Annotated in this window: 40 protein-coding genes and 1 pseudogene; 31 read left to right on the top strand and 10 right to left on the bottom strand. The window is 32.5% G+C overall.

What is annotated here, in order from left to right; translation table 11 throughout:
* The first annotated feature begins 111 nt into the window (after window positions 1-111).
* Both AAGV33_RS14745 and AAGV33_RS14740 read left to right on the top strand, forming a co-directional pair.
* Entirely contained in the window at window positions 112-741 is a 630-nt protein-coding gene (locus tag AAGV33_RS14745) for a hypothetical protein (protein WP_373392993.1), read from the top strand.
* A 361-nt stretch (window positions 742-1,102) separates the two neighbouring features.
* Entirely contained in the window at window positions 1,103-1,708 is a 606-nt protein-coding gene (locus AAGV33_RS14740) for a CPBP family intramembrane glutamic endopeptidase (RefSeq protein WP_373392992.1), read from the top strand.
* A gap of 521 nt (window positions 1,709-2,229) precedes the next feature.
* Here the strand turns inward: AAGV33_RS14740 and AAGV33_RS14735 are convergent.
* On the bottom strand, window positions 2,230-4,293 hold the full coding sequence (locus AAGV33_RS14735) for a M13 family metallopeptidase (RefSeq protein WP_373392991.1): 2,064 nt from the start codon (window positions 4,291-4,293) through the stop codon (window positions 2,230-2,232).
* Window positions 4,294-4,500: 207 nt separating this feature from the next.
* Between AAGV33_RS14735 and AAGV33_RS14730 the strand changes: the two genes are divergently transcribed.
* The 3 genes from AAGV33_RS14730 to AAGV33_RS14720 all read left to right on the top strand — a co-directional run bounded on the left by AAGV33_RS14730 (window position 4,501) and on the right by AAGV33_RS14720 (window position 8,811).
* The gene (locus tag AAGV33_RS14730) at window positions 4,501-4,881 is read left to right on the top strand and encodes a hypothetical protein (protein WP_373392989.1); all 381 of its coding nucleotides are present in this window, start codon (window positions 4,501-4,503) and stop codon (window positions 4,879-4,881) included.
* Window positions 4,882-4,974: 93 nt separating this feature from the next.
* Complete coding sequence (locus AAGV33_RS14725; protein WP_373392987.1) at window positions 4,975-7,128, top strand: TonB-dependent receptor; 2,154 nt, start codon at window positions 4,975-4,977, stop codon at window positions 7,126-7,128.
* A gap of 87 nt (window positions 7,129-7,215) precedes the next feature.
* Entirely contained in the window at window positions 7,216-8,811 is a 1,596-nt protein-coding gene (locus AAGV33_RS14720) for a PepSY domain-containing protein (protein WP_373392985.1), read from the top strand.
* A gap of 138 nt (window positions 8,812-8,949) precedes the next feature.
* On the opposite strand, the gene AAGV33_RS14715 is transcribed toward AAGV33_RS14720, so the two are convergent.
* Window positions 8,950-9,615: a TrmH family RNA methyltransferase gene (locus AAGV33_RS14715; protein ID WP_373392983.1), complete on the bottom strand. Its 666-nt coding sequence runs from the start codon at window positions 9,613-9,615 to the stop codon at window positions 8,950-8,952.
* Between the two features lie 247 nt (window positions 9,616-9,862).
* On the opposite strand from AAGV33_RS14715, the gene AAGV33_RS14710 reads away from it, so the two are divergent.
* The 19 genes from AAGV33_RS14710 to AAGV33_RS14620 all read left to right on the top strand — a co-directional run bounded on the left by AAGV33_RS14710 (window position 9,863) and on the right by AAGV33_RS14620 (window position 30,211).
* Entirely contained in the window at window positions 9,863-10,558 is a 696-nt protein-coding gene (locus AAGV33_RS14710; RefSeq protein ID WP_373392981.1) for an SIR2 family NAD-dependent protein deacylase, read from the top strand.
* A gap of 96 nt (window positions 10,559-10,654) precedes the next feature.
* A complete protein-coding gene (gene purB / locus AAGV33_RS14705) occupies window positions 10,655-12,001 on the top strand; it encodes an adenylosuccinate lyase (protein WP_373392979.1) in 1,347 nt (448 codons plus the stop codon).
* A 139-nt stretch (window positions 12,002-12,140) separates the two neighbouring features.
* Complete coding sequence (locus AAGV33_RS14700) at window positions 12,141-14,378, top strand: cation:proton antiporter domain-containing protein (protein WP_373392978.1); 2,238 nt, start codon at window positions 12,141-12,143, stop codon at window positions 14,376-14,378.
* Window positions 14,379-14,585: 207 nt separating this feature from the next.
* Window positions 14,586-15,485, top strand: coding sequence for a DnaJ C-terminal domain-containing protein (locus AAGV33_RS14695; RefSeq protein WP_373392976.1), 900 nt, complete (start codon window positions 14,586-14,588; stop codon window positions 15,483-15,485).
* Window positions 15,482-15,775 (top strand): chaperone modulator CbpM, encoded by a 294-nt coding sequence (locus AAGV33_RS14690; protein ID WP_373392975.1) that lies wholly within the window; start codon window positions 15,482-15,484, stop codon window positions 15,773-15,775. The genes AAGV33_RS14695 and AAGV33_RS14690 overlap by 4 nt, the downstream gene beginning before the upstream one ends.
* Window positions 15,776-15,930: 155 nt before the next feature.
* The gene (locus tag AAGV33_RS14685; RefSeq protein WP_373392973.1) at window positions 15,931-16,386 is read left to right on the top strand and encodes a MarR family winged helix-turn-helix transcriptional regulator; all 456 of its coding nucleotides are present in this window, start codon (window positions 15,931-15,933) and stop codon (window positions 16,384-16,386) included.
* A 10-nt stretch (window positions 16,387-16,396) separates the two neighbouring features.
* Window positions 16,397-17,029, top strand: a complete 633-nt coding sequence (locus tag AAGV33_RS14680) for an NAD(P)H-dependent oxidoreductase (RefSeq protein ID WP_373392972.1) — start codon at window positions 16,397-16,399, stop codon at window positions 17,027-17,029.
* Between the two features lie 28 nt (window positions 17,030-17,057).
* Complete coding sequence (locus AAGV33_RS14675) at window positions 17,058-17,624, top strand: YceI family protein (protein WP_373392970.1); 567 nt, start codon at window positions 17,058-17,060, stop codon at window positions 17,622-17,624.
* A 318-nt stretch (window positions 17,625-17,942) separates the two neighbouring features.
* On the top strand, window positions 17,943-19,343 hold the full coding sequence (locus AAGV33_RS14670) for an anthranilate synthase component I family protein (RefSeq protein ID WP_373392968.1): 1,401 nt from the start codon (window positions 17,943-17,945) through the stop codon (window positions 19,341-19,343).
* Window positions 19,344-19,472: 129 nt separating this feature from the next.
* A complete protein-coding gene (locus AAGV33_RS14665) occupies window positions 19,473-20,039 on the top strand; it encodes an anthranilate synthase component II (protein ID WP_373392967.1) in 567 nt (188 codons plus the stop codon).
* 80 nt (window positions 20,040-20,119) lie between these two features.
* Window positions 20,120-21,112, top strand: coding sequence for an anthranilate phosphoribosyltransferase (gene trpD, locus AAGV33_RS14660; protein ID WP_373392965.1), 993 nt, complete (start codon window positions 20,120-20,122; stop codon window positions 21,110-21,112).
* 28 nt (window positions 21,113-21,140) lie between these two features.
* Window positions 21,141-21,926: an indole-3-glycerol phosphate synthase TrpC gene (gene trpC, locus AAGV33_RS14655; RefSeq protein ID WP_373392964.1), complete on the top strand. Its 786-nt coding sequence runs from the start codon at window positions 21,141-21,143 to the stop codon at window positions 21,924-21,926.
* 102 nt (window positions 21,927-22,028) lie between these two features.
* The gene (locus AAGV33_RS14650; protein WP_373392963.1) at window positions 22,029-22,667 is read left to right on the top strand and encodes a phosphoribosylanthranilate isomerase; all 639 of its coding nucleotides are present in this window, start codon (window positions 22,029-22,031) and stop codon (window positions 22,665-22,667) included.
* Window positions 22,668-22,677: 10 nt separating this feature from the next.
* Window positions 22,678-23,859 carry a tryptophan synthase subunit beta gene (trpB, locus tag AAGV33_RS14645; protein ID WP_373392961.1) on the top strand — a complete coding sequence of 394 codons (1,182 nt, stop codon included), beginning with the start codon at window positions 22,678-22,680 and terminating at the stop codon, window positions 23,857-23,859.
* 142 nt (window positions 23,860-24,001) lie between these two features.
* Complete coding sequence (locus AAGV33_RS14640) at window positions 24,002-24,322, top strand: gamma-glutamylcyclotransferase family protein (RefSeq protein ID WP_373392959.1); 321 nt, start codon at window positions 24,002-24,004, stop codon at window positions 24,320-24,322.
* A 160-nt stretch (window positions 24,323-24,482) separates the two neighbouring features.
* Window positions 24,483-25,244: a tryptophan synthase subunit alpha gene (gene trpA, locus AAGV33_RS14635; protein WP_373392957.1), complete on the top strand. Its 762-nt coding sequence runs from the start codon at window positions 24,483-24,485 to the stop codon at window positions 25,242-25,244.
* 305 nt (window positions 25,245-25,549) lie between these two features.
* Window positions 25,550-26,026: a CAP domain-containing protein gene (locus AAGV33_RS14630; RefSeq protein WP_373392955.1), complete on the top strand. Its 477-nt coding sequence runs from the start codon at window positions 25,550-25,552 to the stop codon at window positions 26,024-26,026.
* 515 nt (window positions 26,027-26,541) lie between these two features.
* Window positions 26,542-27,297, top strand: a complete 756-nt coding sequence (locus AAGV33_RS14625; RefSeq protein ID WP_373392954.1) for a GH12 family glycosyl hydrolase domain-containing protein — start codon at window positions 26,542-26,544, stop codon at window positions 27,295-27,297.
* Between the two features lie 127 nt (window positions 27,298-27,424).
* Window positions 27,425-30,211, top strand: coding sequence for a glycoside hydrolase family 2 TIM barrel-domain containing protein (locus AAGV33_RS14620; RefSeq protein ID WP_373392952.1), 2,787 nt, complete (start codon window positions 27,425-27,427; stop codon window positions 30,209-30,211).
* Between the two features lie 134 nt (window positions 30,212-30,345).
* Here AAGV33_RS14620 and AAGV33_RS14615 read toward each other — a convergent pair whose 3' ends face one another.
* Together AAGV33_RS14615 and AAGV33_RS14610 are read right to left on the bottom strand one after the other, a co-directional pair.
* Window positions 30,346-31,515 carry an endo-1,4-beta-xylanase gene (locus AAGV33_RS14615; RefSeq protein ID WP_373392951.1) on the bottom strand — a complete coding sequence of 390 codons (1,170 nt, stop codon included), beginning with the start codon at window positions 31,513-31,515 and terminating at the stop codon, window positions 30,346-30,348.
* Between the two features lie 282 nt (window positions 31,516-31,797).
* Window positions 31,798-32,079, bottom strand: a complete 282-nt coding sequence (locus AAGV33_RS14610; protein ID WP_373392950.1) for a hypothetical protein — start codon at window positions 32,077-32,079, stop codon at window positions 31,798-31,800.
* A gap of 374 nt (window positions 32,080-32,453) precedes the next feature.
* Between AAGV33_RS14610 and AAGV33_RS14605 the strand changes: the two genes are divergently transcribed.
* Window positions 32,454-33,077, top strand: coding sequence for a CatB-related O-acetyltransferase (locus AAGV33_RS14605; RefSeq protein WP_373392949.1), 624 nt, complete (start codon window positions 32,454-32,456; stop codon window positions 33,075-33,077).
* A 126-nt stretch (window positions 33,078-33,203) separates the two neighbouring features.
* On the opposite strand, the gene AAGV33_RS14600 is transcribed toward AAGV33_RS14605, so the two are convergent.
* The 5 genes from AAGV33_RS14600 to AAGV33_RS14580 all read right to left on the bottom strand — a co-directional run bounded on the left by AAGV33_RS14600 (window position 33,204) and on the right by AAGV33_RS14580 (window position 35,528).
* Window positions 33,204-33,734: a hypothetical protein gene (locus AAGV33_RS14600; RefSeq protein ID WP_373392948.1), complete on the bottom strand. Its 531-nt coding sequence runs from the start codon at window positions 33,732-33,734 to the stop codon at window positions 33,204-33,206.
* A gap of 6 nt (window positions 33,735-33,740) precedes the next feature.
* Complete coding sequence (locus AAGV33_RS14595) at window positions 33,741-34,076, bottom strand: hypothetical protein (protein ID WP_373392946.1); 336 nt, start codon at window positions 34,074-34,076, stop codon at window positions 33,741-33,743.
* Window positions 34,063-34,452 (bottom strand): hypothetical protein, encoded by a 390-nt coding sequence (locus AAGV33_RS14590; RefSeq protein WP_373392944.1) that lies wholly within the window; start codon window positions 34,450-34,452, stop codon window positions 34,063-34,065. Before AAGV33_RS14590 ends, AAGV33_RS14595 begins: the two co-directional genes overlap by 14 nt.
* A 9-nt stretch (window positions 34,453-34,461) precedes the next feature.
* Complete coding sequence (locus AAGV33_RS14585; RefSeq protein ID WP_373392943.1) at window positions 34,462-34,764, bottom strand: YtxH domain-containing protein; 303 nt, start codon at window positions 34,762-34,764, stop codon at window positions 34,462-34,464.
* Between the two features lie 338 nt (window positions 34,765-35,102).
* A complete protein-coding gene (locus AAGV33_RS14580) occupies window positions 35,103-35,528 on the bottom strand; it encodes an OsmC family peroxiredoxin (RefSeq protein WP_373392942.1) in 426 nt (141 codons plus the stop codon).
* Between the two features lie 259 nt (window positions 35,529-35,787).
* On the opposite strand from AAGV33_RS14580, the gene AAGV33_RS14575 reads away from it, so the two are divergent.
* From AAGV33_RS14575 to AAGV33_RS14550, 6 genes are all read left to right on the top strand, one after another.
* A complete protein-coding gene (locus AAGV33_RS14575; RefSeq protein ID WP_373392941.1) occupies window positions 35,788-35,949 on the top strand; it encodes a hypothetical protein in 162 nt (53 codons plus the stop codon).
* A 52-nt stretch (window positions 35,950-36,001) separates the two neighbouring features.
* The gene (locus tag AAGV33_RS14570) at window positions 36,002-37,018 is read left to right on the top strand and encodes a helix-turn-helix domain-containing protein (protein WP_373392939.1); all 1,017 of its coding nucleotides are present in this window, start codon (window positions 36,002-36,004) and stop codon (window positions 37,016-37,018) included.
* Between the two features lie 170 nt (window positions 37,019-37,188).
* On the top strand, window positions 37,189-38,988 hold the full coding sequence (locus AAGV33_RS14565) for an FAD/NAD(P)-binding protein (protein WP_373392937.1): 1,800 nt from the start codon (window positions 37,189-37,191) through the stop codon (window positions 38,986-38,988).
* A 182-nt stretch (window positions 38,989-39,170) separates the two neighbouring features.
* Window positions 39,171-41,303 carry a catalase gene (locus AAGV33_RS14560; RefSeq protein WP_373392936.1) on the top strand — a complete coding sequence of 711 codons (2,133 nt, stop codon included), beginning with the start codon at window positions 39,171-39,173 and terminating at the stop codon, window positions 41,301-41,303.
* 58 nt (window positions 41,304-41,361) lie between these two features.
* On the top strand, window positions 41,362-41,814 hold the full coding sequence (locus AAGV33_RS14555; protein WP_373392934.1) for a ferritin-like domain-containing protein: 453 nt from the start codon (window positions 41,362-41,364) through the stop codon (window positions 41,812-41,814).
* Between the two features lie 237 nt (window positions 41,815-42,051).
* The gene (locus AAGV33_RS14550) at window positions 42,052-42,207 is read left to right on the top strand and encodes a DUF1328 family protein (RefSeq protein WP_373392932.1); all 156 of its coding nucleotides are present in this window, start codon (window positions 42,052-42,054) and stop codon (window positions 42,205-42,207) included.
* A 206-nt stretch (window positions 42,208-42,413) separates the two neighbouring features.
* Here the strand turns inward: AAGV33_RS14550 and AAGV33_RS14545 are convergent.
* Window positions 42,414-42,791: pseudogene (locus tag AAGV33_RS14545) on the bottom strand (DNA topoisomerase IB); the annotation flags it as partial.

Here is a 42,791-nt window from a genome sequence, read left to right as displayed (position 1 = left end):
GTTCAGAAACTCAGTTTTTATTAAGATGTTTTTTATATATTTGGGATTAAATAATTCCCGATTTTATCCATACCACATACTAGCTTATTGATTTAGTTAGCAAATATTTATATGAAACACTTTTACTTAACATCTTTCGCTTTTTTGATTACAATGTTAACTTATTCTCAAACAGATGTTGATACAAAAGAAACAATCGAACTAAAAAAGAAAAAAAAGAGAGTTGAATTAACTATTAAAAGTTTAACTGACTCCCTAAATAAAATTGAACTAAAAATAGCAGAGTTAAAATCTGAAAAAGTAAAAGAAAAAATAAAAGATTCTTCCGTTACAACATTGATAAGAAAGGGCGCAAAATTAAAAAAAGAAGCGAGTTTATTTTCAGAGATCATAACAATATTTAATGAAGATAAAAAAGGAATTATTTTAGATTACAACAATGAATATTTTCAAGTCTGTCAAGGTAATCTTTGTGGATATATTCACGAAGGATGGATCATACAAAATGACCTAATTTCTGAATTAAAAAAAGTAAAAGAAACTGAAAGGAAAAATATTGGTAAAACCAATAATAATCTGTATTCGCAGAAAGCATTAAGTAATACCAAATCCAACAATAATCAATTTAAAGAAAAAAGGCAGCAAAACTCTAGAACATATTACAGCGGTCCAAGAGGTGGATGCTATTATATAAATTCTAATGGAAATAAAACTTATGTATCTAGAAGTTTATGCAATTAACCCAAATTGTCACGCTTGTGCCCATAACAATGAGCTAAATACTTTGTAGAGTTACTTGATTAGATTCCTCATTCTTCGGAATGACAAAATTGCGGGAATAGTTATTTTGAAACAAAACGGAGCGTTTGAAATGTATTTTTTAAACTATAGACAATTAACTTCCACAATCTTGTCCTCCCGACAGAGGAGGGAACTCCGCAAAGCTTGCTACAAACTTTTATGAGACTTCCCTGCTCTTTTACAATCTTTTTCGAAAAGAACCTCAAAAAAGGATTCTCACTACTATCATGCTAGATTAAAATTCGTTTTATTTATAAGATATTTTTTATATATTTGAAATTCATTTTAAGATAAATATATAATGATAGCTTCACAAAGAAGAAAAACTGCACTTATATTGATATCAATGTCGATTCCCATGTTCACTCTGTTATTAATGCAGATGCTGGGATATAGATTAGTAATATTCAATAATATTGGATTAGACGAAAATAATTTAGCGCCTTGGTATGCATGGATTACTGCTTTTGTAGTGACATTGCTATATGTATTATATACCTTTAAAAAGATACCATTTGTTTACAAAATGCAAAAGGAAGTTTCGTTATTCAAAATACTAGGGTTAGTATCAATAATAGGAGGTTTGATTGAAGAATTGGTATTTAGACAGTGGTTAATGGACTTATTAGCTTCTAAAGGATATGGCATAATTATTCAGGTACTTATTTCAGGTATCATGTTTGCACTAATACATATAGTTTGGGTAATTTTTAGTCGTGATATTAAATTTTTACTAGGAGCTTTCATTTCAACATTTCTCCTGGGAACTTTATTAGGAATTGTATATTTGATTGGTAATAGAAATGTTGGACCATGCATAATTTCTCATGCATTGATAAACATAATAATTGAACCTTGGTTGTTATTGGCTGCTATTTCGAAAGATTGGAAAACAAAAATAGCATAACAAAACACCTCTAAAAATGAGCTAAATACTTTGTAGAGTTACTTGCGGAGATTCCTCATTCTTCGGAATGACAAGACTACGGGAATAATTATGTGTATCTCGATCTCTCTAATATACGCAAAACGTTAATGCAGCATTACATTCTGTGTCCACAACAATAAGCAAAACACTTTGTAGACTTATATTCAATAAGATTCCTACGGAATGACAAGTTTGTAGGTAAAAAAAATGCTTTAAAAACGTCCTTTTTTTACAAACCAAAACCGTCCAGTTGTCATTCCGTAGGAATCTCATACTGCTTCTTACTGTTATCAGATAGTAAATTTTACATGAACGAAACGCACAAACGAAGTGATTCTGTCACCACAACAATAAGCAAAACACTTTGCCGAGTTACTCAATAAGATTCCTACGGAATGACAAATTTGTGGGGAATAGCTATATAGATTCAGCTTTTCATAAAAAGCAAAAAAAAAAATCCCAAGTTTGCACTTGGGATTTTTAGTGTTTTTTGATTTTAACTACCAGATTTTCACTCTTTTTTCGGGAGCAATATACATTCCGTCTCCTGCTTTGATATTGAAAGCTTGGTAAAAAGCATCAATATTTAACAAAGGTACATAGCCACGATACATGGGTGGCGAATGCGGATCGGTTTTTACCTGATTTTTAATTGCTTCATCACGTGATTTACTTCTCCAAACCGTAGCCCAGGAAATAAAGAATCTTTGCTCTGGAGTATAACCATCCATTAATCCTGGATTTCCGTTTTCTTTTAAATAAATTTGCAATCCATCATAAGCGGCATTTACACCACCTAAATCACCGATATTTTCACCTAAAGTAAATTTCCCGTCCACATGAATCCCTGGCAATGGTTCTAATGCGCTAAACTGATCAGCAAGTGCGCCTGTCAAAGCTGCAAATTGTTTTTGATCGTCTGCTGTCCACCAGTCTTTTAAATTCCCATCTGAGTCATAACGAGAACCCGAATCATCAAATCCATGTGATATTTCGTGACCTATTACAGCACCAATTCCGCCATAATTTACTGCTTCGTCTGCTTGATAATCGTAAAATGGAGCTTGCAAAATAGCTGCTGGAAATACAATTTCGTTATAAGCTGGATTATAATAGGCATTAACCGTTTGTGGCGACATGTGCCATTCTGTTTTATCAACTGGCTTGTTTAATTTATCTATATCCTCTTGAAAACTCCAACGTGCCAGATTTAATGAATTTTCAAAATAAGTTCCTCCTTCGGCTACGTCTTTAATTTTCAAAGCAGAATAGTCTTTCCATTTATCAGGATAACCAATTTTGATATTGATTTTGTTTAATTTTTCAATGGCTTTAGCTTTAGTTTCGGCCGTCATCCAAGGCAAATTATTAATTCTATTTCGGTAAGCCTCAATAATGTTATCAATCATTTTTTTAGCCTTCACTTTGGCTTCAACAGGAAATTTTTTCTCTACATACAATTTCCCTAAAGTTTCACCAATAGAACCATTTATCTCTTGTAATGCTCTTTCGTCGCGAGCTCTTTGTTTGATTGCTCCAGTTAAAGTTTTACCATAAAAATCAAAATTAGCAGCATCAATAGCAGTAGTTAATTTCCCAGCAGATTGATCCAATAAACTCCAACGTAAATAAGTTTTCCAATCTTCAATTTTATTTTTTTTGAAAATTGTTTCTAATGCTGCCATGTATTTGGGTTCTGATACAATCAAAGTATCTACTTTTTCCAATCCAATTTTGGCTAAATAATTATTCCAGTGGATGGAAGGTGTCAATTTTTGCAAGTCAGCAACCGTCATAGGATTGTATGATTTTCTTCTATCTCTACTTTCCACTCTGTCAAATCTAGGTTTTGACATGGCAGTTTCAAGTGCTAGAATTTTCTCGGCATGCAGTTTAGCTTCAGCAGATTTTTCGCCTAAAAAAGACAACATTCTTGCCACATGCAAAACATATTTAGCCCGTTTTTCTTTAGAATCAGCATCATTCGAAACATAATAATCTCTATCTGGTAATCCTACAGCACCCGGATTCACGTAAATAACATTTTTATTACTATCCTTGGCATCAGCACTTATCTCTACGCCAAAAAATCCAATCACTCCAATAGGTTCCATTTCATTCAAGAAAGCTTCTAAATCCTTTAGGTTATTAATAGCATTGATTTTATTTAAATAGGGTTTTAGAAGAGCTAAACCATTTTTATTTCTACCAACAGTATCCATAATGGTATTGAATAAAGCAACTGCTTTACCCTGATCGGTATCCGATTTGTATTTAGGATTTTTGGCTGCAGCTTTTAAGATTTCTAACGCATCCTTATCTGTATTTTGGCGCAGTTCATAAAAACTTCCCCAAGATGTTTTGTCGGCAGGAATTTCAGTTTTGTCAAGCCAGGAACCATTTACAAATCTAAAAAAATCTTCACTGGGTTTTACTTTCAAATCCATGTTGGAAACAGTAATTCCAGGTGTTTTTATTGGTGTTGCATTTTGAGAATGAAGAGTTGAAAAAACTAAGATGGCAGGAATAAAATATCCAAGTGGATTTTTAAAAATTATTTTCATTATTTGACTTGTTTTATTTATCACAAAAATACCTATATTATTTATAAAAATATATTAATCTTTTAAAAAGCTGATTATTTATACTGCTTTAAACTTACTTATATCTAGTATTGAAATTAGTCCGGGATATTTTTGTTAAAAAGTCAAAAAAATATTCTCAAAAAAATAATAAACTGTACTTTTGCTGCCGAAACAAAAAGCTCATTTTTGAAGACCCTATTCAGCATAGTACTTTCTATCCTTTTACTACTACCTTCTTTTGGTAGCTTCTTTGCTTACAGTTCATTCAAATTAAATCAGGACGAAATTGCAAAAACCATTTGCGTACAACGAAAAATGGTCAATAACAGTTGTAACGGTCGTTGTGAACTTCAAAAAAGTCTTAAAAAATACGAAGACAACGAAAAAAGAATGCAAAACAATCTGGACAACAAAGTAGATTTGGTTTTTATCCAAAACACTATTGTTGCCAACGATTTTAAATTAATAGCATTCGATTTTCTTATCAAACCTAATTTCTACATTTTAGAAAAGAAGGAAATCTCCATTTCCCTATCTTCTTTTCGACCTCCATCCTATTTGATATAAATTTTAATATCACTTTTCAATTTTTTATTGAACTGTATTTTCTTGGATTTCGTCTAAGAAAAGCTCGTTATTTTTAAATTTATATCAATTAAAATGAAGAAAATAGTACTGGCTTTATTTGCAATAAGCCAAATTGTTGTTGCTCAAAACAAAAGCAAAATAGACACCACTAATGTTCATGAACTTCAGGACGTTTTTGTAACGGCTAATCGAACGGCTACTTTACGTAAAGAAACACCCGTTGCCATTAGCAAATTAACCGCTAAAACTATCGACGAAACTAAGGCAAATTCGGCATACGAAATTGTTAATAAAACGCCTGGAGTATTAATGGTGAATCTAGGAAACGAACAACATTCTATGGCTATTCGCCAACCTATGACTACCAATGCGTATTATTTGTATTTAGAAGACGGTTTGCCTATTCGACCAATGGGAATTTTCAATCACAATGCTTTATTAGAAATCAATCAGTTTAATTTGCAAAGTATCGAAGTGGTTAAAGGTCCCGTTTCTTCACTTTATGGACCAGAAGCGGTGGGAGGAACTATTAATTTTATTTCGCTAAAACCAGGCATTAATCCCGAATTCAAATTTGGAATCCAGGGAGATCATTTTGGTTTTCGCAGAATTCAGGCTGCTGGTGGGGCAACCATTGGAAAAATTGGTTTTCATATTGCCGGAATTTCCAGTTTACAGGAAAATGGCTGGATGGCTTTTTCTGACTATAGAAAAGATAATATTAATGTTCGAATTGATTACAACATCAGTTCAACAACACGTTTGATAAGCAATACCATGTATGGTGAATACTACTCAGACATGAGTGGTGGCGTAAATGAAATTGATTTTAATAACAGAAGTTACAAAAGCACCTCTGATTTCACCTATAGAAAATCAGATGCTTTGCGTACAAAATTGACATTAGAACACGACTGGAATCCAAATGCAAGCAGCTATTTGACGGCGTATCACAGAAACAATAAACTAGGGCAAAATCCATCTTATGGAATTCGTTGGAGCGCCATCAATAATCCTACTACTGCAACTGGAGAAATTAATTCGAATAATTTTAAAAGTTACGGAGCCATTGGACAACACACTCAAAAATTTGATTTTTTAAATACAAAATTGGTAGCTGGAGCACTTTATGATTTTTCGCCAGTAAGTTATTGGTCTTATCGAATCGACTTAAAAGCCAACTTAAATCCAGGTGGATTAACCGTAAATAATTATGAAGTTATAGCAGAACGTCCTGATATAAAAATAGCCGATTATACTGCTAATATTTACAATACCGCTGGATATGCACAATTAAGTTTTAATCCTATAGAAAAAGTGGTTATTTCATTAGGTGGTCGTTATGATAATATGAAAGTAGATTATAATAATGCTTTAGACCAATCTATAGGAAATAAAATTTATGATCGCTTTACTTTCAAAGCGGGTGCCAACTACAATCCGTTTGATTTTTCTGGATTTTATGGCAATTATTCTCAAGGATTTGCTCCTCCAGGAATCACTTCAGTTTTCAGAGCTAAACCTAGAACTGGTGGAACAACAGGAGTTCCTGCCGAGTTTTATTACAACCTAAAACCAGCTACTTTTGAAAATTTTGAAATTGGAGGTTGGTTTTCTTTCCTTCAAAATAAATTAAACTTCGACTACGCCTTGTATTATATGGAAGGTAAAAACGAATTACTAAATGTTCGATTAGAAAACAACGATACCGATTATCGTTCGGCTGGGGAAACGCGTCACAAAGGAATTGAGTTTGGAATAAGCTACAAACCTTCGGCACAAATCAATTTTCGTTTAGGTGGCACTTATGCACAGCATACTTTTATTGATTTCCAAGTTTCAGATAAATCTACTGATGCTTTACAAAACCTAGATGGCAAAGAAATGCCAAATGCACCTAGATGGTCTGGAAATTCTGAACTGTATTATTACCCAAATTGGCTTCCTAAACTTAGAACTTCTATCGAATGGCAACATGTAGGTAGTTATTACCAGGACCAAATTAACACTGTAAAATATTCAGGTTATGATGTTTTCAATTTTAGAGCAGGCTATCAATGGAAAGCATTCGAAATTTACGGAAACATCATCAACTTGACTGATAAATTATATGCTTATAATGTATCTAGGGCAAATCTAAGCACATCACAACCAGCTTACTTAGCAGCAGCTCCAAGAACATTTGTGTTAGGAATTCAATATAATTTTTCGTTGAAAAACAAATAATAAAACTAGCCACAGATTATAAAATCAAATCTTTTAGAAAAATATTTTTAATCTGTGGCTAATAAACAAATCTTAAGTTCTCAAAAAATGAGCAAGAAAAACATCAAAAAGAAAGATTCCAAGTTGGTCAAAAAAATCAAACAGAATATGTACCAATGGCATCGAACTATTGGAATTATTACCATCATTCCGGTTCTTTTTTGGACTTTATCAGGATTAATGCATCCGTTTATGGCGCATTTTTTCAAACCTGAAATTGCCAATGAAAAATTAGAGATCAAAACAATCAATCAAAATGATTTATCGCTTTCTATTCAGGAAGTTTTAGAAAAAAACAACATCCGACAATTTAAAAATTTCCGAATTGTTACTTTTAACGATGCTACATTTTATCAGGTAAAAAACATTGTTGGCGATTTATTGTATTTTGATACTTCAAATGGAAAAGAACTGCTGAACGGAGATAAAATATACGCCGAATGGCTGTCGCGTTATTTTCTAGACGACCAAAAAAGCAGTGTAAAAAACAGCGAAATCATCACTGAATTTGACAATCAATACAAATATGTCAATCGGTATTTGCCAGTTTACAAAGTAACTTTAGACCGTCCAGATACAATGGAAGTCTATGTGGAAACTTCTTCTGGCAAATTAGCGACTTACAACCCCACATCCAGACAATTTTTCATTTGGTTTTTTGACGTTTTTCATAACTGGTCTTTTATCGATGCGATTAGCAACAATAGTATTCGCATTATCACTATGATTTTTTTATTGTCAATCATTGGATTTTCGGCTATTAGCGGAATCGTGATTTATGGCTTTTTATGGAAACAATTTAAAAAATCAGACAGCTTAGAACCTAAAAAAGGAATCAGAAAATACCATCGCCAAATAGGAATCTGGATTTCGTTTTTTACGTTGACATTTGCTTTTAGCGGCGGCTATCATGCAACAACTAAATGGGATCCATATACCTTAGACCAAATGGTCTATGAACCGACTTTTAAAACTTCAGAAATTGGATTAGCGAATAACAAACTCGATTTAGACTGGAATCGTTTTCAAAACACGAGTCTTATCACATTAAATGATAGCATTTATTTCCGTTGTCAATTAGAAGAAAAAACAACTGGAAGATTTAAAAAACCAAAGTCAGATTCGAATTCGAAATGGAATAAAAAAGAATTTCCAAAAACCGAAGTAGTTTATATCAATGCTACCACAAATAAAATAGTTCCAAATTTAGACATTCAATATGCCGAATTTTTAGCTTATTATTTTACTGATGGAGCTCCAAAAGCGGCTTGTTGTGAAATGATGAGTCCTGAAATTCCGGAAGAAGCTGAAATTTCTCTGGAAAATGTAAAATTATTAGAATCGAAAGTGATTACTAATTTTGAAAGCAGAGAATATGGTTTTGTCAACAAGCGTTTGCCTGTGGTAAAATTAGTCTATGACACTCCTGAAAAAACCACTTATTTTATAGAAACATCTACTTCCAGACTGGCTGCAAAAATTAAAAGTTCGGATATGGTGGAAGGCTATTCTTTTGCTATTTTACATAAATTTTTATTTATGGACTGGGCTGGAAAAAACATTCGGGATTTAACAATGGTTTTAGCAGCATTAGCAATTTTAATTGTTAGTGTGTTGGGATTGATTCTTTTTATAAAGAAATAAAAAACAGTTTTTTTACCGCTAAGTTCGCTGAGTTTTTTTTTAATGTGTTAAGAAAACGCAAAGTACACAAAGCTTTGCGAACTTAGCGTTTTATTTAAACCTAGCTAACAATTCTTTACGTTCTTTGCGGTTTAAAATCTACACTTTAGGATTTTCTTCGAAATATCGTGCTTCAATTCGTTTAATATCTTTAATCGAATTCTTAGCCCAAGCCAAACGTTTTTCCAGAATTTCATCATCAGATAATTTCCAATTAATATTGGAACGTCTCAATCTATTGGTTAAATCCTGAATAATTATGGCCGCCGAAACCGAAATATTTAAACTCTCTGTAAATCCTACCATAGGAATTTTCAGGAAACCATCCGCTTTTTCTAGTATTTCTGACGAAAGTCCGTCGCGTTCGGTTCCAAAAAACAACGCACTTGGTTTCGAAATATCAAAATCTTCCAGCAAGCAATCATTTTCATGCGGCGTGGTTGCGATAATTTGGTAACCCTTATTTTTTAAAGTCGAAATACAATTGGAAACCGAATCAAACTGATTAATATCCACCCATTTTTGAGCGCCCATAGCAATTTCTTTATCGATTCTTTTTCCATAACGCTGTTCAATTACATTCAATTCCTGGATACCAAAAACCTCACAACTGCGCATCACCGCAGAAGTATTGTGCATTTGAAAAACGTCTTCAACAACAACTGTAAAATATTTCGTTCGGTTTGCTAACACTTCTAAAAAACGCTCTTTGCGATTGTCAGTTAATATATTTTCAAGGAAATTCAGGTAATCGATATCAATCATTGTAATGTTTTATTTTGGGCAAAAATAGTAAAAAGAAAAAAAAGCCACGAATTCACGAATTTCATTATAAAATTAAACCGTAAAACCACAAATTTATTTTAAGATAAAATCCGTGAAAATCTGCTCAAATCAGTCTAATCTGTGTTCCATTTCACATTTAGAATTGAAAAAAAACTATATTTAACCTTCAATTCGAGACTCGAGCAATAGCGAACAGACGAAGTAATTCGTGGCAAAAACAAATACAATGAAAAAAAAATTAGTGGTCTTAACCGGAGCAGGAATCAGTGCCGAAAGTGGCATTAGAACTTTTCGTGACAGCGATGGATTGTGGGAAGGACATGATGTTATGGAAGTGGCTTCTATTGAAGGCTGGCAAAAAAATCCGGAATTGGTTTTGGATTTTTACAACAAAAGACGCCGTCAACTCAAAGAAGTAAAACCTAATTTAGGACATCGGGAATTAGCCCAACTGCAAATTCATTTTGATGTGCATATTATTACCCAAAATGTAGATGATTTGCACGAACGAGCTGGCAGTAAAAAAGTATTGCACTTGCATGGCGAACTCTTAAAAGTACGAAGTACAAAGAACCCTAATTTTATTTTAGAATGGGAAGGCGATTTGAATTTAGGCGATATGGATTCTCTCAAATACCAGTTGCGTCCGCATATTGTTTGGTTTGGTGAGGCCGTTCCTGCTTTTGATGAAGCCATTGCTATTACGGAATCCGCTGATTATTTTGCTGTTATTGGCACTTCATTGCAAGTGTATCCTGCAGCGGGTTTATTGGATTTTGTTCCCAAAAACATTCCGATTTTTTATATTGATCCTAAACCTGTTCAAATTCCGAATCTAAAGAATATCGTGGAAACATTTCCGATGTTAGCCACAACTGGAATTCCACATTTAAAAAATAGATTGTTAGCCGAATTTCAGTAATTAATATTCGAAAAGAAGATAAAAATCAATTCTAAAATAGCCCGAAATTCTTAAAATTCTGTCTATATTTGTGCCTTTCGAAAAAATAACAACACAATGACGACTTTAAACGAATTGAATGCTATTTCTCCAATTGATGGAAGATATAGAAATAAAACCCTTTCTTTAGCTCCTTTTTTCTCAGAAGAAGCTTTAATCAAGTACCGTGTATTGGTAGAAATTGAATATTTTATTGCTTTGTGCGAAGTTCCTTTGCCACAATTAAAAAACGTAAACCCTAATGTATTCGAAAGTTTACGTGACATCTATAAAAATTTCTCTACTGCAGATGCACTTTGGATTAAAGAAACAGAAAAAGTAACCAATCACGATGTTAAAGCCGTTGAATATTTTATCAAAGATGCCTTTGAAAAATTAGGTTTATCAGAATTTAAAGAATTCATCCACTTTGGATTGACTTCTCAGGATATCAATAATACGGCGATTCCACTTTCTACAAAAGAAGCTTTTGAGAATGTATACATGCCCTCTTTAATTACTTTAATTTCAAAATTAAAAGAATTAAGTTCAGAATGGAAGGACATTCCAATGTTAGCTCGTACGCACGGACAACCGGCTTCACCTACTCGTTTAGGAAAAGAAATTGCTGTTTTTGTAGAACGTATCGAAGAGCAAATGCGTTTGTTGTTCAACATTCCGTTTGCAGCTAAATTTGGTGGAGCAACAGGAAATTACAATGCGCATCATGTGGCTTATCCACAAATTGACTGGAAGCAATTTGGAAATAAATTTGTTCAGGAAAATTTAGGTTTGCACCATTCATTCCCAACAACACAAATCGAACATTACGATCATTTTGCTGCCTTTTTTGATGCTTTAAAAAGAATCAACACCATCATCATTGATTTAGATCGTGATATCTGGACGTATGTTTCAATGGAATATTTCAAACAAAAAATTAAAGCAGGAGAAATTGGTTCATCGGCAATGCCGCATAAAGTTAATCCAATTGATTTTGAAAATTCAGAAGGAAACTTAGGAATTGCTAACGCTATTTTCGAACATTTATCGGCTAAATTGCCTATTTCAAGATTGCAACGTGATTTGACTGACAGTACGGTTTTAAGAAATATTGGTGTACCAATGGGACACACTATTATTGCATTTGAAGCTACTTTAAAAGGATTAAACAAGTTGTTATTAAACGAATCAAAATTCCACGATGATTTAGAAAACAACTGGGCTGTTGTAGCTGAAGCAATTCAAACCATTTTACGTCGTGAGGCCTATCCAAATCCTTATGAAGCATTGAAAGGTTTAACAAGAACGAATGAAGCTATTACTAAAAAATCAATTCATGAGTTTATTGGTACTTTAGAAGTTTCTGATGCTATTAAAACAGAATTACTACAAATTACTCCAAGTAACTTTTTAGGAATTTAATTATAAAAACATGTTTATTTTTAAAAAGCTATCCTAATCGATAGCTTTTTTTATAAAATGGTATTAATTATACAATAAAATTGCATAACATAAGTCATTTTATTATATTTAACAAAATTGAAATAACAAAGAATACTATATGAGTACGCTAGCTGCTGTTGCTGATGCATCCCACCATTTAAAACCCTTAATTAGTGATTTAGGACTAATTCTGATGACTGCTGGAATTGCGGTGTTGTTGTTTAAAAAAATGAAACAACCCTTGGTTTTAGGCTATTTGATTGCTGGATTTTTAGCTGGAAATCATTTTGATTTTTTTCCGTCAATTAGTGATATGAAAAGTGTTGAAGTCTGGGCCGAAATTGGTGTTATCATTTTATTATTTAGCTTAGGTCTCGAATTTAGCTTCAAGAAGTTAATGAAAGTGGGCGGAACAGCATCAATTACAGCCATTACCCAAATTATAGCCATGGTTCTAATAGGTTATCTGGTTGGGAAATGGATGGGCTGGAAAGAAATGGATTGTATTTTTCTCGGCGTAATTCTTTCCATCTCCTCCACCACTATTATTCTTAAAACCTTTGATGAACTGGGAGTAAAAGCCCAACAATTTGCCGGAATCGTTATTGGATCGCTTATTGTTCAGGATATTGTAGCCATTTTAATGATGGTATTATTATCCACTGTAGCGGTTAGCCAACAATTTTCGGGTAGCGAATTGTTGCTTTCCGTACTTAAATTAGGTTTTTTCTTGGTTGCCTGGTTTGTAGGCGGTATCTTTTTTATTCCTACTTTATTAAAGAAAACCAAACATTTACTAACCGATGAAATGATGCTGATTCTATCATTAGCCTTATGCTTAATGATGGTTATTTTAGCTTCAAATGTTGGTTTTTCTCCTGCTTTAGGTGCTTTTATCATGGGGTCTATCATTGCAGAAACTACGCAAGCGGAACATATTGAACACTTGATAAAACCCGTAAAAGATTTATTTGGTGCGGTTTTCTTTGTATCGGTAGGAATGTTAATCAATCCGGATACTTTATATGAATATGCTATTCCCGTAATTATCTTAACATTTGTTACCATTTTTGGACAATCTATCAGTTCGACTATTGGTGCATTAATTTCGGGACAACCTTTAAAACAATCGGTACAAACAGGGATGAGTTTATCTCAAATTGGAGAATTCTCCTTTATCATTGCCACTCTGGGAATGTCTATGAATGTAACAAGCGGATTTCTATATCCTGTAGTAGTTGCCGTTTCGGCAGTCACTACGTTTACCACTCCATTTATGGTAAAAATGGCAGTTCCTTTTTCTGGTTATTTAGAAAAAAAACTACCTAGAAAGTGGACTAAACGAATTGATCGTTATAGTGCTAATGCACAAGCCATTCGTTCTGTAAGTACCTGGCAGATAGTAATTAGAGCTCATTTGCTCCAAATTGTACTGCATACCATCATTATTACTTCGGTTATTTTATTGTCTTCAAAATTTATTTTGCCTTTAGTCGAAGATTCAAAATTTGGAAATACCATTGCAGCATTAATTACTATGATTGTTATTTCGCCATTTTTATGGGCACTTTCTTTGCGTAGAGTTGCTGTAAAAGAAGTCGATTTATTATTCGAAGAAAAAAAATACCGAGGTCCTATTTTAATGCTTTTCTTTTTCAGAATGGGATTGACTGTGTTTTATATTGGATTTTTATTAAATATCTTTTTCTCTCCGGTAATTGCATTTTTTGCTTTGGTATTAGCCATTGTAATCTATTTATTTTTTCCAAAAAAATTACACGAGCAATACCACAAAATTGAAAGTCATTTCCTGACGAATCTTAATGATAGAGAAGAAAAGAAAATAGATCGTCGCTATGCAAATCTAACGCCTTGGGATGGACACATGACTACTTTTGAAATTGCAAAAGAATCTAATTTAGCTGGAAAGACACTCCGGGAAATCAAGATGAGAGAGCTTATAGGCGTTAATATTGCTTATATCACACGTGGAGAAATTGTGATCCAAGTTCCTAATAAAAACGAACGTTTGTTTCCTGGCGATGAAATTTGTGTGATTGGTTCGGATGCACAAGTGAAAGAATTTGCTAACTTTTTGACTCAAAACGAAGTAGAGGTTGCATCGAAAGCGACAGATCAAGTTGTATTGCGCCAAATTGAATTGAATAATGAAGATTTCATTGGTGTTAGTGTGGGACAATCTAAATTAAGAGAACGCACAAACGGATTATTAGTGGGCGTGGAACGAAAAGGAAAACGCATGCTCAATCCAGAATCAAACATTATCTTAGAAAAAAATGATTTATTATGGCTTGTAGGCGATAAAAAATTAATGGACGAAATATTCAAAGAATAATTCCTCTTTTTTATAAAATTAAAAATGCCTGAACGATGATTTGTTCAGGCATTTTTTTGTTTTTATTCTAAAAAATAAAGCCTTTAAATCGTCTTTTTCAATTGAAATTTAAGTAAATTTATAGTATCAAGAAGCAGGAATTCTTTACGCAATCTTGAAATTTCCCTTCAGAAATTCTATAATAGCACTAACTAAAAACAATTTGACATGGCATTTATAGACTATTACAAAGTATTAGAAACAGACAAAAAAGCAACGGATGCCGAAATAAAAAAGGCTTACCGAAAATTAGCTCGTAAGTACCATCCAGACATTAATCCAAATGATAAAGATGCTGAAAAAAAATTCAAAGAAATTAATGAGGCAAATGAAGTATTAGGAAATGCTGAAAAAAGAAAAAAATACGATGCTTATGGTGAAAATTGGCAACACGCAGGTGAATATGAAAAAGCCAATCAGCAGCAAAGGTATTATAACAAAAATGCTTCCCAGGAAGAGTTCAATTCTTACGGAAGAGACGGCGATGATTATTCTGATTTTTTTGAATCACTTTTTGGAAATGGCAATCAAAATCGCAGCAGAAGCCAACAATTTAAAGGAACTGATTTCAATGCAGAACTACAGCTGGATTTAAATGAAGTCTACTCTACTCAAAAAAAGACAATTACAATTAATGGAAAAAACATTCGATTCACCATTCCTGCAGGTGTCGAAAACGGACAAACCATTAAAATTGCAGGACACGGTGGTGACGGTATTGGCGGAGGACCAAAAGGCGATTTATTTATCACTTTCGTTATCAACAACCATCCAGATTTTAAAAGAGATAAAGAGAATTTATACACTACAGTTACACTTGATTTATACAAAGCCGTACTAGGTGGCGAAATTACAGTTGCCACTTTTGATGGAAAAGTAAAACTCAATATCACTCCTGGAACTCAAAATGGCACAAAAGTAAAACTTAAAGGAAAAGGGTTTCCTGTTTACAAAAATGAAGGCCATTTTGGCGACTTATACATTACTTTCCAAATTAAAATCCCAACCAATCTCTCTGATAAAGAGCTTGAATTATTTACCCAACTATCTAAATTAAGAACATCATGAGTACCGAAAACTTTATTCCAATTCATACCTTATGCCAGCATTATAAACTTGAAATTAGTTTTTTTAATACACTCAATGAAAATGGTTTAATCGAAATTCAATTTGTCGATAACATTCAATATGTCCATAAAGAATCTATTTATGAAATTGAAAAGATAGTTCGCATGCACAAAGAATTGGATGTAAATATTGAAGGAATTGATGTCGTTCTTAATTTACTTCAAAAAATTGATGCTTTACAAACCGAATTGTTGAAAGTGAGAAACCGCTTATTATTGTATGAAAATTAAGCAAACCTATTCTTAAAAAAAAAATCAAAAAACATACTCTAATAAACCTTTCTAAAATATTCCTAAAAAAATAATTGCAAAAAACACATATATATTTGTATATACAAATAAAAAAAGTGTTACATTTGTACCAACAAACAAAAAACAGTATTGGAATGAAAATTGAAGATGAAATAAAAAGTACGGTGGAATTAACCCTCTCTAAAAAAATTATTCTCAATATCATGTACACACAGAATATTTTGAATGAAAAATTTAATGAAGTTTTAAAACCTTACGATTTATCAGGAGAACAATACAATGTATTACGCATACTTAGAGGTCAAAAAGGAAATCCTGCTAATATGTGTATGATTCAGGAAAGAATGGTTGCTAAAACAAGTAACACTACCCGACTGGTTGACAAGTTATTATTGAAACAATTAGTAACCCGCAATGTTTGTCCGGATAACCGAAGAAAAATAGAAGTTCTTATTACACAAAAAGGATTGGATGTTTTAGCCGAATTAGATCCTAAAGTAATTGAACATGAAAATGCTTTAACAAGCAATTTAAATACAAAAGAATTAGAACAATTAAATAATTTATTAGAAAAATACCGAAATCTATAAAATAATTACCATGAGTACCTTTTTAGAAAATCAAAACTGGAGATATGCAACAAAGAAATTTGATACTACCAAAAAAATATCAAATGAAGATTTAAATACCATTAAAGAAGCCATCCGACTGAGTTCTTCTTCTTATGGATTACAACCTTACAAAGTTATCATAGTCGAAAATCCTGAATTAAGAGCAAAAATTCAGCCTGCAGCTTGGGGACAATCTCAAATTGTAGAGGCATCGCATCTTATTATTTTTGCAAATGAAACACAATTAAACGAACAGGATATTGATAATTATGTTACCAATATTAGTGCAACAAGAAACATTCCTGTTGAAGCACTTGAAGGATATGGAAGCTTTATGAAATCAAAAATTCTAACTTTACCTGAAGAAGCTAAAAACAATTGGACTGCAAAACAAACCTATTTAGCCTTAGGAAATTTATTAAATGCAGCCGCCGAATTAAAAATTGATGTTACACCTATGGAAGGTTTTGTTCCTGAGCAAATCAATGAAATTTTAGGTTTAGAAAAACTGGGATTAAACACTTCACTTATTGCAACATTAGGTTACAGACACGAAGCAGACGATACTCAGCACTATAAAAAAGTTAGAAAATCAGAACAAGAATTATTTATCACTCTATAATTATTAATTAAAATCAAATTTAAACAAAATGAAAAATTTTAAAACAATTGCAATTGCATTATTCGTAGCGGTAGCTAGTATTTCAGTAAACGCTCAAACTAAAAAAATCGACGTAAAAGCATCTACTATCAAATGGGTAGGTAAAAAAGTAACTGGAGAACACTCTGGAACTGTAAACTTCAAAAACGGAGCGGTAGTTTTAAAAGGAAATAAATTAGTTGGTGGTACTTTTACTGTTGACATGACTTCTCTAACAGCTACAGATTTAACTGGAGAATACCAACAAAAATTAGATGGTCACTTAAAAGCTGACGATTTCTTTGGAACAGATAAATTCCCAACTGCTACTTTAGTAATCAAAAAAATTGGAGCTAAAGCTAAAGATATTTATGCAGTAACTGCTGATTTAACTATCAAAGGAATTACTAAACCAGTTAATTTTGATATTACTGTAAAAGGAAATACTGCTACAACTGCATTTAAAGTTGACAGAACAAAATATGACATTAAATACGGTTCTGGAAATTTCTTTGAAGGTTTAGGAGACAAAACGATCAATGACGAATTTGAATTAGCAGTAGCTTTAAAATTCTAATCAAATACTCATTTTACTTAAAACAACCCCAACATTTACTTGTTGGGGTTTCTTTTTACGGAAAATGCTATTTTTTTCAAATTAAAATTGATTTTTTTATTTTATAGTATTTGAAAATTAAAATTACATTACTATATTTGCAACATGAAAACAATTACAAATAATACTTGGTGGTGGAACAATTTACGTCAATAGTCGTGAACTAAGCTCCTATGGTATTATTATCTATAAATATATAAAGGCTTGTCATCACGACAGGCCTTTTTTTATGCCAAACGAAGTTCAATCAAATGCTTACCAATTTTAAATTTATTCCAATTGAAACAATTTAAACTAAATACAAAATTCAAGCAAATACTGGCTGACACGATTACTCCTGTTAGTGTGTATTTTAAAATAAGAGATAAATTTCCAAATAGTCTTTTGCTGGAAAGCAGCGATTATCATGGGAACGACAATAGTTTCTCTTACATCTGTTGCAATCCTATTGCTTCGATAAAAATTGAAAACGAAACTATTTTCAAACAATTCCCTGACGGAACTATTGAAACCATTGCTATCGATGCTCAAACGGATATTCCGGAAGTAATTCAACAATTTTCAGGACAATTCAAGTCAGAGAAAAACAATTTCAAATTCATCAATAATGGGTTGTTTGGATACATTTCTTATGATGCTGTTCGTTATTTCGAAAAAGTAACTATCGCTAAAAAAGAAAACAGCAATACCATTCCTGATGTTTATTATGCGGTTTACCAAAATATCATTGCCATCAATCATTTTAAAAATGAAGCTTATATTTTCTGTCACAGTCTGGACGACCGAAACAATATTTCTGAAATTGAGCAATTAATGCAATCCAGAAATATTCCTTCATATAAATTTTCGAAAGAAGGCGAAGGTTTCTCTAATTTAACTGACGAAGAATTCAAGCACAATGTAGCTTTGGCTAAAAAACATTGTTTTCGTGGAGATGTGTTCCAATTGGTTCTTTCCAGACGTTTTACTCAAGGTTTTAAAGGAGACGAATTCAATGTGTACAGAGCCTTAAGAAGTATCAACCCATCACCTTACCTATTCTTTTTTGATTATGGCGATTTCAAAATATTTGGTTCTTCACCAGAAGCCCAAATTATCGTAAAAGATAGAAAAGCCGAAATTCATCCTATTGCAGGAACTTTTAAAAGAACTGGCGATGATGAAAAAGATGCTATTTTAGCCAAACAATTATCAGAAGATAAAAAAGAAAACAGCGAACACGTCATGCTAGTTGATTTGGCTCGAAATGATTTGAGCCGTCATGGCCATAATGTAAACGTAGAACGATACCGAGAAGTTCAGTTTTTCTCACACGTAATCCATTTGGTTTCTAAAGTTACAGGACATTTGCATAACGATGCTACAACGATGCAAGTAGTTGCCGATACTTTCCCCGCCGGAACTTTAAGCGGTGCGCCAAAACACAGAGCGATGCAATTAATTGAAGATTACGAAAAAACAAATCGTAATTTTTACGGTGGCGCAATTGGTTTTATGGATTTTGAAGGCAACTTCAACCATGCTATTATGATTCGTACTTTCCTTAGCAAAAACCATCAATTACACTCTCAGGCCGGAGCTGGAATTGTAGCTAGTTCAGATGAAGAAAGCGAAATGCAGGAAGTATATAATAAATTGAGAGCCTTAAATGCGGCTTTGGATTTAGCAGAAACAATATAAAAGTATTCAGTATTCAGTTTTTAGTGTTCAGTAATAATTTAGAACCTAAAAATTTAAACTAAAAAAATAATTAAAACCCTATTTACCCCAATAGGAACTCCCCTCCTTCGGAGGGGTTGGGGAGGAAAAATGAAAAAAATATTAGTTATAGATAATTACGATAGTTTCACTTACAATCTGGTGCATTATCTGGAAGATTTAAATTGTGAGGTAACGGTGTATAGAAACGACGAATTTGAATTAGACGAAATTGCTCATTTCGACAAAATTCTTCTTTCGCCGGGTCCTGGGATTCCTGATGAAGCGGGTTTGTTAAAACCAGTTATCGCAAAATACGGTGCTACCAAAAGTATTTTTGGAGTTTGCCTTGGTCAGCAAGCCATTGGTGAAGTTTACGGCGGAACGCTTTCTAACTTAGATAAAGTCTATCACGGTGTTGCCACAATGGTAAAAACGGTTGTAGACGACGAACTTTTATTTCAAGGATTAGAGAACGAATTCGAAGTAGGTCGTTACCATTCATGGGTTGTGGATGCCACTTTACCAGATGTTTTAGAAGCGACTTCTTTTGACGAAAATGGTCAGGTAATGTCTTTGCGTCACAAAACATTTGATGTTCGCGGAGTACAATTTCATCCCGAAAGTGTGTTGACTCCTAATGGAAAGAAAATGCTTGAAAACTGGGTTAATTCATAGTATTCAGTTAGCAGATTTTAGTATTCAGTTAATAAAAAACTTAGAACCTTAGTCACCTAGATTCTTAGCAACTTAAAAAAATGAAAAACATATTAAATAGATTAATCAATAACGAATTGCTTTCTAAAGAAGAAGCTAAAAACGTTTTGGTTAATATTTCTAACGGAAGTTATAATCCGAGTCAAATTGCAGCTTTTTTAACTGTATATATGATGCGAAGCATTAGTATTGAAGAGTTGGCTGGTTTTAGAGAAGCGCTTCAGGAATTGTGCGTACGCATTGATTTATCCGATTACAATACTATCGATTTAGTAGGTACCGGAGGAGACGGAAAAGACACTTTCAATATCTCCACTTTAGCTTCATTTATAACGGCTGGAGCAGGAATAAAAGTGACTAAACACGGAAATTATGGCGTTTCTTCTATTACAGGTTCTAGTAATGTAATGGAAAGTTTAGGTATCAAATTTAGTAATGATTCTGATTTCTTAAAGAAATGTGTGGATCAGGCGGGAATTTGTATTCTACATGCTCCACTATTTCATCCTGCTATGAAAAACGTGGGACCTATTCGAAAAGAATTAGGCGTAAGAACCATTTTCAATATTTTGGGACCAATGATTAATCCATCATTTCCAAAAAACCAATTGCTAGGAGTTTTCAACCTTGAATTGGCTCGAATGTATGCTTATCTTTATCAAAATACCGATAGTAATTTTACTATTGTTCATGCCTTAGACGGATATGACGAAGTATCTTTAACCGGAGCTACAAAAATTATCACACATAGCACCGAAGGAATGCTGAATCCAGAGGATTTTGGTGTTCGATTGATACAACAAAGCGAAATTGAAGGTGGAAAAACTGTTGAAGAATCGGCTCAAATGTTCTTGAATATTATTTCTGGAAAAGGAACTGAAGCACAAAATAACGTGGTTTGTGCCAATGCTGCTATGGCAATTGCTACCGTTACAGGATGCACGCCATTAGAAGGATTTGAACAAGCCAAAGAAAGTTTATTCTCAGGAAAAGGATTGGTAGCTTTGAAGAGATTACAGGATTTAAGTAAATAATTGTTATTGAAAGATTTAAATTAAATAAATGAACATACTCGATAGAATCATAGTTGACAAAAAAAGAGAAGTCATTCTTAAGAAATCAATCATTCCAGTATCTCAATTGGAAGCTTCGGTTTTCTTTGGAAAAAAGACTATTTCTTTAAGTAATAATTTAAGAAACAGCAATTCTGGAATTATTGCCGAACACAAACGTCGTTCGCCTTCTAAAGCCGAAATCAATTATGGTTTTACAGTAGAAGAAGTAACAAAAGGATACGAAAGTGCTGGTGCTTGTGGAATTTCGGTGCTAACAGACGGAAAGTATTTTGGTGGTTCTCTGGACGATTTATTATTGGCCAGAGCCTCTGTAAATATTCCGCTATTGCGAAAAGAATTTATAGTTGACGAATACCAAATTCTTGAAGCCAAAGCACACGGAGCCGATTTGATTTTGCTAATAGCAGCGGTTTTAACTCGTGAAGAAATCAAATCCTTATCTGAATTTGCAAAAAACCTTGGATTAGAAGTTTTATTGGAAGTTCACAATCAGGAAGAATTAGAAAAATCAATTATGCCAACATTAGACATGATTGGTGTAAACAATAGAAACTTGAAAACTTTCGAAGTAAGTCTGGATTTCAGCAAACAATTAGCGGATCAAATTCCAGATGAGTTTGTAAAAGTTTCTGAAAGTGGAATCAGCTCAGTTGACGCCATCAATGGACTAAAACCTTATGGTTACAAAGGATTTTTGATTGGTGAAAACTTTATGAAAACGGACAATGCTGGAAAAGCAGCAACCGAGTTTATTGAGAAGTTAAGAAGTTAGATTTCAAAAGGCAGAAAACAGAAAGCAGAAGGCAGTAAAAAACTTTGCGAACCTTTGCTACGAAACCTTTGCGAATCTTTGCGGTAAAAAATATAGAACAAAATGAAAACCAAAATCTGTGGCATGAAATATCCCGATAATATTCTCGAAGTAGGTGCACTCCTACCCGATTATATGGGATTTATATTTTGGAAAAAATCGGCACGCTATTTTGATGGAGTGATTCCTAATTTGCCTCAATCTATTAAAAAAGTTGGAGTTTTTGTGAATGAAACTGTCGAAAATATTATTGATAAAGTTCAAAAACACGATTTGCAAGCCGTACAATTACACGGAAAAGAATCTGTAGAATTTTGTTTAAATTTGAAAACTGAATTAAAGAATCTGAAACAAGTTCAGATTGAAATTATCAAAGTATTTTCGGTTGCTGATGATTTTGATTTCTCCGTACTGGCGCCATTTGAAAAGGTCTGTGATTATTTTCTTTTTGATACCAAAGGAAAATTGCCTGGAGGAAACGGAACCACATTTGACTGGAAAGTTTTAGAAAATTATCCGTCAAGCAAACCGTTTTTCTTAAGCGGCGGAATAGGAATTGATGAAATGGATGCTGTTAAAGCGATATTAAAAACCAATTTACCCGTTTATGCTATTGATGTAAACAGTAAATTTGAAATAGAACCAGGATTAAAAAACGTACAATTATGTAAGGATGCACTACAACGCATTGTTACCAATTAAAACATATAAGATGTCATACAACGTTGATGAAAAAGGCTATTATGGCCAATTTGGAGGAGCTTACATTCCTGAAATGTTATATCCTAATGTAGAAGAATTACGCCAACAGTACCTAAAAATTACAGCTGAACCAGAATTTAAAGCTGAGTTTGATCAATTATTAAAAGATTATGTAGGTCGCCCTAGCCCGTTGTATTTTGCAAAAAGACTTTCTGAAAAACACAACACTAAAATCTATCTGAAAAGAGAAGATTTGAATCATACCGGAGCGCACAAAATCAATAATACTATTGGACAAATTTTAGTGGCTAAAAAACTTGGTAAAAAACGTATTATTGCCGAAACTGGTGCAGGTCAACATGGTGTGGCTACAGCGACTGTTTGTGCTTTAATGGGTCTAGAATGTATTGTGTACATGGGTGAAATTGACATTGCCCGTCAAGCGCCAAACGTAGCCAGAATGAAAATGCTGGGAGCGAGCGTTCGTCCTGCTCTTTCAGGTTCAAGAACGCTAAAAGACGCCACTAACGAAGCCATTCGCGACTGGATCAATAATCCGGTTGATACGCATTATATCATTGGTTCTGCCATTGGACCACATCCTTATCCCGATATGGTAACCCGTTTTCAAAGTGTTATCTCTGAGGAAATCAAATGGCAATTAAAAGAAAAAGAAGGTCGTGAAAATCCTGATTATGTAATAGCTTGTATCGGTGGAGGAAGTAATGCTGCGGGTACGTATTACCACTTTTTACATGAACCAGAAGTAGGAATCATTGCTGTGGAAGCGGCTGGAAAAGGAATCCATTCCGGACATAGTGCTGCCACAAGTAAATTAGGAAAAGTAGGTATCATTCACGGTTGTAAAACGCTTTTGATGCAAACTCTGGATGGACAAATTACCGAGCCTTATTCTATTTCAGCAGGTTTAGATTACCCTGGAGTTGGTCCTATGCACGCACATTTAGCCGAAACTGGTCGTGCTGAGTTTTTCTCAGTGACTGATGATGATGCTATGGATGCAGGACTCGAACTAAGTAAACTAGAAGGAATCATTCCTGCTATCGAATCTTCTCACGCTTTTGCGGTACTGAATGATAAAAAATTCAAACCCGAAGATGTAGTTGTTATTTGCCTTTCGGGTCGTGGTGACAAAGATTTAAGTACTTATATCGATCATTTTAAATTTTAATTAGGGCGTTACCCCTTTGAAAAAAGGGGTCGGGCTGTACGTTCCCGCTTTTTTTGAGGCAAAAAAATTGCCTCAAAAAAGAGCTCCACTACCATCCCTAACGCAAAACAATAAAGAACGTTCAATATTCAAACCAGAACAAATGGAAAAATTATTCGCTTACGGAACTTTAAAAGACAAAGACATTCAGGAAAACATTTTTGGTCGCTCTCTAAAAGGAGTTCCAGACAGATTAATCGGTTTTGTAATTAACTATATCGAAATTGAAGAAGAATTTGGAATAGAAAAATACCCTATAATCGTTGCTACCGAAAATCCAGACGATATTGTTACTGGATTAGTATATGATATTACCGAAGAAGATGTAAATCTTGCTGATACCTACGAAGGTTTGCATTACAAACGCATAGAAGTAACCTTAGAATCCCTTCAAACGGCTTGGGCGTATATTGTTACTAATTAAAACAAAATAAGAGCATTAACTTTCAAAGTTAACCTTTAAAATAATTTTACCATTAAGAATTTAAGAGAATTTAGGCTTAACTTATCTTAATTCCTTAATGGTTCAGCAAAAACAACCTTTAAATTGAAAATTCAATTTGTGGTAAAATCGAAACTATACAATGAACAGAATCGAACAAAAATTACAAGAAGACAAAAAGATACTTTCCATCTACTTTTCGGCGGGATATCCTAACTTAAACGATACGGTACAAATTATCCAGGATTTAGAAAAGAGCGGAATCGATATGATCGAAATTGGCTTGCCATTTAGCGATCCATTAGCCGATGGTCCTACTATTCAAGCGAGTTCTACCACTGCATTACATAACGGAATGACCTCTCAAATTTTATTTGACCAACTAAAAGACATTCGTAAAACGGTTTCTATTCCATTAGTAATTATGGGCTATTTCAACCCAATGTTGCAATATGGTGTGGAGGCTTTTTGTGCTAAATGTGCCGAAATAGGAATTGATGGTTTAATCATTCCTGATTTGCCAGTTGATGTTTATGCTGACGAATATAAAGCTACTTTTGACAAATACGGTTTGATTAATATCTTTTTAATTACACCACAAACTTCTGAAGAACGCATTCGTTTTATAGACAGCGTTTCCAGCGGATTTATCTACATGGTAAGCTCGGCAAGTGTTACGGGATCTTCAGCTGGTTTTGGAAGCACACAGGAAGACTATTTCAAACGCATTGCCAACATGCAACTGAAAAACCCACAAGTTATTGGTTTTGGAATCAACAATGCCGAAACTTTTAATCAGGCCACTCAATATGCTAAAGGTGCTATTATTGGTAGTGCGTTTATCACTCATTTAAAAGAAAATGGAAGTAGTAAAATTGCTGATTTTGTAAAAACAATTCGATAGTTTTTATTTTTTATAAATTTATTTACCGCAAATTCGCAAATTAATTTTTTGTGAATTTGCGGTATTTTTTTGTTTAGTCTACTTTTTTACATGAAATGATGATGAGAGAACAAAGAAGAAATAGTCTCTACATTGATTGAATTTATTTATAATTTTACAGTCATTTTCAAATACTTTTTAGTTGACCTTACAATATGACAATCATAGTTTTTTGTTTATATTTTTTGTTCGTATTTGTTTGAATAAATAAAACAAATATCTTTACCTCACAGGTTCTATATTTCATAAATAATAATTATTTTTCAATGTCTACAAAATATTTTATTTTTTTCATTTTAGTACCATTATTTTTTTCCTGTGATAATAATGATGATGCTCCTGTTATTGACACAAATGTTACCGATCATGTTTTGATTGAAATCAATAAATTAAGAGCTACAGGATGTAAGTGTGGCGACGAAGATATGCCACCTGTTCCTGAATTGGTAAGTAACTCTATATTAGCTCAGACAGCAATCAATCATGCCCATGATATGAATACCCGCAATTATTTCTCTCATATATCCCCAGAAGGGACAAGTCCAATACAAAGAGCCAGCACATTAGGTTATACAGGTAACTCCGTAGGAGAAGTGATTGCCCGCAATTTTGATACTTCTGTTGATGTTGTAATTGGTTGGAAGAACAGTACTGATCATTGCAAAGCCATGATGAGCGATACTTATATCAAAATGGGTGCCGGAAAATCTGGTAATATATGGGTTGCCAATTTGGGAAAATAAATCTGTTCTGATTTTTACTCTTCTTCTCGTTACAATAAAAAACTCCAACAATCTAAATTAACCGTTGAAGCTTTATTTAATTTCATTTTATTTTAAATATATTGACTTTCTCTTGGAAAAGTATGAGATTTTTATTTTACTGGTTTATATTAAAATGAAATCAAAAATATAATCAAATTACTAACCTCAATAAATAGGAGCCTCTATAAATAACCCTATAAAGGCATATTTTTCTCATTTATCAGAGATTTTAAGTAATATAAAATCAATTAATTTATAGGATAAATAAGTTAATTAATTTACGTTTTGTATAAATTACGAAATTCACATTTTTTTTATTTGAATTATGGTCATTTTAACCATAACTAAATAAAATTATTGTCTTTTAAAATGAAATAGTTAATTTTTTATGATAATGATTTAAAAATTATGATTTTTTTAATAAATATTTCTATAAATAACTAATTATCAATAATTTAGTAATAATTAATTTATTAACTAAAAACCATTTATTTATGAAAAAAACAATTTTATTTGCTGCATTATGCGCTATGTTTATCAGTTGCAATGCAACCGATGTAAACGACGAACCTGAAGTTAAAGCAAACTGGTCATCATCTGCTCAGTACGGCAATTGGTCAAATGGAGGTTATACGGTATACAATAACATCTGGGGGGCTGGTGCTGGCAGTCAGTCTATATGGGCAAACAATTACAGTCAATGGGGAGTTTGGGCAAATCATCCTAACAGTGATGGTATTAAATCCTATCCAAATTCTACCAGATATATTGGTAAAACCCTTAGTACAATAAATACACTTAGTACTAGTTTTAATGCCACTACGCCTGCAGGTGGGGCATGGGTATCATCCTATGACATTTGGGATAGTGCCAAAGCCCATGAAATAATGTTATGGATGAACTATACCAGTAATGCAAATGGTAGCGGTAATATAAAACCGATTTCATACAATTATTCGAGTACTGGAGCGATTCCTGTTTATACCAATCAAAGTATTGGTGGGCATACCTGGAATGTGTTCAGAGGCCATAATGGTGGGAACAATGTATATTCATTTTTACGTACATCAAAAACAAACAGTGGTACTATTGATGCCAAAGCCATTTTAAACTGGATAAAAAACAAAGGATGGTTTGGCGATATTAATGTTGGAGACGTACAATTTGGATTTGAAATTACCTCTTCTTACGGTACAAACGGAAACGGATTAAATTATATGTGCAACAGTTATTCTGTTACCAGCAACTAATTTCTATCTCCATTAAATACAAAGAGGTTGTCCGAAAAGTGATTTTCGGACAACCTCTTTTTTTGTTTCTATAATTAAACAGAAGTTAATTCGTATTTTCGTGATTCTATTAATAAACCATACTAGCATGAAAATCACCAATTATCTTCTTTTGCTTTTTCTATCTGTAGTATTCAATACTTCTTTTGCACAGCAAACCGAAAAAAAAATGTTATCTGGAAATAGTGGCGAAGACACTGTTAAATGGGATTTCTTCTGTACAGCTGGACGAAACAGTGGTCAATGGACAAAAATCAAAGTACCTTCTTGTTGGGAATTAGAAGGGTTTGGCGAATACAATTATGGATACGAGAAAGTCAAGTCTTCTGAAAAAGGACTTTACCGAACTTCTTTTTCTATTCCAAAGGATTGGAAAGACAAACGCGTTTTCATTGTTTTTGACGGTTCAATGACAGATACTAAAATTTTAGTAAACGGTAAACAAGCTGGATCTGTTCATCAGGGATCTTTTTATCGTTTTAAACGTGAAATAACTGATCTAATTTCAACAAAATCGGATAATAAACTAGAAGTTGAAGTTAGCAAAATGTCCTCTAATGCAAGTGTTAACAGTGCAGAACGTGATGCTGATTTTTGGGTTTTCGGAGGCATTTACAGACCTGTCTATTTAGAAGCCGTTCCAAAAACCTTCGTCGAATATTCAGGAATTGATGCCAAACATGATGGCTCCATAAATTTAGAATTATTTCTGGATAAAGAAGTATCGAATACAATAACTAAAGTCGAAGTTTTTGAAGCCAACTCTGGAAAAAAAGTGGGTGACTTTCAATCGGTATTAAAACAAAAAAGCAAAAAACTAACCGCTGCTGCTTCCCTATCCAATATTAAAGCTTGGTCAGCAGAATCTCCTAACCTATACAATGCAGTTATTACTGTAACTCAAAATGGCAATACATTACACTCTATTACGGAACGTTTCGGATTCCGTACAATAGAAGTTCGAGAAAGAGATGGTATTTATATTAATAATAAAAAAATAAGATTTAAAGGGGTGAACCGTCATTGTTTTTGGCCAAATACGGGTCGTACTGTTAGTAAAGAACAAAGTTTAAAGGATATATTGCTGATTAAAGAAATGAATATGAACGCTGTTCGTATGTCACATTATCCACCTGATAAACATTTTCTGGAACTTTGTGACTCAATAGGTTTATACATAATCGACGAACTATGCGCATGGCAAAAACCTCCTTACGACACGCCTGTGGGCACAATTCTTGTCAATGAAATGATTAAAAGAGATTTGAATAACCCATCAGTTATTTTTTGGGCAAATGGAAACGAGGGCGGATTCAATTTTGATCTAGATCCATTATTCAAAAAGTTAGACATTCAAAAACGCCCCGTACTTCATCCATGGGGACTTCATGATGATATTAATACCGTACATTATGTCACTTATAATTCAGGGATAAAAAATATGTTTAACGGTCGGGATATTTTCATGCCTACAGAAAATTTACACGGACTTTATGATGGAGGGCATGGTGCTGGTTTAGATGATTACTGGAATTTAATGTTATCCAATCCACTTTCAGCAGGAATGTTTTTATGGGATTTCGCTGACGAGGGTATTGTACGAACCGATAAAAACAACATACTAGATACCGATAAAGCTTCAGGAGCTGATGGAATAGTTGGTCCGTATCGCGAAAAAGAAGGAAGCTTTTATACCATTAAAGAAATATGGTCACCCATACATGTCGAAAAGAAATTTATAACTCCGTCCTGGGATGGCAAATTTACCATCGAAAACCATTACGATTTTACCAATACAAACACTTGTAGTTTCTCCTATGTTCTCAAAAAATTTAAATCGTTAGATGGCGATAATGAAGAATTAAAAGGAAAAATAGATACTCCCAATATCCAACCTGGAAACAAAGGAGAACTTCAATTGCCTTTACCCGCTAATTGGAAAGATTTTGATATCTTGTACCTTACAGTTAATGATTTTGATGGAAAAGAACTCTTTACATGGAGTTATGAATTAAATTCGCCTGCCTTTTTTACTCACAGAATGCTTAACAATAAGTCATTTCAAAATACAGAAGTACTTAAAACCGAAGATGACTCTTTCTTTATACTGTCGGCATCAAACATCACTGTAAAAATTAGCAAAAAAACAGGGATGCTTAACGAAGTTAAAAACGCAGCAGGAATAATACCACTAGCTAATGGTCCAATACTTATTACAGACCAAGAACTTAAATGTAAAAAAGTTTCCATTGCTTCTAATGATGGAGCCTACAGCATTGATGCGATATATACTTATCCAAGAGGGAATGAAGCTTATCGATTTACCTGGACCATGCAAAAAAATGGTGTGTTACAATTAGGTTATAATTATAGGCCGTCGGATAAAATTAAAATGAGCGGTGTAACATTTAATTTCCCTGAAAAAGACATTGCAGGAGCAAAAGTTCTGGCAAACGGTCCATACAGAGTATATAATAACAGACTAAAAGGCGGGACAGTAAATTTATGGGACAAAACATACAACGATGCCATTACAGGCGAAGTATGGAATTATCCTGAATTTAAAGGTTACTATTCCTTATTTTATGGTATGAAATTGATGTGTCCAACACCGTTTGAAGTCTATTGTGCATCAGAAGATGTTTTCTTGCATTTATTTACACCTACTGTTCAACGCCTTTATGACGAAAAGAAGAATTACACTAATCCACCTTACCCGTCTGGGAATATTTCTTTTATGGATGCTATACCTGCTGTAGGAACAAAATTCGAGACAGCTGAGCATTACGGTCCTCAATCACAATTGCATCAATTTAAAGTTTATAGTGATACTCCTAATATGATTAATAAAATCTATTTTAATTTCAATAAGTAAACTTGGTTGTTTAGTTTTTGATTTACAACCGCAAATTCGCAAATTAATTATAAAGATTTAGAAAATTATAAATTTGCGAATTTGCGGTATTTTTTTTTAAAACTGGTGCTCGATTGCATCGAGCACCAGAAAAGTCATTTGTTTTTAGGAACATTTAGTACAGCATCAAAAGCTGGTTTTGGTTTTTTATTTCTGTCAAATAATAAAGGATAATTTGTTCTTTTATCAATTGGATAATCATTTTTCCATGACATTCCATCATGCAATCCCCATACTGTTACCCGGTCAATTTTATCTCTTTTTTTATAAAAAATTTCAAATAATTCAGCATATCTATTCGCTAATGCTTTTTGCTGCGCTTCAGGTAATCCTTTTTGATAAGGATCTAAAAATGTTTTAAATTCTTCTAATTGAAACTGTGGGTGTAGCAATCCTGTACCTATAATTTGTCCTTCTTTAGTTAACGGTAATACATCTACATCTAACTCCGTAATCATTACTTTAACTCCCAGAGAAGCTATTGAATCTATAAGAGCTTCAATATATTCTTTTTTAGGATAATTTAGTCCCCAATGTGCTTGAATTCCTACCCCATCAATTCTTATTTTATCTTTTTGAAGCATCCTAACAAGACGCATAATTCCATCTCTTTTTCCTGGTCGCCATACGTTAAAATCATTATAATAAAGTTCTGTATCCGGAGCATATTCACTGGCAAACTTAAACGCATTTTTTACTAATTCATCGCCGCTGCCTACACTTTTAACCCATGCAGTTGTACTTCTGTACGAACCATCATTATCAATTACTTCGTTTACAACATCCCACGCCTGAACTTTTCCAGCATACCTACCTGCAACTGTTTTGATGTACTCACGTAAACGTTCAATTTGAGCTTTGGGAGTATTTGGATTTCCATTTTTATCTTGAAAAAACCAGGCAGGAGTTTGATTATGCCAAACTAAAGTATGTCCTACGGTAAACAAGTTATTCTTTTGACCAAATGCTACATAAGCATCTGCGGGTTCAAAATTATAAACTCCAGGTTTAGGATTTATCACCTCAGCTTTCATTACGTTTTCAGGTGTAATAGAATTAAATTGTTCTAAAATTATTTTTTTCGAAACAGTATCCTTGCCAGAAGAAACTTCTTCATTAACAGCACATCCCATTAAAAAAGCATCCTTATAAGTATTTACCAACGTTTCCTTTCCCCTATCTCTATTTTGATCCGCTTTATTATTACAGCCCACTAGAATTAAAAGGACAAGAATTTGAACTACAAATGATAATGCTTTTTTCATATATTTTATTTTAAATTACAACCGATTGCATAAATATATAAATAATACTTAAAAACAAAAAAGATGTACGTAAAAAATAAATAAATCACTAGGGACTTCTATAATAGGGTTATATAAAATGGTCTTCGATTACTCAGAATAAACTAATTACATAAAAACAAAATCGTATCGTTTGCGACGCGGTAAAAAACAAATAAAAAAACGGCGTAAACTCTTAAGAGACTTACGCCGTTTTTTATTCCAAGTACAAAGAAAAATAGTTCTTTATACCAAGGAAAATTACTAGAATAGTTTATATATTCTGTGAATTGGGATCATTACCCCTTGTTTTAAAATAACATTTTTGTCCGTAACAGCCCAAACAGTAGTATTTACTATCTTTTTGGATTCGTTGTCTTCAAAGAAAATTTTAATTTTCGAATGTTCTAAATTTCCCAATGACAATGCCCGGTTTATATCGCTAGTTCTTGTTTTTATTTCGTTATCATCGTCCAGAACATCAATAGATGGGAACATGAGAGAAGTTATATTTTCTTTCTCAATAGTTGTAAATTCTTCTGTCATAATCGTAAAATTTAATTAATACTAAACCTAAAATTATTGTAGCAAATCAAAATATTTTCTGAATACTATTTTTCTGTACAATAACCCTATACATAAAATTAAAAATTATCTTTTTTTTTTATGCCAATTTTTTATTAATTTTCTAAGCTTAGCTTACTATTTAATGGTATTGAACAGCTTTTAAGTTTAAATTACAAGAGTTACATTTGTAACCAAATAAAAATTTTCACAATGTTATTTTAAACATTTTAAAAGCAAAAAATTAATAAAACATTAGCCCATTTGGTTGCTATTTTACACCAAAAAACTCTGATAATCAATCTATTTTAGCATTAAAAAGAGAATACAACTTAATTCGAATCAACACTAAAAACATGACAGGACCTGATAAAAATACTATCTTCCCACTAGAGCAATACAAGCGACTGTGTTTTTTAAAAAACATCATTAAAAATCCAAATATAATTTTTGGAGATTACACTTATTATGATGATTTTGAAAACATAGAAAACTTTGAGAAAAATGTAAAATACCATTTTGACTTTATTGGCGACAAATTAATCATTGGAAAATTTTGCATGATTGCTTCTGACGTTAAATTTATAATGAACGGAGCCAATCATTTAACCGATGCTTTAACGACTTATCCTTTTGCAATTTTTGGAAATGGTTGGGAAAATGCCATGGACGGAAAAAACTACCCTAAAAAAGGCGATATTAACATAGGAAACGATGTTTGGATTGGTTACAACGCTACCATTATGGCAGGAGTAACCATAGGCGATGGAGCAATTATTGCAACAAATGCTACTGTAGTTAAGGATGTAGCGCCTTATACAATTGTAGGTGGCAATCCAGCATTGGAAATCAAAAAAAGATTCTCTGAAGAAACGATCCAAAAGCTATTAGAAATTAAGTGGTGGAATTGGGAAATAGAAAAAATCACAAAGAATTTAAAGTACTTAACTGATAATGATTTTGAAAAATTGATGGAATAAAAAAAATCCCATTAGCTGTAATTTACAACTGATGGGATTTTATTGCTATAATTATTTTGTCTAAATTTAGTTTTAGAAATCAAATTAATTATAGAAAAAATAAGTTATTTCCAGGCTATATGATTTTTACAAATCAAATCCATAAGCCAAACGAAGCATTATTTGTGCTAGACCTGTATCGGCTACGTTGTCTTTAATCATAGGGAAATCTTTTAAAAACTCATATCTCACACTGATGTCTACATATTTTGTAGCATATCCCACACTTGGACAAAACAGCATAGAATTTTCTTTGTAATTTTTAGTCGTAGAAAATGCTCCTCCTATTTCTCCCATTACATAAAATTCATTGCTAAAAATAAAGGTTTTATAACCTACTTTTACAGGAATATAACCAAAATTTGGCGCATCGTCTTTTACAAACAAACTATTGTAACCCGTTGTAAAACAAAGTGAATAGGTTTCTGAAACATTATATTGTGCTCTAATATCTCCACCAAGATTAAAACTATAGGGATCATTAAGTGGTAAGCCAGTATTAAGTCCTACGCCGAATTTAAAATTTCTTTCGTAATCATTGCTCTTAGCCTGAGCCATGGCTGTAGCCGAGAAAATCAAAACGGTAAATAAGGCGACAATTCTAGTAATTTTTTTCATAATTTATTAATTAGTGTTTACTTTTTTGGAAATGAAATTGGTTACGCCATATTGTAAAAGGTAGCCTAATACTTTTTTAAAAAATGAGCTCGATTTTCCCACTAATAATTTTTTAGACAAATACCCTCCTGCTAAACTTGTAATGAGTTGCAATGCATTAGATTTTACTTCAGGAAAATTTTTTAAATCTTCTAAAGTTCCATTTAATATATTAATAGGCTTCATGCTTTGAAAAGTAATATCAATTTGATCTTTTAATTCCTCAAATTTCATATCTCTTTTCATTTCTAAACGAGCAATTGCTTCGTCTAAGGCTGTATTTTGATCTTTATAGGATGCCATCTTGTGTAGTTTTAGAAGTTTTTGACTTTTGTTTTGATTTCAATAATTTAGCAATAACCAAATTTGTTATTGGAGTTTTGATTATTGTATCCTTATTGTAATTAATAATTATAACTAAAACCAAATAAATACCAGCTACTACTAAATAACCTAAATAATCTTTACCTAAAAGTTCTCCTAAATATAAACTCAACGCAATGTTAAGTAATAAGACAAACATTACAACAAACATAAATATCACTATCCTTGACACTAGAGAAGACAGTACATCGGCAATTTTATCAATTGAATTAAGTTTAATTAATTCTATATTAATGTCTGCGTACTCTTTAGCTTTTTTGTACAGTAATTCTATGTTTGTTGTAATTGTGTCCATCTTTTATTTTTATTTATAGATTTGATTTTTAGCGCTATTCAAGTCTTCTTTACTTTCAGCAACAAATTCTTCAGTTTTGTTTACGCCTTCATTTACCAAACCTTCGGCTTTGTTTAACATGGCATCGCATTTTTCAGAGAAACTTTCTAATATATCATTCACACAACTTTTTAGTGAATTTTTAGTATCATTTCCTTTTTCTGCAATTTTTTTTCTTGTATTTGTTCCTTTGTCTGGAGCAAATAAAATTCCTAATGCTGCACCTACTGCAACTCCTCCTAATACACCAATAATTGTTTTAGCTGTTTTCATCTTTCTTCTTTTTTAATTTTATTAATTGTTTTAAAAATGATTACTCGTTTAGTAATCTTAAATTTTCTAATCTAAATGGTATTCTATTTATTAGTCTTTTATAATATTGTCTTTTATTTTAAGAGAAAAACAAATTATAAACTGGACTAAAACGCTGTGACGCTATAAAGGCCATCACGTATACGTGAACAACGAATGTTTCGATTTTGTTTTCCATAATAATATTCTTTATCATTTCTACATTACAAAGATGCATTACATTCGCAACTACTTCATTATAATATATTTTAGAAAACTTATAGAATTACCATTCTTCGATTAAAAATTAGAACAACTGATTAAACTGTACCATTTTCTAAAGTCGCACTCAAACTGATTTCGAGACTATCATAAGCTTTACTTACTGGACAATTCTGTTTTGCACCTTTGGCTATTTCCTGAAACTGATCTTCTTGAATAGTAGCTATTTTTGCTTTCACAATCAATTCTGATTTTGCAATGCGTCCATCTTCCATAATAATGGTGCATTTGGTTTCTAACACTTCAGGAGTAAATCCAGCTTTGGTTAAATCGGCACTAAATTGCATTGTAAAGCATCCTGCATGAGCCGCAGCCATCAATTCTTCAGGATTAGTTCCCGTTCCACTTTCAAATCGGCTTTTGTATGAATACTGTGTATTGTCTAATGCTTTACTTTCTGATATTAAATATCCGTTTCCTTCTTTTACGTTGCCACTCCAGATGGCGGTTGCAAATCTTTTCATGTCTTCTGTCTTTTTGATTAAAAATTAATATAAAATATGTTCTTGTAAAATTGAAGTTAAAAACTAAATGAGCTTAACTCAAACAAAATCTATTTTAACCTAATCCATAATTTATCCAAATATGCATTGATTCTGTTTTTCTGGATACTAACTGGAACTAGTATAATTATATAAAACAATAGGAAAATTCTATAACAAACTCTAAGCATTGTTATTGCAATTTTGTAGTATTCCGTTATAACCTAATAAAGATACAGTTATGAAAAATTTAAATCCAAATACGAAGCAAAATGCTATAGTAAAACAAACTTTAAGTCTTGAAGAATTTATTAAAAAATATATTATTTCTTCTAAAACAGAAATTAAAAATTTAAACCTTTTTCCGTTTAATTTAAAAAAGCCTTTAAAAACTAAAGAATGATTTTTTAATTGTCCAGCCCCAACATTTAGCCCTAAATTTTAAAAATACTCACATGAAAACTATTGCTTTAACATCAAATTCTCTCCTCAGTATTTTTGAACAATTACAAGAACAACTAGGAGGTAAATTACAAATAAAATCTAATGAATTTAAATTAGAAATTGATAATGAAATAGGAAGAGGTTTGATCTCCGGAATTTGTATTGAGAAAGCAATATGTTACATTGAATATGAAATTAATTTTACAGAAAATGTTTCTATTATATACCATCATGATAATGCTTATTCTATTCATTTCGGTTATTGTTCGAATGGATGTCTAATTCAAAGTTTTGGCGAAGACGGGAAGAAGAGTAAATTAAACCAATTTCAAACTGGTATTTATTCTAATTCTTCTAAAAAGAATACCTTTTTTAGTTTTAGTAAAAATCAGCAAATAAACGTATCTATGATAAGCGTGGATACTTTATTCGTTAATAATTCTGAACTAAAAGAGCAGCTCAAAAATACCTTTTTAAAAAACAAAGAAAGCAATCAGCTTTGCTATATTGGTTCACTAAACTTAAGAATTGCCGAAAAAATAAACAGTCTCAACACCATCAATCAAAAAGGAATCGTTAGAAATTTATTGATTAACAGCAACATCTATTTAATTCTGGCTTTAGAAATCGAACAACACAAATACGATTTAACAAAAGTTGAAAACAGCTTTATCTCGCTTTCGCAATCTGATATGAAAATTGTGAATCGAATTTCGGAATACATCAAAATGAATCCCGAAATTCAATACAGTCTAAAATATTTGTGCAAAAAATTTGGTGTCTCTTCGTTTAAATTACAAGAAGGCTTTAAAATCATGCACAACCGAACGGTTACTGATTTTATTAGAAATATTAGAGTTGAAGTTGCCGAAAATTTAATTAGAACATCAGAACTTAATATCTCTGAGATTGTTTACACCGTAGGTTTGACTAGCAGAAGTTATTTTTCTAAAATTTTTAAAGAAAAATACAATTGCAGTCCCAAACATTATCAAAACCATCAAAACAAGATAGGAATTACAGGATAAAAAAATAACAAAAACCAGTTTTAACAAGCTGGTTTTATTATTCTGGATGGATTTGTTTTTTTAAAATGGTATAAAAAATTCCTGCCTCTGCCCTACTTTATTACAAGAAATATCACGAATATCTTGAAATGAATTTAATATCATTAGTTCTAAAAACTTAAATATTAAACATGAAAAAAAAGCAATTAGCGATTATAGGTTCTGGTCCTACAGCCTTATTTCTGTTAAAACATATTTCAGATCAGATTTCTATACTTAAAAACGAAATTCACAGCATCACTATTTTTGAAAAAGAAAAAATAATGGGCATGGGTATGCCGTACAACCCTGAAACTACAGATCAATATAATCTAGCTAATATTTCATCCGAAGAAATTCCTGAACTGCCTCAAACTTTTGCCGACTGGCTTCGACTTCAAAAAAAAGAAGTATTAGAAAAATGGAATATCACTACTTTTCCAATCCTAGATTCTGAAGTATACAGCCGCTTAGCATTAGGTCAATATTTTCATGAACAATATCAATTATTAATTGAAAAATTAAAAACCGAAGGTATTGTGATTAATGAATTCATAAATCATACCGTAACGGATATTACCATAGAAACTGAAAAAAACATCGTAAAAGTTATCAGCAAAAATTCAAAGTCTTATGAATTTGATAAAATTGTTATCGCTACGGGACACACTTGGTCCTCCACAGATAAACCAAAAACAGGATATTTTGCTTCGCCCTGGCCTATTAAAAAACTGATCCCAAAAACTGACGAATATTTTAATTTTCCAATAGGAATTCTTGGAGCATCTTTAAGCGCTTTTGATGTAGTGACTTCATTAGCACATCGTCATGGAGATTTTAGAGCAACCAATGATGGTTTGGTATTTTGTCCAAACGAAAAAGCCAAAGATTTTAAAATTATTCTGCATTCAGCTGAAGGTTGGTTGCCCCATTTGCAATATGCCCAGGCAGAACCTATTCGTGAAATTTATCGTCATACTGATCGAAAAGAAATTTTATCCTTAGTAGATTCGGATGGTTTTCTAAATCTAAATACTTTTTTCAACAAAATATGTCGTCCTGCATTGATAGAAGCTTTTTCGAAAGATAAAATGAGTGATACTATAAAACTCATTGAAGATCCTGATTTCAGTTTTAAAGATTTTGTAAGTCTGATGTCACAAAAACACGAATACATTGATTCGTTTATCGGTATGGAAAAGGAAAGAGTTCTGGCATTAGATTCTTTAAAAAATAACAAACCAATGCATTGGATGGAAACCATAGACGATTTGATTTATTGTTTAAACTATCATACAGAATTATTATGTGCTGAGGATCATTTGTTTTTTGGAAAAGAAATCCTGCCATTTCAAATGAATGTTATTGCAGCCTTACCTCTTAATTCTGCTAAAATTTTGATAGCACTCCATCAGGCTAATTGTATTGATTTAGTAGAAGGAAAAGTAACCATAACCGATTCAACTTCAGAAAACAAAGAAACGGAAATAAAAATCGAATCAGAAAACGGAATTGTAGCTACAGCTAGTTATAAAATGTTTATTAATTGTACAGGACAAGAAAAAGTAGAAGTTGAAAATTATCCTTTTCCATCAATGGCAAAAATGGGAACCATCCGAAGAGCAAGAGCACGATTTAAAGAAATAGAAAATGCAGAACTAGATAAAAATGTTTTTTATAAAAATAACGAAGCATTTCTTTTTATTGGAGGAATTGATATTGACAACACTTTCAAAGTAATTCGCAAAGATGGAAATGCTGAACCCAAAATACATAATATTGCTTTTACTCACATTACGGGCAGCCGTCCTTACTCTTCTGGCTTACAAGCCTGCAATGCTTCGAGCTCCATTGTGGTAGAATCCTGGATTCTATTAAACCAAGAAAATCCGCATACTAAAACATCCATTGAAAGCATTACAAAACTGTATGAAGAAAATGAAGATTTATAGTTTTTACTTCTCTAAAAATTCCCGAATAAGCTGAATGTTAATTTTTTACAAATATGCGTATGAGGTCTTATTTTAACGATATGCGTTAATTACATCATCTAAAATATTGGAATTTAGTACTTGAGATTTTATTAAAAATAAAATGTATCAATTTATTTAATCTAACAAAAAAAATTAATGTTATGGCAAAAAATCCGAAAGAAGAATCAAAGAAGATTAAAGATTTAGAACAATTTTACAAAGATCCAGAAAACACTACTTTAACAACCAATCAAGGTTTAAAAGTTAACGATACAAATAATTCACTCAAATCAGGCGAAAGAGGTTCAACATTATTAGAAGATTTTCTTTTAAGGGAAAAAATCACAAGTTTTGATCACGAAAGAATTCCAGAACGTATTGTTCACGCCAGAGGAAGTGCAGCCCATGGTCATTTTGAATTATACAAAAGTATTGAGCAATACAGCAAAGCAGGAATATTTACTGATGTAAACAGAAAAACACCCGTATTTGTGCGTTTTTCAACCGTGGCAGGATCTAAAGGTTCTCCAGATTTAGCAAGAGATGTACGCGGTTTTGCCGTAAAATTTTATACCGAAGAAGGTACTTGGGATTTAGTTGGAAATAACATGCCCATCTTTTTTATTCAGGATGCAATGAAATTTCCTGATTTGATTCACTCTGTAAAACCAGAACCTAATAAAGAAATCCCTCAGGCAGCTTCGGCTCATGATACTTTTTACGATTTTATTTCACGCACCACCGAAACACTACATAATCAAATATGGGTAATGAGTGATCGTGCAATTCCTAGAAGTTTGCGTATGATGGAAGGATTTGGAATTCACACTTTTAGATTAATTAATGACAAAGGCAAATCTCATTTTGTGAAATTTCATTGGAAACCTAAATTAGGAGTACACTCGGTAACTTGGGATGAAGCTGTAAAAATTAATGGAGCCGATTCTGATTTTCACCGACGTGATTTATGGGATGCAATTGAAGCTGGTCAGTTTCCAGAATGGGAATTAGGAGTGCAGATAGTACCTCAGGAAGACGAATTTAAGTTTGATTTTGATTTACTCGATCCTACTAAATTGATTCCTGAAGAAATGGTACCCGTTCAAATTATTGGTAAAATGACATTGAACAGAAATCCTGAAAATTTCTTTGCCGAAACCGAACAAGTAGCTTTTTTACCAGGACATATTGTTCCAGGTATTGATTTTACCAATGATCCGCTGTTACAAGGTCGATTGTTTTCTTATAGAGACACGCAATTATCCCGACTTGGCGGACCTAATTTCCATCAGATTCCTATCAATCGCCCTGTAGTACCAACAAACAACAATCAGCGTGACGGAATGATGCAAACCGAAATTCCAAAAGGACAAACAGCTTATTTCCCGAATAGTTTGGGTGGTGGTTGTCCTCATTTAGCTAAAATAGCCGAAGGCGCATTCAACTCGTATGAAGAACGTATTGATGCTAAAAAAATTAGAACAAGAAGTGAAAGTTTTAACGATCATTTCTCTCAACCCGCTTTGTTTTATAGAAGTTTATCTCCATGGGAGCAGCAACATGTGGCAGAAGCTTACACCTTTGAACTTGGTAAATGTTTACATACACCTATCAAAGAAAGAATGCTCTGGTTGATTTCTCAAATTGATGTGGATTTGGCTAAAACAGTCGCAAAAGGATTGGGACTTGAAATTCCAAAATCAATTGAACAGCCCATCAATCAAGCCATTGGTGCTGATGCTGATGTAAAAGCACAACAGCCATCAGAAAAGAAAAATTATTTAGATCAGGCACCAACGCTTAGTCAAGCCAATACGCGTTTTGAAAGCATTGCTACAAGAAAAGTTGCCGTATTAGTCGCTGATGGTTTTTCGATGAAAAATTTTAAAAAAATGCAAACTACTCTTGAAAAAGAAGGCGCTGTTGTAAATCTAATTGCACCTCATGGAGGAAAAGTAATTTGTGACCAAAACATGAAACATGCAGTTGATGCTTCGGTGATGACTACCGAAAGTGTGCTTTTTGATGCACTTTATATTCCCGGAGGGAAAAAAGCAATTGAAGCTTTAAAGAAAGAAGCCAAATTTTTAAAATTTATTAATGAAGCTTTTAAACACTGCAAAGCTATAGCTGCAGATGAGGAAGGAGAAGATTTAATTGATGAAACTTTTGTTTCTAAATACAAACAAGATGCAGCCATTTTGATTAATAAATCTCCCGCTGATTTTGTAAATGCCATGGCAAAACACCGTAACTGGGATAGAATGGAACATATCAAAAATATTCCGGTATAAGGTTTCGTGAAAATTTTAATCAAAAAAACATACAATTTTAATCTTAACAATTACAATTATGGAAAAGTACACAGCCCCTTTAAGCAGCAAATTAAATGATCTTTTAGAGAAAATTAACGATGGTGAAAAAGGCTTTAAAAAAGCCGCAGACCATACCGATCATGTATTTTTAAAAAAATATTTTGAAAGAAAATCAAAAGAACGATATGATTTTGCAAACGAATTAAACATTGAGTTCAGTATGTTTGGTTTACATGATGACACTTCTGGCGGAAGTATTGCTGGTGCAGTACACAGAACCTGGATGGACATAAAAGCACTTTTTTCTGTTGATAATGAAGAAGCCATGCTGGAAGAAGCCATTACTGGAGAAAAAGCAGCTTTAGAAGATTACAACGAAATTCTAACTCAATCCTCATTGCCTTTAAGAACTCGTGCTTTATTGCTGAAACAAAAAGAAGCGATAGAAAACGATCTTAGAATAATTACAAAAATTGAGGATTTAAAATAAATAATCCTAAGTTTATTAGTCTAATGGAGGGAAATAATTAGGGTTGTTTTTCTTCATTAGGCTTTAAATTTATTCAAAATAAAGAGGACTCAAAGTGACGCATTGCGTTATTATTTTTGTCATTAGAGTTAAAAAACCTGTAAATTATACTATAAATTTGAAAGAGAACAAGATGATGATTCTTAACTGAATCGTATGTTTTTATAAAAAATAGTATTAACCTAAAAATCAAAAACTATGTTACGTTGGACAGTCACATTTATCATTTTAGCTATTATAGCTGGTGTATTAGGTTTTGGTGGAATAGCTGCTGGAGCAGCAAGTATCGCTAAAATTTTATTCTTCATATTTATCATATTATTTATACTTTCTTTTATTAGAGGAAGAAGATAAAAATAAAATTATATGGAGTTAATTCTACCTTATTTATAAGCTAATTAGCATTAGCAAATATTTAAAAACATCAATTTTATATTGACAAAAAATCAAAAATCAATCGAGGTGTGTTCGTTTATGAATACACCTCGATTGATTTTATATCTATGTATGTAATATTGAATTTCAATCATTCAATAAACAAAAAAATTTAGACTTTGCTGTTAATCTTCAAATGTGGGCTCATAGGTTTTAAAAAGTTTTAGCACTTCCTTTTCAGATGTTGAAAAATAAGGTGAAACGGTATTGCTTTTTTTAACTCTATTAAAAGCTTTATATAATTTACCATTCTGATAAGCATCTACAATTATGGGATGTACATAGTATTTTCTGCATACCGTTTTAGTATTTCCTAATGCAGTTGCAGTACATTCATAGGCTTTTAAAATATTACTTTTTATTTCGTTTTCAGAAGTGGGTTTCTCCATTTGAAGTAATGAATTAAAAAAAGACAGAGAAGCTGACCAGGTTCTGAAATCCTTTGCCGTGAAATTTTTACCGCATATATTTTGCAAATACTCATTTACATGATTACTCTTAAT

Origin of the sequence: Flavobacterium magnesitis (genome assembly GCF_041729735.1) — a bacterium.
GTDB classification, from domain to species: Bacteria; Bacteroidota; Bacteroidia; order Flavobacteriales; family Flavobacteriaceae; genus Flavobacterium; species Flavobacterium magnesitis.
Note: the sequence above shows the minus strand (reverse complement) of the source record. Positions and strands in the feature narration are given on the sequence as shown.

What these genes read in the sequence shown, in the direction of transcription:
- AAGV33_RS14745 (WP_373392993.1), top strand. Translation starts at nt 112, where the DNA reads ATGAAACACTTTTACTTAACATCTTTCGCTTTTTTGATTACAATGTTA.
- AAGV33_RS14740 (WP_373392992.1), top strand. Translation starts at nt 1,103, where the DNA reads ATGATAGCTTCACAAAGAAGAAAAACTGCACTTATATTGATATCAATG.
- AAGV33_RS14735 (WP_373392991.1), bottom strand. Translation starts at nt 4,293, where the DNA reads ATGAAAATAATTTTTAAAAATCCACTTGGATATTTTATTCCTGCCATC.
- AAGV33_RS14725 (WP_373392987.1), top strand. Translation starts at nt 4,975, where the DNA reads ATGAAGAAAATAGTACTGGCTTTATTTGCAATAAGCCAAATTGTTGTT.
- AAGV33_RS14720 (WP_373392985.1), top strand. Translation starts at nt 7,216, where the DNA reads ATGAGCAAGAAAAACATCAAAAAGAAAGATTCCAAGTTGGTCAAAAAA.
- AAGV33_RS14715 (WP_373392983.1), bottom strand. Translation starts at nt 9,615, where the DNA reads ATGATTGATATCGATTACCTGAATTTCCTTGAAAATATATTAACTGAC.
- AAGV33_RS14710 (WP_373392981.1), top strand. Translation starts at nt 9,863, where the DNA reads ATGAAAAAAAAATTAGTGGTCTTAACCGGAGCAGGAATCAGTGCCGAA.
- purB (WP_373392979.1), top strand. Translation starts at nt 10,655, where the DNA reads ATGACGACTTTAAACGAATTGAATGCTATTTCTCCAATTGATGGAAGA.
- AAGV33_RS14700 (WP_373392978.1), top strand. Translation starts at nt 12,141, where the DNA reads ATGAGTACGCTAGCTGCTGTTGCTGATGCATCCCACCATTTAAAACCC.
- AAGV33_RS14695 (WP_373392976.1), top strand. Translation starts at nt 14,586, where the DNA reads ATGGCATTTATAGACTATTACAAAGTATTAGAAACAGACAAAAAAGCA.
- AAGV33_RS14690 (WP_373392975.1), top strand. Translation starts at nt 15,482, where the DNA reads ATGAGTACCGAAAACTTTATTCCAATTCATACCTTATGCCAGCATTAT.
- AAGV33_RS14685 (WP_373392973.1), top strand. Translation starts at nt 15,931, where the DNA reads ATGAAAATTGAAGATGAAATAAAAAGTACGGTGGAATTAACCCTCTCT.
- AAGV33_RS14680 (WP_373392972.1), top strand. Translation starts at nt 16,397, where the DNA reads ATGAGTACCTTTTTAGAAAATCAAAACTGGAGATATGCAACAAAGAAA.
- AAGV33_RS14675 (WP_373392970.1), top strand. Translation starts at nt 17,058, where the DNA reads ATGAAAAATTTTAAAACAATTGCAATTGCATTATTCGTAGCGGTAGCT.
- AAGV33_RS14665 (WP_373392967.1), top strand. Translation starts at nt 19,473, where the DNA reads ATGAAAAAAATATTAGTTATAGATAATTACGATAGTTTCACTTACAAT.
- trpD (WP_373392965.1), top strand. Translation starts at nt 20,120, where the DNA reads ATGAAAAACATATTAAATAGATTAATCAATAACGAATTGCTTTCTAAA.
- trpC (WP_373392964.1), top strand. Translation starts at nt 21,141, where the DNA reads ATGAACATACTCGATAGAATCATAGTTGACAAAAAAAGAGAAGTCATT.
- AAGV33_RS14650 (WP_373392963.1), top strand. Translation starts at nt 22,029, where the DNA reads ATGAAAACCAAAATCTGTGGCATGAAATATCCCGATAATATTCTCGAA.
- trpB (WP_373392961.1), top strand. Translation starts at nt 22,678, where the DNA reads ATGTCATACAACGTTGATGAAAAAGGCTATTATGGCCAATTTGGAGGA.
- AAGV33_RS14640 (WP_373392959.1), top strand. Translation starts at nt 24,002, where the DNA reads ATGGAAAAATTATTCGCTTACGGAACTTTAAAAGACAAAGACATTCAG.
- trpA (WP_373392957.1), top strand. Translation starts at nt 24,483, where the DNA reads ATGAACAGAATCGAACAAAAATTACAAGAAGACAAAAAGATACTTTCC.
- AAGV33_RS14630 (WP_373392955.1), top strand. Translation starts at nt 25,550, where the DNA reads ATGTCTACAAAATATTTTATTTTTTTCATTTTAGTACCATTATTTTTT.
- AAGV33_RS14625 (WP_373392954.1), top strand. Translation starts at nt 26,542, where the DNA reads ATGAAAAAAACAATTTTATTTGCTGCATTATGCGCTATGTTTATCAGT.
- AAGV33_RS14620 (WP_373392952.1), top strand. Translation starts at nt 27,425, where the DNA reads ATGAAAATCACCAATTATCTTCTTTTGCTTTTTCTATCTGTAGTATTC.
- AAGV33_RS14615 (WP_373392951.1), bottom strand. Translation starts at nt 31,515, where the DNA reads ATGAAAAAAGCATTATCATTTGTAGTTCAAATTCTTGTCCTTTTAATT.
- AAGV33_RS14610 (WP_373392950.1), bottom strand. Translation starts at nt 32,079, where the DNA reads ATGACAGAAGAATTTACAACTATTGAGAAAGAAAATATAACTTCTCTC.
- AAGV33_RS14605 (WP_373392949.1), top strand. Translation starts at nt 32,454, where the DNA reads ATGACAGGACCTGATAAAAATACTATCTTCCCACTAGAGCAATACAAG.
- AAGV33_RS14600 (WP_373392948.1), bottom strand. Translation starts at nt 33,734, where the DNA reads ATGAAAAAAATTACTAGAATTGTCGCCTTATTTACCGTTTTGATTTTC.
- AAGV33_RS14595 (WP_373392946.1), bottom strand. Translation starts at nt 34,076, where the DNA reads ATGGCATCCTATAAAGATCAAAATACAGCCTTAGACGAAGCAATTGCT.
- AAGV33_RS14590 (WP_373392944.1), bottom strand. Translation starts at nt 34,452, where the DNA reads ATGGACACAATTACAACAAACATAGAATTACTGTACAAAAAAGCTAAA.
- AAGV33_RS14585 (WP_373392943.1), bottom strand. Translation starts at nt 34,764, where the DNA reads ATGAAAACAGCTAAAACAATTATTGGTGTATTAGGAGGAGTTGCAGTA.
- AAGV33_RS14580 (WP_373392942.1), bottom strand. Translation starts at nt 35,528, where the DNA reads ATGAAAAGATTTGCAACCGCCATCTGGAGTGGCAACGTAAAAGAAGGA.
- AAGV33_RS14575 (WP_373392941.1), top strand. Translation starts at nt 35,788, where the DNA reads ATGAAAAATTTAAATCCAAATACGAAGCAAAATGCTATAGTAAAACAA.
- AAGV33_RS14570 (WP_373392939.1), top strand. Translation starts at nt 36,002, where the DNA reads ATGAAAACTATTGCTTTAACATCAAATTCTCTCCTCAGTATTTTTGAA.
- AAGV33_RS14565 (WP_373392937.1), top strand. Translation starts at nt 37,189, where the DNA reads ATGAAAAAAAAGCAATTAGCGATTATAGGTTCTGGTCCTACAGCCTTA.
- AAGV33_RS14560 (WP_373392936.1), top strand. Translation starts at nt 39,171, where the DNA reads ATGGCAAAAAATCCGAAAGAAGAATCAAAGAAGATTAAAGATTTAGAA.
- AAGV33_RS14555 (WP_373392934.1), top strand. Translation starts at nt 41,362, where the DNA reads ATGGAAAAGTACACAGCCCCTTTAAGCAGCAAATTAAATGATCTTTTA.
- AAGV33_RS14550 (WP_373392932.1), top strand. Translation starts at nt 42,052, where the DNA reads ATGTTACGTTGGACAGTCACATTTATCATTTTAGCTATTATAGCTGGT.